General features: G+C 72.7%; 59 protein-coding genes (1 of these 59 cut by a window edge). 30 read left to right on the plus strand and 29 right to left on the minus strand.

What is annotated here, in order from left to right:
* Positions 1 to 73: 73 nt before the first annotated feature.
* Positions 74 to 487 (minus strand): pyridoxamine 5'-phosphate oxidase family protein, encoded by a 414-nt coding sequence (locus ACSLTV_RS05565; RefSeq protein ID WP_432135033.1) that lies wholly within the window; start codon positions 485 to 487, stop codon positions 74 to 76.
* A gap of 119 nt (positions 488 to 606) precedes the next feature.
* On the opposite strand from ACSLTV_RS05565, the gene clpB reads away from it, so the two are divergent.
* The 5 genes from clpB to ACSLTV_RS05590 all read left to right on the plus strand — a co-directional run bounded on the left by clpB (position 607) and on the right by ACSLTV_RS05590 (position 6438).
* Positions 607 to 3204: an ATP-dependent chaperone ClpB gene (clpB, locus tag ACSLTV_RS05570; protein ID WP_435611718.1), complete on the plus strand. Its 2598-nt coding sequence runs from the start codon at positions 607 to 609 to the stop codon at positions 3202 to 3204.
* Positions 3205 to 3353: 149 nt separating this feature from the next.
* A complete protein-coding gene (locus ACSLTV_RS05575; RefSeq protein ID WP_432135035.1) occupies positions 3354 to 3890 on the plus strand; it encodes a YbjN domain-containing protein in 537 nt (178 codons plus the stop codon).
* Positions 3891 to 4453: 563 nt separating this feature from the next.
* Positions 4454 to 5365 (plus strand): hypothetical protein, encoded by a 912-nt coding sequence (locus ACSLTV_RS05580; protein ID WP_432135036.1) that lies wholly within the window; start codon positions 4454 to 4456, stop codon positions 5363 to 5365.
* A 240-nt stretch (positions 5366 to 5605) separates the two neighbouring features.
* The gene (locus tag ACSLTV_RS05585; protein ID WP_432155920.1) at positions 5606 to 6091 is read left to right on the plus strand and encodes a prevent-host-death family protein; all 486 of its coding nucleotides are present in this window, start codon (positions 5606 to 5608) and stop codon (positions 6089 to 6091) included.
* Positions 6088 to 6438: a hypothetical protein gene (locus tag ACSLTV_RS05590; protein WP_435611719.1), complete on the plus strand. Its 351-nt coding sequence runs from the start codon at positions 6088 to 6090 to the stop codon at positions 6436 to 6438. Before ACSLTV_RS05585 ends, ACSLTV_RS05590 begins: the two co-directional genes overlap by 4 nt.
* A gap of 104 nt (positions 6439 to 6542) precedes the next feature.
* Here the strand turns inward: ACSLTV_RS05590 and ACSLTV_RS05595 are convergent, their stop codons facing one another.
* The 5 genes from ACSLTV_RS05595 to ACSLTV_RS05615 all read right to left on the minus strand — a co-directional run bounded on the left by ACSLTV_RS05595 (position 6543) and on the right by ACSLTV_RS05615 (position 9444).
* The gene (locus ACSLTV_RS05595; protein WP_435611720.1) at positions 6543 to 6848 is read right to left on the minus strand and encodes a cytotoxic translational repressor of toxin-antitoxin stability system; all 306 of its coding nucleotides are present in this window, start codon (positions 6846 to 6848) and stop codon (positions 6543 to 6545) included.
* Positions 6849 to 6964: 116 nt separating this feature from the next.
* A complete protein-coding gene (locus tag ACSLTV_RS05600) occupies positions 6965 to 7381 on the minus strand; it encodes a prevent-host-death protein (protein ID WP_386019102.1) in 417 nt (138 codons plus the stop codon).
* 55 nt (positions 7382 to 7436) lie between these two features.
* Complete coding sequence (locus ACSLTV_RS05605) at positions 7437 to 7751, minus strand: type I restriction enzyme endonuclease domain-containing protein (RefSeq protein WP_435611721.1); 315 nt, start codon at positions 7749 to 7751, stop codon at positions 7437 to 7439.
* A gap of 131 nt (positions 7752 to 7882) precedes the next feature.
* Positions 7883 to 9049, minus strand: a complete 1167-nt coding sequence (locus ACSLTV_RS05610) for a pyridoxal phosphate-dependent aminotransferase (RefSeq protein ID WP_435611722.1) — start codon at positions 9047 to 9049, stop codon at positions 7883 to 7885.
* A 71-nt stretch (positions 9050 to 9120) separates the two neighbouring features.
* A complete protein-coding gene (locus ACSLTV_RS05615; RefSeq protein ID WP_435611723.1) occupies positions 9121 to 9444 on the minus strand; it encodes an aminotransferase class I/II-fold pyridoxal phosphate-dependent enzyme in 324 nt (107 codons plus the stop codon).
* Positions 9445 to 9645: 201 nt separating this feature from the next.
* Here ACSLTV_RS05615 and ACSLTV_RS05620 point away from each other — a divergent pair, with 201 nt between their 5' ends.
* The 14 genes from ACSLTV_RS05620 (at position 9646) to ACSLTV_RS05685 (ending at position 23743) form a co-directional block, all read left to right on the plus strand.
* Positions 9646 to 10068: a hypothetical protein gene (locus ACSLTV_RS05620; RefSeq protein ID WP_432135042.1), complete on the plus strand. Its 423-nt coding sequence runs from the start codon at positions 9646 to 9648 to the stop codon at positions 10066 to 10068.
* Positions 10069 to 10420: 352 nt separating this feature from the next.
* On the plus strand, positions 10421 to 10957 hold the full coding sequence (locus tag ACSLTV_RS05625) for a DUF2617 family protein (RefSeq protein WP_435611724.1): 537 nt from the start codon (positions 10421 to 10423) through the stop codon (positions 10955 to 10957).
* 62 nt (positions 10958 to 11019) lie between these two features.
* Positions 11020 to 12702 carry a polyamine aminopropyltransferase gene (locus ACSLTV_RS05630; protein ID WP_435611725.1) on the plus strand — a complete coding sequence of 561 codons (1683 nt, stop codon included), beginning with the start codon at positions 11020 to 11022 and terminating at the stop codon, positions 12700 to 12702.
* Between the two features lie 52 nt (positions 12703 to 12754).
* Positions 12755 to 13651: an SRPBCC family protein gene (locus ACSLTV_RS05635; RefSeq protein WP_435611726.1), complete on the plus strand. Its 897-nt coding sequence runs from the start codon at positions 12755 to 12757 to the stop codon at positions 13649 to 13651.
* A 32-nt stretch (positions 13652 to 13683) separates the two neighbouring features.
* Positions 13684 to 14472 carry an aldose 1-epimerase gene (locus ACSLTV_RS05640; RefSeq protein ID WP_435611727.1) on the plus strand — a complete coding sequence of 263 codons (789 nt, stop codon included), beginning with the start codon at positions 13684 to 13686 and terminating at the stop codon, positions 14470 to 14472.
* Between the two features lie 10 nt (positions 14473 to 14482).
* Positions 14483 to 15031 (plus strand): orotate phosphoribosyltransferase, encoded by a 549-nt coding sequence (gene pyrE / locus ACSLTV_RS05645; RefSeq protein WP_432135047.1) that lies wholly within the window; start codon positions 14483 to 14485, stop codon positions 15029 to 15031.
* Between the two features lie 144 nt (positions 15032 to 15175).
* Positions 15176 to 16198 carry a class II fructose-bisphosphate aldolase gene (fbaA, locus tag ACSLTV_RS05650; RefSeq protein ID WP_432135048.1) on the plus strand — a complete coding sequence of 341 codons (1023 nt, stop codon included), beginning with the start codon at positions 15176 to 15178 and terminating at the stop codon, positions 16196 to 16198.
* 120 nt (positions 16199 to 16318) lie between these two features.
* Positions 16319 to 17830: an MFS transporter gene (locus ACSLTV_RS05655; RefSeq protein WP_435611728.1), complete on the plus strand. Its 1512-nt coding sequence runs from the start codon at positions 16319 to 16321 to the stop codon at positions 17828 to 17830.
* Between the two features lie 17 nt (positions 17831 to 17847).
* Positions 17848 to 18261: a DUF3151 domain-containing protein gene (locus ACSLTV_RS05660; protein WP_432135050.1), complete on the plus strand. Its 414-nt coding sequence runs from the start codon at positions 17848 to 17850 to the stop codon at positions 18259 to 18261.
* A 174-nt stretch (positions 18262 to 18435) separates the two neighbouring features.
* Positions 18436 to 19275: a tryptophan 2,3-dioxygenase family protein gene (locus tag ACSLTV_RS05665; protein ID WP_432135051.1), complete on the plus strand. Its 840-nt coding sequence runs from the start codon at positions 18436 to 18438 to the stop codon at positions 19273 to 19275.
* Positions 19268 to 20479, plus strand: coding sequence for a kynureninase (gene kynU, locus ACSLTV_RS05670; RefSeq protein ID WP_432135052.1), 1212 nt, complete (start codon positions 19268 to 19270; stop codon positions 20477 to 20479). The genes ACSLTV_RS05665 and kynU overlap by 8 nt, the downstream gene beginning before the upstream one ends.
* 368 nt (positions 20480 to 20847) lie before the next feature.
* A complete protein-coding gene (locus ACSLTV_RS05675) occupies positions 20848 to 21735 on the plus strand; it encodes an alpha/beta hydrolase (protein WP_435611729.1) in 888 nt (295 codons plus the stop codon).
* 121 nt (positions 21736 to 21856) lie between these two features.
* On the plus strand, positions 21857 to 23062 hold the full coding sequence (locus tag ACSLTV_RS05680; protein WP_432135054.1) for a cytochrome P450: 1206 nt from the start codon (positions 21857 to 21859) through the stop codon (positions 23060 to 23062).
* Positions 23063 to 23149: 87 nt separating this feature from the next.
* A complete protein-coding gene (locus ACSLTV_RS05685; RefSeq protein WP_432135055.1) occupies positions 23150 to 23743 on the plus strand; it encodes a Uma2 family endonuclease in 594 nt (197 codons plus the stop codon).
* A gap of 5 nt (positions 23744 to 23748) precedes the next feature.
* Here ACSLTV_RS05685 and ACSLTV_RS05690 read toward each other — a convergent pair whose 3' ends face one another.
* Together ACSLTV_RS05690 and ACSLTV_RS05695 are read right to left on the minus strand one after the other, a co-directional pair.
* Positions 23749 to 25317 carry an ABC transporter permease gene (locus ACSLTV_RS05690; protein ID WP_435611730.1) on the minus strand — a complete coding sequence of 523 codons (1569 nt, stop codon included), beginning with the start codon at positions 25315 to 25317 and terminating at the stop codon, positions 23749 to 23751.
* Positions 25314 to 26261, minus strand: coding sequence for an ABC transporter ATP-binding protein (locus tag ACSLTV_RS05695; RefSeq protein ID WP_432155928.1), 948 nt, complete (start codon positions 26259 to 26261; stop codon positions 25314 to 25316). The genes ACSLTV_RS05690 and ACSLTV_RS05695 overlap by 4 nt, the downstream gene beginning before the upstream one ends.
* A 74-nt stretch (positions 26262 to 26335) precedes the next feature.
* Here ACSLTV_RS05695 and ACSLTV_RS05700 point away from each other — a divergent pair, with 74 nt between their 5' ends.
* Positions 26336 to 26851: a GbsR/MarR family transcriptional regulator gene (locus ACSLTV_RS05700; RefSeq protein WP_432155929.1), complete on the plus strand. Its 516-nt coding sequence runs from the start codon at positions 26336 to 26338 to the stop codon at positions 26849 to 26851.
* A 25-nt stretch (positions 26852 to 26876) separates the two neighbouring features.
* Here the strand turns inward: ACSLTV_RS05700 and ACSLTV_RS05705 are convergent, their stop codons facing one another.
* Positions 26877 to 27833 (minus strand): diacylglycerol kinase, encoded by a 957-nt coding sequence (locus ACSLTV_RS05705; RefSeq protein ID WP_435611731.1) that lies wholly within the window; start codon positions 27831 to 27833, stop codon positions 26877 to 26879.
* A gap of 194 nt (positions 27834 to 28027) precedes the next feature.
* Between ACSLTV_RS05705 and ACSLTV_RS05710 the strand changes: the two genes are divergently transcribed.
* Positions 28028 to 29311, plus strand: a complete 1284-nt coding sequence (locus ACSLTV_RS05710) for an adenylosuccinate synthase (protein ID WP_432135060.1) — start codon at positions 28028 to 28030, stop codon at positions 29309 to 29311.
* Between the two features lie 69 nt (positions 29312 to 29380).
* Here ACSLTV_RS05710 and ACSLTV_RS05715 read toward each other — a convergent pair whose 3' ends face one another.
* The 4 genes from ACSLTV_RS05715 to ACSLTV_RS05730 all read right to left on the minus strand — a co-directional run bounded on the left by ACSLTV_RS05715 (position 29381) and on the right by ACSLTV_RS05730 (position 31259).
* The gene (locus tag ACSLTV_RS05715) at positions 29381 to 29794 is read right to left on the minus strand and encodes a hypothetical protein (RefSeq protein WP_435611732.1); all 414 of its coding nucleotides are present in this window, start codon (positions 29792 to 29794) and stop codon (positions 29381 to 29383) included.
* Complete coding sequence (locus tag ACSLTV_RS05720; protein ID WP_435611733.1) at positions 29791 to 30054, minus strand: hypothetical protein; 264 nt, start codon at positions 30052 to 30054, stop codon at positions 29791 to 29793. Before ACSLTV_RS05720 ends, ACSLTV_RS05715 begins: the two co-directional genes overlap by 4 nt.
* A gap of 116 nt (positions 30055 to 30170) precedes the next feature.
* Positions 30171 to 30737, minus strand: a complete 567-nt coding sequence (locus ACSLTV_RS05725; RefSeq protein WP_432135063.1) for a hypothetical protein — start codon at positions 30735 to 30737, stop codon at positions 30171 to 30173.
* A 126-nt stretch (positions 30738 to 30863) separates the two neighbouring features.
* Complete coding sequence (locus tag ACSLTV_RS05730; RefSeq protein ID WP_432135064.1) at positions 30864 to 31259, minus strand: hypothetical protein; 396 nt, start codon at positions 31257 to 31259, stop codon at positions 30864 to 30866.
* A 115-nt stretch (positions 31260 to 31374) separates the two neighbouring features.
* Here ACSLTV_RS05730 and ACSLTV_RS05735 point away from each other — a divergent pair, with 115 nt between their 5' ends.
* Both ACSLTV_RS05735 and ACSLTV_RS05740 read left to right on the plus strand, forming a co-directional pair.
* Positions 31375 to 32220 carry a helix-turn-helix domain-containing protein gene (locus tag ACSLTV_RS05735; RefSeq protein ID WP_432135065.1) on the plus strand — a complete coding sequence of 282 codons (846 nt, stop codon included), beginning with the start codon at positions 31375 to 31377 and terminating at the stop codon, positions 32218 to 32220.
* Entirely contained in the window at positions 32217 to 32408 is a 192-nt protein-coding gene (locus ACSLTV_RS05740) for a DUF397 domain-containing protein (protein ID WP_432135066.1), read from the plus strand. Before ACSLTV_RS05735 ends, ACSLTV_RS05740 begins: the two co-directional genes overlap by 4 nt.
* Here ACSLTV_RS05740 and ACSLTV_RS05745 read toward each other — a convergent pair whose 3' ends face one another.
* The 6 genes from ACSLTV_RS05745 to ACSLTV_RS05770 form a co-directional block, all read right to left on the minus strand.
* Positions 32409 to 33374 carry a hypothetical protein gene (locus tag ACSLTV_RS05745; protein ID WP_432155931.1) on the minus strand — a complete coding sequence of 322 codons (966 nt, stop codon included), beginning with the start codon at positions 33372 to 33374 and terminating at the stop codon, positions 32409 to 32411. It lies immediately after the preceding gene.
* Complete coding sequence (locus ACSLTV_RS05750; RefSeq protein ID WP_432155932.1) at positions 33371 to 34873, minus strand: M48 family metalloprotease; 1503 nt, start codon at positions 34871 to 34873, stop codon at positions 33371 to 33373. Before ACSLTV_RS05750 ends, ACSLTV_RS05745 begins: the two co-directional genes overlap by 4 nt.
* Positions 34874 to 34952: 79 nt before the next feature.
* The gene (locus ACSLTV_RS05755) at positions 34953 to 35603 is read right to left on the minus strand and encodes a hypothetical protein (protein WP_432135069.1); all 651 of its coding nucleotides are present in this window, start codon (positions 35601 to 35603) and stop codon (positions 34953 to 34955) included.
* Positions 35604 to 35691: 88 nt separating this feature from the next.
* On the minus strand, positions 35692 to 38166 hold the full coding sequence (locus tag ACSLTV_RS05760; protein ID WP_435611734.1) for a glycosyltransferase: 2475 nt from the start codon (positions 38164 to 38166) through the stop codon (positions 35692 to 35694).
* Entirely contained in the window at positions 38163 to 38864 is a 702-nt protein-coding gene (locus ACSLTV_RS05765; protein ID WP_432135071.1) for a GntR family transcriptional regulator, read from the minus strand. Before ACSLTV_RS05765 ends, ACSLTV_RS05760 begins: the two co-directional genes overlap by 4 nt.
* Positions 38865 to 38991: 127 nt before the next feature.
* Positions 38992 to 40347 carry an aspartate aminotransferase family protein gene (locus tag ACSLTV_RS05770; RefSeq protein ID WP_435611735.1) on the minus strand — a complete coding sequence of 452 codons (1356 nt, stop codon included), beginning with the start codon at positions 40345 to 40347 and terminating at the stop codon, positions 38992 to 38994.
* 454 nt (positions 40348 to 40801) lie between these two features.
* Here ACSLTV_RS05770 and ACSLTV_RS05775 point away from each other — a divergent pair, with 454 nt between their 5' ends.
* Positions 40802 to 42673, plus strand: coding sequence for a serine/threonine protein kinase (locus tag ACSLTV_RS05775; RefSeq protein ID WP_435611736.1), 1872 nt, complete (start codon positions 40802 to 40804; stop codon positions 42671 to 42673).
* A 92-nt stretch (positions 42674 to 42765) separates the two neighbouring features.
* On the opposite strand, the gene ACSLTV_RS05780 is transcribed toward ACSLTV_RS05775, so the two are convergent.
* Complete coding sequence (locus tag ACSLTV_RS05780) at positions 42766 to 43512, minus strand: SLATT domain-containing protein (protein WP_432135074.1); 747 nt, start codon at positions 43510 to 43512, stop codon at positions 42766 to 42768.
* A 273-nt stretch (positions 43513 to 43785) separates the two neighbouring features.
* Between ACSLTV_RS05780 and ACSLTV_RS05785 the strand changes: the two genes are divergently transcribed.
* The 4 genes from ACSLTV_RS05785 (at position 43786) to ACSLTV_RS05800 (ending at position 45642) form a co-directional block, all read left to right on the plus strand.
* The gene (locus ACSLTV_RS05785) at positions 43786 to 44130 is read left to right on the plus strand and encodes a YbaB/EbfC family nucleoid-associated protein (protein WP_432135075.1); all 345 of its coding nucleotides are present in this window, start codon (positions 43786 to 43788) and stop codon (positions 44128 to 44130) included.
* Positions 44131 to 44211: 81 nt separating this feature from the next.
* The gene (recR, locus tag ACSLTV_RS05790) at positions 44212 to 44811 is read left to right on the plus strand and encodes a recombination mediator RecR (RefSeq protein ID WP_131563726.1); all 600 of its coding nucleotides are present in this window, start codon (positions 44212 to 44214) and stop codon (positions 44809 to 44811) included.
* On the plus strand, positions 44804 to 45469 hold the full coding sequence (locus ACSLTV_RS05795) for a DUF5063 domain-containing protein (protein ID WP_432135076.1): 666 nt from the start codon (positions 44804 to 44806) through the stop codon (positions 45467 to 45469). Before recR ends, ACSLTV_RS05795 begins: the two co-directional genes overlap by 8 nt.
* Positions 45466 to 45642 (plus strand): hypothetical protein, encoded by a 177-nt coding sequence (locus ACSLTV_RS05800; RefSeq protein WP_432135077.1) that lies wholly within the window; start codon positions 45466 to 45468, stop codon positions 45640 to 45642. The genes ACSLTV_RS05795 and ACSLTV_RS05800 overlap by 4 nt, the downstream gene beginning before the upstream one ends.
* A 43-nt stretch (positions 45643 to 45685) precedes the next feature.
* Here ACSLTV_RS05800 and ACSLTV_RS05805 read toward each other — a convergent pair whose 3' ends face one another.
* The 7 genes from ACSLTV_RS05805 to ACSLTV_RS05835 all read right to left on the minus strand — a co-directional run bounded on the left by ACSLTV_RS05805 (position 45686) and on the right by ACSLTV_RS05835 (position 51368).
* Positions 45686 to 46855 (minus strand): GNAT family N-acetyltransferase, encoded by a 1170-nt coding sequence (locus ACSLTV_RS05805; protein WP_432135078.1) that lies wholly within the window; start codon positions 46853 to 46855, stop codon positions 45686 to 45688.
* Between the two features lie 10 nt (positions 46856 to 46865).
* On the minus strand, positions 46866 to 47396 hold the full coding sequence (locus ACSLTV_RS05810; RefSeq protein WP_432135079.1) for a MaoC family dehydratase: 531 nt from the start codon (positions 47394 to 47396) through the stop codon (positions 46866 to 46868).
* On the minus strand, positions 47393 to 48241 hold the full coding sequence (locus ACSLTV_RS05815) for an HpcH/HpaI aldolase/citrate lyase family protein (RefSeq protein ID WP_432135080.1): 849 nt from the start codon (positions 48239 to 48241) through the stop codon (positions 47393 to 47395). The genes ACSLTV_RS05810 and ACSLTV_RS05815 overlap by 4 nt, the downstream gene beginning before the upstream one ends.
* An 8-nt stretch (positions 48242 to 48249) precedes the next feature.
* Positions 48250 to 48480, minus strand: a complete 231-nt coding sequence (locus ACSLTV_RS05820; protein ID WP_432135081.1) for an acyl carrier protein — start codon at positions 48478 to 48480, stop codon at positions 48250 to 48252.
* Positions 48481 to 48588: 108 nt separating this feature from the next.
* Positions 48589 to 49608: a 4-hydroxy-2-oxovalerate aldolase gene (gene dmpG, locus ACSLTV_RS05825; RefSeq protein WP_435611737.1), complete on the minus strand. Its 1020-nt coding sequence runs from the start codon at positions 49606 to 49608 to the stop codon at positions 48589 to 48591.
* 13 nt (positions 49609 to 49621) lie between these two features.
* A complete protein-coding gene (locus ACSLTV_RS05830; protein ID WP_432135083.1) occupies positions 49622 to 50491 on the minus strand; it encodes an acetaldehyde dehydrogenase (acetylating) in 870 nt (289 codons plus the stop codon).
* Positions 50492 to 50576: 85 nt separating this feature from the next.
* Positions 50577 to 51368, minus strand: coding sequence for a 2-keto-4-pentenoate hydratase (locus tag ACSLTV_RS05835; RefSeq protein ID WP_432135084.1), 792 nt, complete (start codon positions 51366 to 51368; stop codon positions 50577 to 50579).
* A 183-nt stretch (positions 51369 to 51551) separates the two neighbouring features.
* Here ACSLTV_RS05835 and ACSLTV_RS05840 point away from each other — a divergent pair, with 183 nt between their 5' ends.
* Complete coding sequence (locus ACSLTV_RS05840) at positions 51552 to 52928, plus strand: hypothetical protein (protein ID WP_432135085.1); 1377 nt, start codon at positions 51552 to 51554, stop codon at positions 52926 to 52928.
* A 12-nt stretch (positions 52929 to 52940) separates the two neighbouring features.
* Here the strand turns inward: ACSLTV_RS05840 and ACSLTV_RS05845 are convergent, their stop codons facing one another.
* Both ACSLTV_RS05845 and ACSLTV_RS05850 read right to left on the minus strand, forming a co-directional pair.
* On the minus strand, positions 52941 to 53681 hold the full coding sequence (locus ACSLTV_RS05845) for an NUDIX hydrolase (RefSeq protein ID WP_432135086.1): 741 nt from the start codon (positions 53679 to 53681) through the stop codon (positions 52941 to 52943).
* A 335-nt stretch (positions 53682 to 54016) separates the two neighbouring features.
* A complete protein-coding gene (locus ACSLTV_RS05850) occupies positions 54017 to 54412 on the minus strand; it encodes a hypothetical protein (protein ID WP_432135087.1) in 396 nt (131 codons plus the stop codon).
* 102 nt (positions 54413 to 54514) lie between these two features.
* Between ACSLTV_RS05850 and ACSLTV_RS05855 the strand changes: the two genes are divergently transcribed.
* Positions 54515 to 54856: the 5' end (the start) of a helix-turn-helix domain-containing protein gene (locus ACSLTV_RS05855; protein ID WP_435611820.1), read on the plus strand. The gene runs 438 nt beyond the window's last position; the window shows 342 of its 780 coding nt (coding positions 1–342); its start codon is at positions 54515 to 54517; the stop codon falls past the right edge of the window.

A 54856-nucleotide genomic window follows, 5' to 3' on the forward strand; every position in this document is an offset into this window, starting at 1 on the left:
CTGCAGTTTCCGGGGATATTTCCCGCTATCGCCCCTTCGGCCCGGTGGCTGAAAAGCGCCGGTGTGAATCAGGTCATCCCCGCCCCATCGCCCGGGTCAGGTCGATTTCGATCACCACCCGGGCCGGGTTGGGTGACGGCACCCGTCCGTACCGCTCCGCGTAGCGCCGCTCGGCCTCCGCGACCCGGTCCGGGTCGGTGTCCACCCGGGCGATCCCCTCCAGCGTGGCCCAGCGGCGCCCGTCCACCTGGCACACCGCCACCCGTGCCCCGGTCGGGCCTGCCGCCCGCACGTTCCCCACCTTCGTGCTCGCCTTGTTCGCGATCACCCGGGCCAGCCGTGCCCCGGGGTCGTAGGTCACCCCGACGGGTACCACGTGTGGGGTGCCGTCCGGGCGGAGCGTGGTCAGGGTGCACAGGTGTCTCTCCTGCCAGAAGGCGAGGTACGGCGCGTCCGGCGCGCCCGGATCCTGGGGATATGCGGCCATGGCCGGGAACTTATCCGCCGTACGGCCCCCATCTCCACCTTGAGCGGAATAGACTCAACTTTGTGTACGCTGTTCCAGTCAGTACTGGGAGACGCTGACGCCAGGAGGAGAGAGCGAACGTGGACGCCGAGCTGACCAACCGGAGCCGGGAAGCGATCAACGCGGCCGGCAACCGCGCCGTGACCGGGGGGCACCCCGATCTGACCCCCGCCCACCTGCTGCTGGCGTTGCTGGAGGGCCGGGAGAACGAGAACATCACCGACCTGCTCGCGGCCGTCGACGCCGACCAGGCCGCCGTGCGCGCCGGGGCGGAGAAGGTGCTGGCCGCGCTGCCCAGCGTCACCGGGTCCACGGTCGCGCCGCCGCAGCCCAACCGGGAGCTGCTGGCCGTCATCGCCGACGCCCAGGCGCGGGCCCGGGACCTCGGCGACGAGTACCTGTCCACCGAGCACCTGCTCATCGGGACCGCCGCCAAGGGCGGCCAGGCCGGCGAGGTGCTGGCGGCACAGGGCGCCACCGCGAAGAAGCTGCTCGACGCCTTCCGTGCGGCGCGCGGCGGTCGGCGGGTGACCACCTCCGACCCGGAGGGCTCGTACAAGGCCCTGGAGAAGTTCGGCACCGACTTCACCGCCGCCGCCCGGGAGGGCAAGCTCGACCCGGTCATCGGCCGCGACCAGGAGATCCGCCGGGTCGTGCAGGTGCTCTCCCGCCGCACGAAGAACAACCCCGTGCTCATCGGCGAGCCCGGCGTCGGCAAGACCGCCGTCGTGGAGGGCCTCGCCCAGCGCATCGTCAAGGGCGACGTGCCCGAGTCGCTGCGCGACAAGCGGCTGGTCGCGCTGGACCTCGGCGCGATGGTCGCCGGCGCCAAGTACCGCGGCGAGTTCGAGGAGCGGCTGAAGACCGTCCTCGCGGAGATCAAGGACTCCGACGGTCAGATCATCACGTTCATCGACGAACTGCACACGGTCGTCGGCGCGGGCGCCGGCGGCGACTCCGCCATGGACGCCGGGAACATGCTCAAGCCGATGCTGGCCCGCGGCGAGCTGCGCATGGTCGGCGCGACCACGCTGGACGAGTACCGGGAGCGGATCGAGAAGGACCCCGCGCTGGAGCGGCGCTTCCAGCAGGTGCTGGTCGCCGAGCCGAGCGTCGAGGACTCCGTCGCCATCCTGCGCGGGCTCAAGGGCCGCTACGAGGCCCACCACAAGGTGCAGATCGCGGACAGCGCGCTGGTCGCCGCCGCCACCCTCTCCGACCGCTACATCACCTCCCGCTTCCTGCCCGACAAGGCCATCGACCTCGTCGACGAGGCGGCCTCCCGGCTGCGCATGGAGATCGACTCCTCGCCCGTCGAGATCGACGAACTCCAGCGCGCAGTCGACCGGTTGAAGATGGAGGAGCTGGCCCTCGACAAGGAGACCGACGCCGCCTCCCGCGAGCGCCTGGACCGGCTGCGCCGCGACCTCGCCGACAAGGAGGAGGAGCTGCGTGGTCTCAACGCCCGCTGGGAGAAGGAGAAGCAGTCCCTCAACCGGGTCGGCGAGCTGAAGGAGAAGCTGGACGACCTGCGCGGCCAGGCCGAACGCGCCCAGCGCGACGGCGACTTCGACACCGCGAGCAAGCTGCTGTACGGCGAGATCCCGGCACTGGAGCGCGACCTGGAGGCCGCGTCCGAGGCCGAGGAAGAGGTTGCCCGGGACACCATGGTCAAGGAGGAGGTCGGCTCCGACGACATCGCCGACGTCGTCGCCTCCTGGACCGGCATCCCGGCCGGCCGCCTCCTGGAGGGCGAGACGCGGAAGCTGCTGCGCATGGAGGAGGAGATCGGCAAGCGGCTGATCGGCCAGCGGGAGGCGGTGCAGGCGGTCTCCGACGCCGTACGGCGCTCCCGCGCGGGCATCGCCGACCCGGACCGCCCCACCGGCTCCTTCCTGTTCCTCGGCCCCACCGGCGTCGGCAAGACCGAGCTGGCCAAGGCCCTCGCCGACTTCCTCTTCGACGACGAGCGGGCCATGGTCCGCATCGACATGTCGGAGTACGGCGAGAAGCACAGCGTGGCCCGGCTGGTCGGCGCGCCCCCCGGATACGTCGGCTACGAGGAGGGCGGCCAGCTGACGGAGGCGGTGCGCCGCCGCCCGTACAGTGTGGTGCTCCTCGACGAGGTGGAGAAGGCGCACCCCGAGGTCTTCGACATCCTCCTGCAGGTCCTGGACGACGGCCGGCTGACGGACGGCCAGGGCCGCACGGTCGACTTCCGCAACACGATCCTCGTCCTGACGTCCAACCTGGGCAGCCAGTTCCTGGTCGACCCGATCTCCACCGAGGCGGAGAAGAAGGAGCAGGTACTGGAGATCGTCCGGGCCTCCTTCAAGCCGGAGTTCCTCAACCGGCTGGACGACCTGGTCGTCTTCTCGGCGCTGACCAAGGACGAGCTGAGCCGGATCGCGCAGCTCCAGATCGAGCGGCTCGCCCGGCGGCTCGCCGAGCGGCGGCTCACCCTGGAGGTCACCCCGCAGGCGCTGGCCTGGCTGGCCGACGAGGGCAACGACCCGGCGTACGGCGCCCGGCCGCTGCGCCGCCTCGTCCAGACCGCCATCGGCGACCGACTCGCCAGGGAGATCCTCTCCGGCGAGATCAAGGACGGCGACACGGTACGCGTGGACCGCGTCGGCGACGGCCTGATCGTGGGCCCGGCGACCGGCAAGACGCTGTAGCGCCCCGCGCTACCGGCCCCCCGGCGCCGGTGGCGCGCCGGGGCGGCGGCCCCTGATTCCGCTGTCCGCCGTAAAGAACGGGTCGGGGTTGCCAGCCCCCGCCCCCTCTGGGGGAGGATGGCAAGCATCCGTACGAAGGGAAAAACACGGTGACCATCGACCCGTCCTCGATTCCGAACTTCGGGGGCCAGCCCGAGCCGCAGCCGCAAGGACCGGCGGGCCCCGTCGTCCCGGATCAGGACCTCGTGAAGCAGCTCCTCGACCAGATGGAGCTGAAGTATGTCGTCGACGAGGAGGGAGACCTCGCGGCGCCGTGGGAGCAGTTCCGTACGTACTTCATGTTCCGCGGCGAGAACGAGCAGGCGATCTTCTCGGTGCGCACGTTCTACGACCGGCCGCACAAGATCGACGAGAAGCCGCAGCTCCTGGAGTCCATCGACGACTGGAACCGGCGCACCCTGTGGCCCAAGGTCTACACCCACACCCACGACGACGGCACCGTCCGTCTGATCGGTGAGGCGCAGATGTTGATCGGCGCCGGGGTCAACATCGAGTTCTTCGTCTCCTCCACGGTCAGCTGGGTCCGCGCGGCCATCGAGTTCGACCGCTGGCTGGTCGAGCAGCTCGGCCTGGAGCAGGAGGTCAACGACGCGGAGCAGCCCGACGAGGGCGACGACAGCGAGTAAGGCCCCCAGCGGCCCGAAGAGGCGTGCGCGCGACTGCCGCCAGGCAGGCGCCGCACGTGCGGGAGAGCCCGGCCAGGGCCGTGATCACGCCGATCACGCGCCGCGGCCGGGCTTTCGCCGTACGGGCGGCCAGCGGCGGTCGAGCCTTGCGTCCGGTGCCGCGAAGACCGTCGTCCCGGTCCGTGGCAGCAAGACCGCGCACGGTCCGGCACCCGGCCTCGCAGCCTCCACCCGGACCGCCTTCATAGGCGAGTCGAAGGCCGGCGACCACCGTCACTGAGCCCGCCGGGCTCTGGTCACCGTCCACGCCCCGGGCTCACCGGGCCCCTGTCCACGAGGGCCCGGCAGGCCGCTGACCTCCCCAAAGAACCGGGGGAAAGAACTACCCGCCCACCCACCCTCCCCGGCCGCGAGGCCCGCGTCACCCGTCCGAGTGACCGGCTTGCAGGCGCGGGATCAGGGCGGTTACGTTCGCCGCGACAACCGCACACAGACATCGGCCCCCGGCCGGGACTGCAATCCCGATCGAGGGCCTGACCGATCAGGAAGAAGAGAGCTTCCCGATGGCTGACCCGCAGTCTAACGCGCCCCTGCGCGCCGCCGCCGGATCTCCGACCTCCGGCGTGATCCGCGTCCGCACCCGGCTCACCGCCGACTTCACCGTGATCTCCAACGCCCTCGCGCAACGGCGCGGCAGCGCGGTCACGGTCGGCGTCGCGGCGTACATCTCCTCCCTGCCCGACGGCCACCCCGTCACGATCACCGCCCTGTGCGAGCACTTCGCCGAGGGCGAGATCCTCATCTCGCGAGCGCTCAGGGAGCTGGAAGACGCCGGCTACCTGGAGCGCCGCCGGGAACGAACGCCCACCGGGCAGGTCCGTACCCGCACGTACTTCTACGACGTACCCGGCGGCGACCCGGATCCGGACGGGCCCCCCGAGCCGCCCGGACCGCGTCGGCCCCGGAGGCAACCCGCCGCTGCGGCGGTCCCACCCGCGTCCTCGGCTGTGCGGGAACCGGTGCAGGCGCCCGTACAGGCGAAGGAGGAGGCGGAGGCACCGGCCCCGCTCGCCGACGCCGACCCCCGAGCCGTCGCCGTACTCGCCGGCCTGCGCCGGGTCGACCCCCGCCTCGTCCTGACCGCGCGGGAGGTCGCCCGCCTCGCCCCGGCCGTCACCCGGTGGCTCACGGCGGGTCTCCTGCCTACGCAGATCACGGACCATCTCACCGCGCGTCTCCCGGACCACTTCCTGACCCGACCGGCCGGCATCCTCGCCTACCGGCTCAAGGAGACTCCCCTCCCCCTGCCCGCACTGGCCCGCGGCGCGGAACCCCCCGTGCGCCGGGCGGTCGTGCCCATGCGGAACTGCGACGGCTGCGACCGGGGATTCCGCACGGCGGAACCCGGCCTGTGCCGGGGCTGCCGGGAGAAGCGGGAACGCTCGGCCGAAGGCCGTCTCCGTGCGGCCGGCTGAGCCGGTGGGCGGGTGTGCGGTCGTCCCTCGGGTGGGAGACCCCTGGACCGGGTGGTCAAGGGGCGGTGGTACGCGGTGGCCAAGGCCCGGCCGGTGCGCCGGGGGCGCTGGCACTGGCAAGAGCCGGGCGTTGCCGGCGCAGCAGCAGCCCTCGGAGGGGGCGGGCCCTGTCGCTGGAGTGCGGCTTTCAGTTGCTGTCCGCGCATAGAAATCAGAGTGTAATCAGAGTACGGTCTGAGCATGAGTATCGCGCATTCGGCATTCGAATCGGAGTCCGTCTCGTTCACCGACCTGTCGCGGAACCCGAAGGCTGTCGCCGCCAAGGCCGCCGCCCTGGGACGCCTGCGTGTCACGCACCGAGACGCGCCCGACATGGTGTTGACGACGGCCATATACGCAGAACGTGCCGAGGAGAACCTGACCACCGCGTCCCGGCTGTTCCTTGCACTGTTGAAGCAGGACGACGGTGCCGAGTCGCTTTCGCTCGCGCTCCCCGAGGTGTTCCCGTGGGTGCGCCACCTGGACGCTGAGGAAGTCCGGGAATTCACTGTCGAGCTTCTGGAGGCGCTGTCCGACGCCGCTGAGCTGGGCGCCAGGGAGGCCGTGCACCGAGCGATCGTCTCGTGGCGGGCCACCGCCCGCATCAACGCCGACCCTGACCAGCTGAGGGAAGCGCTCCGTCCGCTCGGTGACGTCGACCTCGGCCCGGTCGAGGTGCACGAGTGAGCCCGAAGAAAGGCGATCGGGTCAGCGTCCCTCCGCTGAGTGGCTGGAACGTCATCCATGGGACGACGGAGGCGGCGACCGGTTGGGAGGAGCTGTGCCGGGTCGCGTTGCCGAACGCGCATCGCTGCCTGGAAGCCCTCCGTACAGACCCGCTGTCGCGCGCCAACTGGAACCGTCAGCACCAGCTACGAGGCAGGCACGCCACCAGGGAATGGAAGGGCTCCGAGCTGGAGCAGTGGGAGTACGAGATCACCAGCGGCGGTCGGGTTCGATACCTGGTCAGCCCGGAGACCGCGACCGTGATCCTGGTGTATGCCTCCCCGCGACACCCGAAGGACACCGAATAGTGGGCCTGGTCTCAAGGTCCCCACTCCCGCACGCGTTCTGCCTGCGAGGGCGGACGAGTTCCCTTGGTGAACATCGGTTCCGCCTTTCGCGTCGAAGCGCGGGCTCAGCTCCCGTCCGTCCAGTACCTCTGGAGTCTCGCAACCGCCTCCTCCTTGGTCATCCTCGCCACGGCGTCCTCGCCGACGCCCACGCGGTGAATGAGCAGATGCACCAGGTCGGCGGGAAGTGCCTCGCGTGGCGGCTCGGGAGCGCCCCGGTCAGGCAGTTCGCCCTGCTGTGCGCAGGCCCAGAACTCGTCCTCGGTGACGTCCAGTTGGTCCCGAAGGATGTGCCGCCACATGGCGGGGCCGTACGCCGTGCGGTCCACCGGGTGCGAGATTCTCGTTCGCAGGATCCTGCCGTCGTGCAAGGTGAGTTCGTAGGTCACATGATGGGTACCGGTGCGCCCGCGGGAATCCCGGACGCGTTCCCACTTCTCGACACGGCAGAAACGATCGTGGTTCTCACGGTCAGGCTGGGGCCAGGTCACTGTGGAGCACCCACCAGCCAGTCGCGCAGTTGTCCGTCCTCGCTGAGGGCGATCAGCTGTACCAGACCCCAGTTCTCCGCGTGGTTGGGGGCGACCCGCAGCCTGTCCTGCCAGTCTTCGGCATACTCACGCAGGACCTGGACCATCTCCCCTATCGCTTCATCGAACGTGGCCCCGTCGGCTGCCAGCGGCAGGCCGGGCAGAAAGACGGACCAGCCACCCGCCTCCGCGACCACCTCGGCCTTCGAGGGGCACACGAGCGACAGATAGTGGCGCAGTCGCTCGACGTCCACGACTGCCGAGCGGCCGGAGTCACGGCGTACGGTCGCTACCCGTCCCTCGTCGGCCGCGTCGAGGAGGTCCTTCAGATGTGCGCGCGCCTGGGTGTAGCTCTCGTAGTGCACAGCGGCCATGACCTGCCTCCTCGATTGTCCGGCCTCCCCAGCGTGCACCCCTCCTTCACGTACGTCAAGTACGTGAAGTACTTGACGTACGTGGGTGCGGATGCGGTGGCGGGAGGCGGGCTGCTCCAGAACCTCCGGGCCCCCACAGGGCTGCCACGATCTCCATCTGCTTGAGGACCAGGTCGACCGCCTCGCCCTCCTCCTCCGGCGGGTAGTCGAACATGGCCAGCATCTGGCGGATGCGGATGCGGGCGCGGAGCTCGGCCCGGACGGGTTCGCGGGAGAGCCGGTCGACGGAGAGAGTGTTCCGGATGTCCTTCACCCGAGTTCGGGCGATCCCGGCGAGCGTGTCCTGGCCGCCCTCCATCAACTCGGCCACTGTCGCGGTGTGCGACCGCGTCGTAGAAGGCCAGCTCGGCGTGGGCCGGCGGCGGGTCGAACTGCTCACCGCGACCGGCCTCCGCCGACACCTCCCGTGCCTCGGCCTCATTCGGGCGAAGGGGCGTGAGCTCACGGCGCCATGCGTTGCAGGCGGTCGGCGGCCTCGTGGAGGACGTCATCCTTCTTGCAGAAGGTGAAGCGTACCTGGCTGCGGCCGACGTCAGGATCGTCGTAGAACACGGAGTTGGGGATGGCGACGACGCCGCAGCGCTCGGGGAGGGCGCGGCAGAAGGCGAGGGCGTTCTTCTCGCCGAGGGGGCTGATGTCGGTGGTGATGAAGTACGTGCCCTGGGGCTGGTAGACCTCGAAACCGGCTGCCCGGAGGCCGTCGCCGAGCAGGTCGCGCTTGCGGCGGAGGTCGGCGCGGAAGCCCTCGAAGTACGCGTCCGGCAGGCGCAGTGCTTCGGCGATCGCGTACTGGAACGGGCCTGCGCTGACGTACGTCAGGTACTGCTTGGCGGTGCGGACCGCGGAGACGAGCGGGGCGCTCGCCGTGACCCAGCCGACCTTCCAACCGGTGAAGGAGAAGGTCTTGCCGGCGGAGGAGATGGAAACGGTGCGCTCACGCATGCCCGGCAGGGCCGCGATGGGGCGGTGCGTGCCTTCGTAGACCAAGTGCTCGTACACCTCGTCGGTGACGACGAGCAGGTCGTGCTCGATGGCGAGTGCGGCGATGGCGCTCTGCTCGTCGGCGGTGAGGACCATCCCGGTCGGGTTGTGCGGGGTGTTGAGGAGAAGGAGACGGGTCCGCGGGGTGATCTTGGCGCGCAGCTCGTCCAGGTCCGGGCGGAAGGACGGCGCTCGCAGGGTGAGCGGCACGCGCTTCGCACCGGCCATCGCGATGCAGGCCGCGTAGGAGTCGTAGAAGGGCTCGAAGGCGACCACCTCGTCGTCCGGTTCGAGGAGGGCGAGCATGGCTGCGGCGATCGCCTCGGTCGCCCCTGCGGTGACCAGGACTTCCGTGTCTGGGTCGAGGCTCAGGTCGTAGAAACGTCGCTGGTGGTCGGCGATCGCCTGACGCAGCTCCGGGATGCCCGGTCCCGGCGGGTACTGATTGCCGCGCCCGTCCCGCAGCGCTCGTACGGCCGCTTCCCGTACTGACTCCGGCCCGTCCGTGTCCGGGAAGCCCTGGCCCAAGTTGATCGCGCCCGTCGCTGTAGCCAGCGCCGACATCTCCGCGAAGATCGTCGTCCCGAGTCCGTCCAGCCTGCGGTTCAGCAGCGGCCTGCCGCTCATGTCTCCACCGTCCTCACCCGGGTATCCGTCGATCCTTCGGAGACCATCCTGGCCGATGCCCGGCAAGGCGTTCACGCGGCCAGCGTCCAATAGGCAGGTGAAAGAGCCTTGACCCAGCCGACCTTCCACCCGGTGAAGGAGAAGATCCTGCCGGCCGAGCTGATGGTTACCGGTGCGCTCGTGCACTCTTGGCGCAGCTCGTCCAGGTCCGGGCGGAAGTCCGGGGCGATCAGGGTGAGCGGTACGCGCCGTGCGCCGGCCATGGCGATGCAGACGGCGTAGGGGTCGTAGAAGGGCTCGAAGGCGATCACCTCGTCCCCGGGCTCCAGCAGCGCGAGCACGGCCGCCGCGATCGCCTCGGTCGCGCCGACGGTCCGTCGGGTCGCTGGGGCCATCCTGACGTATCGCCGCCGTCGCCGAGATGCCGCGCAGGACCGGCGCCGGGGTGGTGCGGGCGGGTCTGGCCGCTCCGCCGCCAAGCTCTGGAGTTCCTCAAGTGTGCTTTGGAGCGTGTGGGCGCCGGGCATCTCCTTGCCACGCACCGAGCGAGAGCCCACGGGGGGCCGCTTCGGGGGAATCGGAAGGAGGGTGGTGCCATGACCATCGGCATCGTCCTGGGTGTGGTGGCGATCGTGCTCGTGGTGGGCCTGGGTGTCGCCGCCGAGCGCCGCAACAGGCGCCGGCTGCGGCGCACCGGCCGGTATGCCGGCGGGCGGGGGTACGGCGGCGGCGCGAGCCGGTCCGGCGACGCCGGGGCCGGGGCCGCCGTGGTGGCGGCCGACGACAGCTGGTGGGCGGGGGACGGGGGCTCGTCGTCGAGCGACGACAACCGACACTCGGGTCACTCCGGCCACTCGGGTCACTCCGGCGACTCGGGTCACTCGGGTCACTCGGGGCATGGTTCGAGCCACCACTCCTGTGGCGGCGGTTCGTCGTCGTGCGGCAGCAGCTCCTCGTCGTCCTGCGGGGGCGGTTCGTCCTGCGGCGGGGGCGGCGGTGGATGCGGCGGAGGCAGCTGACGCGGGGCAGCCGAGCTCCGTCCGCCGACGCCCGCCGCGCCCCGCTCGCGGCGGGCGTCGCGTGCGCCGGGGTGTGCGCCTGGGCCGCGCGGCGCACGCCGTGTTTGAACAGTTGAGCTGAGGAGCCCTCTGAGGGATGGAAACCCCACGAAGTTGGGTAAAAACGCTGTGGTGGCGCCACAGTTCATGATTCCCTCTAAGTCACCAACGCAGCCCCTCGGAATCCTCTCGGACTCCACGGACGTCCCGCGCGGACGCCCTCCCCAGACCGGGCTGACCGGGGCCGAACTCCCGGTGTCGACCGGGGAGCGCCGGACCTACCCCTCTCCTTGTGTGCCTGCGGAGCCGATCCATGCTCACGACCCTGAACACCGCCTACACCGACACGCGCGCGGCCGACCTCGCCTGGGCCCTGGGGCGCGAGCCGCTGCCCGCCCTCGCTGCTCTCGATCTCGAACTGTCGGACGCGAAAGTGCAGTTGAGACTCCTCGGCGCGTCCCACCAGGTGCTCCTCCAGGAGGACCGGGGCAGTTGTTCGGAGACGGTGGCCTGCATCCCCGGCAGCAGCACCCCCCTTCCGCTCGGCGTGGCCAAGCGGGTCGGCGACTGGGAGTACGAGTTCGCCGCGCGCGTCGAGAGACTCTCGCCGAACTCCTTCGCCGGCCGCGCCCAGGAACTCCTCGCCCTCGTCTCCGACCACCCCAACGGCCTGGTCGGCGTGTTCCCGGGCAGCCCGCACGCCTTCACCGCGCTCCTGGTCCAGCGTCAGGGCGCGCAGGTGCACTGGCGTACGTGGCACGCGTATCCGCAGGACGGTCAACTGGTCGCGACGCGCACCCGGGTGGGCGTGCGGGTCGCGGCCCACGATGCCGAAGGGGCGGAGGTTTGACGGCCAAGCTTCACGCGTGTGGGTGACAGAGCGCCATGGTGCCGTGACGTAACGTCGCAGTCGTGATCGAGTCGCACGCCCCCGCCCCGCCCGGTGCTCCCCGCTCCTGGCGGGGCCCGGCCTGGCTGCCGGTGCGGCCCGCGACGGGGCGGTTCCTGGTCCTCGCCTGCGTCTTCGTGTGCGCCGCCTGCGGTCTCGTCTACGAGCTGGAACTCGTCGCCCTCGCCTCGTACTTGATGGGCGACTCGGTCACCCAGGCGTCGGTCGTGGTGTCCGTCATGGTCTTCGCGATGGGCGTCGGCTCGCTCGCCGCCAAACCGCTGCGCCGGTACGCCGCGGCCGGTTTCGCCGTCGTCGAGGTCGCCCTCGCCCTGACCGGCGGCTGCAGCGCCCTCGCGCTCTACGCCGCGTTCGCCTGGACGGCCGACTGGGGCGGCGCCTGGGCGCACGGCCCGCGCGTGCTGCTCGTCGCCTTCTCCCTCGCCATCGGCCTGCTCATCGGCGCCGAGGTGCCGCTGCTGATGGTGCTCATCCAGCGCATCCGACGCCAGGACGCGGGCGGCGCGGTCGCCGACCTGTTCGCCGCGGACTACGTCGGCGCGCTGGTCGGCGGGCTCGCCTTCCCCTTCCTGCTGCTGCCCCTGCTCGGCCAGCTCACCAGCTCCCTGCTGACCGGCGCGGTCAACGTCGTCGCCGGCGGCGCCCTGGTCCTCGGCCTGTTCCGCCGCGGCCTCAGCCACCGGGCCCGCTGGCTGCTGATCACCGCCAACGTCACCGCGCTCTGCGTGCTGGCCGCCGCCGCCGTCCTCGTCGACGACTTCGAGCGGGCCGCCCGGCAGGCGGTCTACGGCACCGACGTACGGGTCGCCCTGGACAGCGGCGTGCAGGAGATCGTGCTGACCGGCGGCACCGGCGGCCGGCCCCTCGACCTCTACCTCGACGGGCGGCTGCGCGTCGCCGGCCGCACCGAGCACCGCTACCACGAGGCCCTGGTCCGCCCGGCGCTCTCCGGGCCGCACGCGCGCGTGCTGATCCTCGGCGGCGGCGACGGGCTCGCCGCGCGGGAACTCCTCACCCGCCCGGACGTACGGCACGTGGACATCGTGGAGCGCGACGCCGCCGTCGTCCGGCTGGCCCGCACCGACCCCGCGCTGTCCCGCCTCAACGGGCACGCGCTGGCCGACCCGCGGGTGCGGGTACGGATCGCCGACGCGTTCGACCGGCTGCGGGCCACCCCCGCCGGGGCCTACGACGTCGTCGTCGCCGACCTGCCCGACCCCGGGATCACCGCCAGCACCAAGCTGTACTCCCAGGAGTTCTACGGCCTCGCCCGCCGCGCCCTCGCCCCGCGCGGGCGGCTCGTCGTGCACGCCGGGCCGTTCACCGCCCGGCCGCACGTGTTCTGGACGGTCGAGGCGACCCTGCGTGCGGCCGGTCTGCGCACCCGGCCGTACCGGGTCGGTGGCCGGGACGACGGCACCCCGGCCGGCACCGGCAGCACGGCGGACCGGCTCGGGGCGCCCCGCGACTGGGGGTTCGTCCTCGCCGGGGCGGACGCCCGGCCGGCCCTGCGCCTGGACCGGCCGCCGGGCACGCTCACCCAGGAGGAGCTGACGGACCCGCTCATCCGGGAGACGCCGCCGGGCACGCTCACCCAGGAGGAGCTGACGGCCGGCGGACAGGACGCGGAGGCGGCGCGGCCGGGCGGCGTACGGGCCTCCACACTGGTGTACCCGCGGTACTGAAAGCCCGTTTCCCGGGGTGCTTTTCCGGGCGCGCTGGGTAGGCTCCCCGACCATGGAGCAACAGGTGTTCGTAGCGGTCCCGCCCGACCGGCTGAGGTCCGCCCTCGCCGATCCCGCGCGGGTGGCGCGAGCGGTGCCCGGGCTCCAGCAGGACGCCGGGGCCGACGGGACGGTCGCCGGGCGGCTCAAGCTCCGGGCCGGCGGCCACAGCATCACGTACCGGGGCGAGCTGCGGGTCGGCGCCGCCGACGACGGCACCCGCACCCTCCGGGCCGACGGCACCGAGGCCCGCGGCACCGGCTCCGTCCACCTCGCCCTCACCCTCCGCGTGACCCCCGCGGACGGCGGCTCCACCCTCCACCTCGCCGGGACCGCGACGGCCGACGGCCGTCTCACCGAGCTGCCGGCCGACACCGTGGAGTCGACGGCGACCCGGCTGTTCCACCGGTTCGCGGAGAACCTGACCGAGGTGGCGGCGGAGGCGGGGGAGACGGGCGCGGACCGCCGGCCGGAAGAGGAGCGCCCGGCGACGGCGGAACCGCGGCCGGGCGGGGAGACCGGGCCGGGACCGGAGACCCCGGCGCAGGCCGACGCCGATGAAGCGCAAGCGGAGTCCGATGAAGCGCAGGCGGAGGCCGACGAGCCGCAGGCCGACGGGTCCGTGTTCGAGGCCGAGGTGCCGCCGCCCTCCCTCGGTCCGTCGGAAGAGGAGGACGGGTTCGACCCGCTGGAGGAGCCGCCCGCCGAGGCCGCGCACGCGCGCCGCACGATGATCGGGCGCAGCGCGGAGGAGGTCGACCACGCCCCGCCGCGCGGCCGCTACGCGCCGGTCCCCGCACCGCAGACGGTCGCCCCCCACTCCACCCTGCGCTGGGCCGCCCCGGCCGCCGCCCTGGTCGTGGCCTCGGCGATCGTGGTGGGCCGGGCGCTGCGGCGCCGTCGGCCGTGAGGCGCCCTTGATCACCCCAGTAGGGTCGTCCTGTGAGTAACGAAGACATCACGTTGACCGCGGGTGACGCGGAGGCCGTAGTGGAGGCGGGCAACGGCGGGCGGGTCGGCGCCCTGCGCGTCGGCGGGCTGGACCTGCTGAGGCGCGGGGAGCGGTTCGGGTGCTTCCCGATGGTGCCGTGGTGCGGCCGGATCCGGGACGGCCGCTTCCGGGACGGGGCCGTCGTGCAGCAGATGCCGCTGAACGCCCCGCCGCACGCCATCCACGGCACGGCGCGCGACGGCGCCTGGCGCGTCGCCCGGCGTGCGGCGGACGAGGCGGTGCTGACGTACGACCTGGCGGATCCGTGGCCGTACCCCGGCCGGGTCACCCAGGTGGTGTCGCTGTCCGGGTCCGCGCTGACGCTGACGACGGCCGTCGAGACGTACGACGACTCCTTCCCCGCGCAGATCGGCTGGCACCCGTGGTTCAACCGCGAGGTCGGCGGCGAGGCCGTCCGGCTGGACTTCGACCCCGCCTGGCAGGAGGAACGCGGGGACGACCACCTGCCGACCGGCAACCGCGTAGACCCGAAGCCCGGACCGTGGGACGACTGCTTCGGGATGCCCGGCGGCGTCGACGTCACCCTCACCTGGCCGGGGCGCCTGGAGCTGAAGGTGACCAGCCCCGAGAAGTGGGTGGTGGTCTACGACGAGCAGGAGGCCGCCGTCTGCGTCGAACCGCAGACCGGGCCGCCCAACGGGCTGAACACCCACCCGCGCCTGGTCACCCCGCTGGAGCCGCTGGAGGCCACGACCACCTGGCGCTGGCGCCGCCTTTAAGCTGACTGGCATGACGGACGTTCGCGGCGCGCTGCTGCAGCAGATCAAGGACAAGGCCGTGGTGCACGGCAAGGTGACCCTTTCGTCGGGTCTGGAGGCGGACTACTACGTCGACCTCCGGCGCGTCACCCTCGACGGCCAGGCCGCGCCGCTGGTCGGGCAGGTGCTGCTGGACCTGACCGCCGACCTGGAGTTCGACGCGGTCGGCGGGCTCACCATGGGCGCCGACCCGGTGGCCGCCGCGATGCTGCACGCGGCCGCCGCGCGCGGCAAGCGGCTCGACGCCTTCGTCGTCCGCAAGGCCGCCAAGGCGCACGGGCTGCAGCGCCGCGTCGAGGGGCCGGACATCACGGGCCGCCGCGTCCTCGTCGTCGAGGACACCTCCACCACCGGCGGCTCCCCGCTGACCGCCGTGGAGGCCGTGCGGGAGGCCGGTGCCGAGGTCGTCGCCGTCGCCACCATCGTCGACCGGGCGACCGGTGCGGCCGAAAAGATCCGGGACGGGGCCGGTGTGCCCTATCTCTTCGCCTTCTCGAAGGATGAACTGGGTCTGGACTGACGGGCCGCCGTGCCCTGGAATGTCCGGCGCGTGGACCATCCGCCCGGGTCTGGGAAGATGGGCCCGACGACGACGTCGCACGCAAGGTCCAGGTCAGGGCTGTAAGCACGTAGTACGCCAACCGCACATACAAGGAGCGGACAGATGCCCATCGCAACCCCCGAGGTCTACAACGAGATGCTCGACCGGGCGAAGGCAGGCAAGTTCGCCTACCCGGCCATCAACGTCACCTCGACCCAGACCCTGCACGCGGCACTGCGCGGCTTCGCGGAGGCGGAGAGCGACGGCATCATCCAGATCTCCACGGGTGGCGCCGAGTTCCTGGGCGGCCAGTACAGCAAGGACATGGTGTCGGGCGCGGTCGCCCTCGCCGAGTTCGCGCACATCGTCGCCGAGAAGTACCCGGTCACCGTGGCCCTGCACACCGACCACTGCCCGAAGGACAAGCTCGACGGGTACGTCCGCCCGCTGCTCGCGATCTCCGAGGAGCGCGTGCGGGCCGGCCGCAACCCGCTGTTCCAGTCGCACATGTGGGACGGCTCGGCGGAGACCCTCGCCGACAACCTCTCCATCGCGCAGGAGCTGCTGGAGCGCGCCCGCGCCGCCAAGATCATCCTTGAGGTGGAGATCACCCCGACCGGCGGCGAGGAGGACGGCGTCAGCCACGAGATCAACGACTCGCTGTACACCACGGTCGACGACGCCATCCGCACTGTGGAGGCGCTGGGCCTGGGCGAGAAGGGCCGCTACCTGCTGGCCGCGTCCTTCGGCAACGTGCACGGCGTGTACAAGCCGGGCAACGTGGTGCTCCGCCCCGAGCTGCTGAAGGAGCTGAACGAGGGCGTCGCCGCCAAGTACGGCAAGCAGTCCCCGTTCGACTTCGTCTTCCACGGCGGCTCCGGCTCCACCGAGCAGGAGATCGCGACCGCGCTGGAGAACGGCGTGGTCAAGATGAACATCGACACGGACACGCAGTACGCCTTCACCCGTCCGGTCGCCGACCACATGTTCCGCAACTACGACGGCGTCCTCAAGGTCGACGGCGAGGTCGGCGACAAGAAGACCTACGACCCGCGCACCTGGGGCAAGCTGGCCGAGGCGAGCATGGCCGCGCGGGTCGTCGAGGCCACGCGGAACCTGCGCTCGGCGGGCACCAGGATCAAGTAACGGATCGGGCAACCCATCGGGTAACTGATCGAGTAGCCGATCGGGCGACCGCCCCGCGGTCCTCGCGAGCCCGGCGTCCGTCCACTGTCGACGGCGCCGGGCTCGCTGTATACCTGGGGCATGCCCGATGTCAGGATCGGCTCCGCGCAGGGCAGGTGGATCCTGTTCACCACGATCCTCGGCTCCAGCATGGCCCTGCTGGACTCGACGGTCGTCAACGTGGCCCTGCCGAGGATCGGCCGGGACCTGGACGCCGACCTGGCGGCCCTGCAGTGGACCGTCAACGCGTACATGGTGACGCTGGCCGGGCTGATCCTGCTCGGCGGCTCCCTCGGCGACCGCTACGGCCGCCGGAAGGTCTTCGTCGTGGGAGTGGTGTGGTTCGCGACGGCCTCGCTGCTGTGCGGGCTGGCGCCGAACGCCGGGATGCTGGTGGCCTCGCGGGCGCTGCAGGGCGTCGGGGGCGCGCTGCTCACGCCGGGCTCGCTCGCCCTGATCCAGGCGTCCTTCCACGCCGACGACCGGGGGCGGGCGGTCGGCCTGTGGTCGGGGTTCGGCGGCATCGGGGCGGCCGTGGGGCCGTTCGTCGGCGGCTGGCTGGTGGACGGCCCGGGCTGGCGCTGGGTGTTCCTGCTGAACGTGCCGCTGGCGCTGGTGTGCGTACCGGTGGCGCTGCGGCACGTTCCGGAGTCCGGCGGCGACGGGGAGCGCGGCCGGTTCGACGTGCCGGGCGCGGTGCTCGGGGCGCTGGCGCTGGCCCTGGTGACGTACGCGCTGATCGACGCGGGGGACGCCCCCGCGGTCGCGGCGGTGACGGCGGCGGCCGGGGTGGTGGCCGGGGTGGCGTTCGTGGCCGTGGAGCGGCGCCGGCCGGACCCGATGATGCCGCTCGACGTGTTCGCCTCCCGCCAGTTCACGGCGGTGAACCTGGTGACGCTGTGCGTGTACGCCGCCTTCGGCGGCTTCTTCTTCCTCACGGCGGTGCAGCTGCAGGTGGTGGTCGGCTACTCGGCGCTCGGCGCGGGCGCGGCGCTGCTGCCGACGACCGTCCTGATGCTGCTGCTGTCGGCCCGCTCCGGGCAGCTGGGGGAGCGGATCGGCCCCCGCGTCCCGCTGACCGTGGGGCCGCTGCTGTGCGCGGCGGGCATGCTGCTGATGCTGCGCGTCGGCCCGGACGCCTCCTACGCCGCCGACGTGCTGCCCGCGCTGCTGGTGCTCGGCCTCGGCATGGTCACGTTGGTGGCGCCGCTGACCGCGACCGTGCTGGCCTCCGTGGACACCGCGCGCGCCGGGCTGGCCAGCGGCATCAACAACGCGGCGGCCCGCGCGGCCGGTCTGGTGGCGGTGGCCGCGCTGCCCCTGCTGACCGGGATGGGCCCGGAGGCGTACCGCGTGCCCGCCGCCTTCGACGCCGCGTTCGGCCGGGCGATGCTGTGGTGCGCCGCCGTGCTGGTGCTGGGCTCCGCCGTCGCCTTCACGACGGTCCGCAGGCCCGCGCCCGACTGCCTCCACCCCGAGTGCCGCAGCCACTGCTGGGTGACGGCACCGCCGCTGGAGAACGGGGAGCGGCCGGTGGACGACGACGGCCGGGCCGCGGGGGGCGGGGACCCGGCTCGCCCCGAGGGGTGGTGAGCCACCACACTGGGCGCATGGCCATTCACGAAAACCTTCTCGGGGGCCCGCCCCCGACCCACCTGCCCGACGACCCGGAGCCCCGTGAGCTGCTCGCCAGCGGCACCACGCCCGCCGACGTGGCCGCGAAGCACCCGACGTCCTCGCTGGCCTGGGCCCAGCTGGCCGACGACGCGTTCGGCCGGGGCAGCGTCGTGGAGTCGTACGCCTACGCCCGTACGGGATACCACCGGGGCCTGGACGCCCTGCGGCGCAACGGATGGAAGGGGCACGGCCCGGTGCCCTGGGAGCACGAGCCGAACCGCGGCTTCCTGCGCGCCCTGCACGCCCTCGCCCGCGCCGCACAGGCGATCGGCGAGCAGGAGGAGTACGAGCGCTGCTCGCAGTTCCTGAAGGACTCCTCGCCGACCGCCGCCCAGACGCTGGGCTAGCGGGCCTGCCGTCGCGGACGGGCCCCGGCCCGTCCGCGCCGTGAGGTCCGTCCGCCCGAGGACGGACCTTGCGGCACCCCGGGGTCATTGCGGAGGATGCCCCTGGGGACCGGGGCCCCCGTGCCGGCATCGGCAGGGGCGGACCGCTACCCGGAGTAACAACAGGAGACAGCGATGTCCCACGATGCTCACGAGGCCGAAGAGCCCGCGACTCCGCATCTCGACTTCGCCGGCACGACGCCCTACGAGGACTATGTCAAGGCGGACGTGCTCACCCACCTCCAGCACACCCTCTCCGACGATCCCGGAGAGATGGTCTTCCTGGTCACCACCCAGGTCATGGAGCTGTGGTTCACCGTCATCGTGCACGAATGGGAGACCGCGGCCGGTGCGCTGCGGCAGGACCGGGTGCCGGTGGCGATCGACGCGCTGAAGCGCTCCGTCCGCGAACTGGAGGCGCTGAACGCCTCCTGGAAGCCGCTGGGCCAGCTCACCCCGGCCCAGTTCAACAGCTACCGCTCGGCCCTCGGCGAGGGCTCCGGCTTCCAGTCGGCGATGTACCGCCGCATGGAGTTCCTGCTCGGCGACAAGTCCGCGTCCATGCTCGTCCCGCACCGCGGCGCCCCCCGCGTCCACGCGGAGCTGGAGAAGGCCCTGCACGAGCCGAGCCTCTACGACGAGGTGCTGCGGCTGCTGGCCCGGCGCGGCCACGCCATCCCCGAGGCGGTGCTGCGGCGCGACGTCAGCCGCCGCTACGAGCCGGTGCCGGAGGTGGAGGCCGCCTGGGCGGCGGTCTACTCCGGCGACCCGGACGCCGAGGCGGCACGCCTCGGCGAGGCGCTGACGGACGTCGCCGAGCTGGTGTGGCGCTGGCGCAACGACCACCTCGTCGCCACCCGCCGCGCGATGGGCGCCAAGGCCGGCACGGGCGGTTCCGCCGGCGTGGCCTGGCTGGAGAAGCGGGCCCGGAAGAACGTGTTCCCCGAGCTGTGGACGGCGCGGTCGTATGTCTGAGCCGACACAACTCGCGCTGAAGGCCGAGAAGCTGGACGCGGGCGACGAACTGGCGGGCAAGCGCGCCGAGTTCGTGCTCGACGACACCGTGTACCTGGACGGCAACTCGCTGGGCGCGCTCCCGGCGGCCGTCCCGGCGGCCGTGGCGGACGTGGTGCGCCGGCAGTGGGGCGAGCTGCGCATCCGCTCGTGGGAGGAGAGCGGCTGGTGGACCGCGCCGGAGCGGATCGGCGACCGGATCGCGCCGCTGGTGGGCGCGGCACCGGGCCGGATCGTCGTGGGCGACTCGACCAGTGTGAACGTCTTCAAGGCGGTCGTGGCGGCGGTCCGGATGGCCGGGGAGCCGGCGTCCGGACGGCGCCGGGACGAGATCCTCGTCGACGCCACGACCTTCCCCACCGACGGCTACATCGCCGAGTCGGCGGCCCGGCTGACCGGGTGCGCGGTGCGGCCGGTGACCCCGGCCGAGGTGCCCGGGGCGTTGTCCGGGCGGACGGCGGCGGTACTGCTCAACCACGTCGACTACCGCACCGGGCGGCTGCACGACCTGCCGTCGCTGACGGCCGCCGTGCACGCGGCGGGGGCACTGGCGATCTGGGACCTGTGCCACAGCGCGGGCGCCCTGCCGGTCGGGCTCGACGAGCACGGGGTGGACCTGGCGGTCGGCTGCACCTACAAGTACCTCAACGGCGGGCCCGGTTCACCGGCGTACCTCTACGTCCGCGAGGAGCTGCAGGACCGCTTCGACTCCCCGCTGCCCGGCTGGAACTCGCACGCCGAGCCGTTCGGGATGCGGCCCGGGTACGAACCGGCCGCCGGGGCGGTGCGGGGGCGGGTCGGCACGCCGGACATCCTGTCCATGCTCGCGCTGGAGGCGGCGCTCGGGGTGTGGGACGGAGTCCGCGTCGACGCCGTGCGCGCCAAGTCGCTGGCGCTGACGGACTTCTTCCTGGAGTGCGTCGGGCAGTACGTGCCCGACGGGCGGGTCGAGTCCCTCACGCCGGTGCGGCACGCGGAGCGGGGCAGCCAGGTGGCGCTGCGGTGCGCCGACGCCGGGTCCGTGATGCGGCGGCTGGTCGAACGGGGTGTGGTGGGCGACTTCCGCCGCCCCGACGTGCTGCGGTTCGGGTTCGCGCCGTTGTACGTGGGCTACGCGGACGTGGAGCGGGCGGCCTGGACGCTGGGGGAGGTGCTGGCGGCGTAGGGCACCGGTCGTCTGCCGTCTGCCGTCTGCCGTCTGCCGTCTGCCGTCTGCGGGGGTGCGGGGGCTGGTCGCGTGGTTCCCCGCGCCCCTGGAGGCCGTCCCGGGGTGGCGCAGGGGGCATGACGGCCCCTCCGGGCGTTCGTCGCGTGTACGGGCGGGTTGCACCCGCGCGTACACGGGCGGGTTACACCCTGTAGCACCCCAGGCGGCGTAGCGAAACCGCAGAACCGTTCCACCCTCACCGAGCGTGACATCCCCGTGTCCGCGCACGTCACCAGCCTGATAGCGTCCGGCCAACGGCCCGATCATCCGCAGGTCCGTTCCCCCTTCCGTCCGTCAATCATGTTGTGTCGTTGAGAGGTTGGAGCATGCCGGACGACGCCGCCGCAGCCCGGGCCGCCGCCGAGGAGCAGTCGGCCTTCTCGCACCCGCCCGTCGCCCCCGACGCCACCGCCGCCTACGGCGACCACCCCGACCAGGTCGTCGACTTCTACGCCCCGCGCGCCGAGACCGGCCGGGGCGGGCCCGCCGCCGTCGCGCCGCTGGTCGTCGTCCTGCACGGTGGTGCCTGGCGGGCGCCGTACGACCGGCGTCACGTGACTCCGTTCGCCGACTACCTGGCCCGGCGCGGCTACGCCGTGGCCAACGTGGAGTACCGGCGCGGCGGCGAGGGAGCCGCGGGCGCGGCCCCCGTCGCGGGCCGGTGGCCGGAGACCTTCGACGACGTGGCCGCCGCCCTCGACGCGCTGCCCGCGCTGGCAGGCCGGGTTATCCCGCAGGCCGACCCGCGCCGCACGGTCCTCACCGGGCACTCGGCCGGCGGCCACCTCGCGCTCTGGGCGGCCGCCCGGCACGTCCTGCCCGCCGACGCGCCCTGGCGCACCGACGGCCCGGCCGAGCTGCGCGGCGTGGTCGCGCTCGCGCCGATCGCCGACCTGACCGTGGCCGACAAGCTCGACGTGTGCGGCGGTGCCGTCCGCCAACTCATCGGGCAGCAGGCGGAGTTCGACGACCGGCGGCCCTACGCCGACCCCGCGCTGCTGCTGCCGACCGGCATCGCCACCACCCTGGTCCAGGGCCGCGCCGACCTCGACGTCCCGCAGGCCGTCGCCGAGTCGTACGCCGAGGCCGCGGCGAAGGCGGGCGAGGTGGTCGGGCTGACGCTGCTGGAGGACGTCGGCCACTTCCCGCTGATCGACCCGGCGGCGGACGCCTGCGCTGTGGTCGCGGAGGAGATCGCCCAGCTGGCCTGGTGAGCCCGAAGGGGCAGGCGCCCGGGGCCCCGTGGACCTTGCTGGACCAGACCGCCCGACGGCTGGACCGGCTCGCCGGTGGTCCCCCCTGGTCAACGGCTCCTCGCCCGGCTAGCGTCCGGCCATGGCAGCCTTCGACCCCTGGGACCCGGCGTTCCTCGCCGACCCGTGCCCCGCCTACGCCGAACTGCGCGCCCGGGGCCGGGTGATCCACTACGAGCCCACCGACCAGTGGCTCGTACCGCACCACGCGGACGTCTCCGCGCTGCTGCGGGACCGTCGGCTCGGCCGGACCTACCGGCACCGGTTCACCCACGAGGAGTTCGGCCGGACGGCGCCGCCCCCGGCGCACGAGCCGTTCCACACCCTCAACGACCACGGGATGCTCGACCTGGAGCCGCCGGACCACACCCGGATCCGGCGCCTGGTCTCCAAGGCGTTCACGCCGCGCACGGTGGAACGGCTCAAGCCGTACGTGGAGCGGCTGGCCGGTGAGCTGGTCGACCGGCTGGTGACGGCGGGCGGGGGCGACCTGCTCACCGATGTCGCCGAGCCGCTGCCGGTCGCCGTGATCGCCGAGATGCTCGGGGTCCCGGAGGCGGACCGGCCGCTGCTGCGGCCCTGGTCGGCCGACATCTGCGGCATGTACGAGCTGAACCCGTCACCGGAGACCGCCGACCGGGCGGTGCGAGCCTCGGTCGAGTTCACCGCCTACCTGCGGGAACTGATCGCCGCCCGGCGCACGGAGCCCGGCGACGACCTGATCTCCGGGCTCATCGCGGCGCACGACGACGAGGACCGGCTGACCGAGCAGGAGATGATCTCCACGGCCGTGCTGCTCCTGAACGCCGGGCACGAGGCCACCGTGAACGCCACCGTCAACGGCTGGTACGCCCTCTTCCGCAACCCCGGGCAGCTGGCCGCCCTGCGCGCCGACCACTCCCTGATCCCGACGGCGGTCGAGGAGCTGATGCGCTACGACACCCCGCTGCAGCTCTTCGAGCGCTGGGTGCTGGACGACATCGAGATCGACGGGACCGTCGTCCCGCGCGGCGCCGAGGTCGCCCTGCTCTTCGGCTCCGCCAACCACGACCCCGCCGTGTTCCGGGAACCGGGGCGCCTCGACCTCGCCCGCGAGGACAACCCGCACATCTCCTTCTCCGCCGGCATCCACTACTGCCTCGGCGCGCCTCTGGCCCGCATGGAGCTGACGGCGTCGATGAACGCGCTGCTGCGCAAGGCCCCGACCCTGTCCCTGGTGACGGAACCGGACCGCAAGCCGAACTTCGTGATCCGCGGGCTGGAGGGGCTGCGGGTCGTGGTGGTGTGATCACCCGTTCGGTGGCTCGTCCGGTCGATTCCGCTGCGGGCCGCAGATGGCCCGGCAAGCTGGTGCCTGCCTGCGGAGGGAGGCACCATGACGGTTATGGCAGAGTGCGCGTCGTCTCAGTTGTCGGTAGACACGTTCGAGCGGATCGCAGAATTCACCGAGCACGAGGACGAGACCGTCAGGTTGGAGTTCATCGACGGACGGATCGGCCTCAAGAAGGTGACTGACAGTAATCACGGTGCGATCGTCATGTGGCTGATCCGCCAGTGCATGCAGGCCCGGCCCGAGTTCGACCTGAATCCCACACAGGGGCTCAAGGCCGAGGCCTATCGCAATGGCCGAGCGAGGCCTGACGCTGTGCTCGCCCCCGTCGACCACTTCGTTGGCCAAGGCAACTGGGCCAACCCCGACGGAGTTCTCATGGCGGTCGAGATCACGTCGCACGATTCGGACACGCACAACCGTGACCGCGTGGAGAAGCCTCGCGCCTACGCGCAGGCGCGAATCCCGGTGTACCTGCTCGTCGACCGGGACAACCGCGCGGTACTCGTGCACAGTGATCCGTCTTCGGAGGGGCGATACCGGGACATCCACACGGTGGCGATCGGCGGCAGGATCAAACTGCCCGAGCCGGTCGACATCACACTCGACACCGAGGGGCTCGGAAAGTACGTCGACTGAGCCCCTCAGACCCCCACATCCCGCCGCCCCAGCCCCGCCAGCCCGGCGGCCAGCAGCAGTGCCGTCAGACCCAGGAGCACCGCCACCGGGCCCCACGCCATCTCGCCGCCCGGCAGCTTGGGCAGGTGACCGAAGGGCGAGAGGTCGAGGACCCTCCGGGGAAGATTCAGGGCCGGGCCGATCCAGCCCAGCAGGAGCACCGCCCCGGCGACGGCCCACGCGGCGGGCGACAGGCGCGGGGCGAGGCCGTGCAGGAGGACCGCGACGGCGCCGATCAGCCAGACGGCGGGGAGCTGGACCAGGCAGGCCGCCAGCAGCGGGCCGGTCCGCCCGCCGTGGCCGGCCGCGAGTCCCAGCCCGGCCAGCAGCATGATCCAGGCCGCGCCGCCGAACGCCACCGCCAGATGCCCCGCCGCCCACGGCAGCCGCCCGACCGCGTTGGCGAGGACCGGCTCGGCCCGCCCCGACGTCTCCTCCGCGTGCAGCCGCAGCACCGACGACACGATGTACAGGGCGGCGACCAGACCCAGCATCCCGGCCATCGACGCGAGGAACGCGTCCTCCAGCCCGCTCTGCCCGCCCATCCGCTCGAAGATCTCCCGGGTGCGCTCGTTGTCGCCGACGAGGTCGGCCACGCCGTCCGCCAGCCCGCCGTACACCACCCCCGCGGCGAGGAAACCCACCGACCAGCCGAGCACCGCCCCGCGCTGCAGCCGCCAGGCCAGCGCGCCCGCCGTGCCGAGGCGTCCGGTCGCCGGGCCCGGCCGGGTCGGCAGGAAGCTCATGCCGACGTCCCGCCGCCCCGCCAGCGCGTACGCCACCGCGCCCTGCGCGGCGATCGCCGCCGCGAACAGCCCCAGCACCCACCAGCGCTCGCCGGCGAAGGCCCGCAGGTTCGCCAGCCAGCCCAGCGGTGACAGCCAGGTCAGCGGCGACGAGCCGTCGTCCGTGGCCGCGTCGCCCGCCGCGCGCAGCGCGAACGCCAGGCCCAGCAGCGCCGCCGTCAGGCCGCGGGCCAGCCGGGCGCTCTCCGTGAGCTGCGCGAGGACCGCCGCCGCCGTGGCGAAGAGCATCCCCACGGCGGCCAGCCCGAGCCCGAGCGCCAGCGCCCCGGAGGCTCCCTGACCGGCGAGGCCGGCCGTCACCAGCACCGCCAGCGCCGCGTTCGGCACGGCCGCCGCCAGCAGGGCCGCCGTCAGCGCCGCCCGCCGGCCGACCGCCCCGGACGCGATCAGCTCCTGCCGCCCGCTCTCCTCCTCGTCCCGGGTGTGCCGTACGACGACCAGCAGACCGGCCGCCGCCGCCAGCAGGCCCGCGTACACGCCGACCCGCCAGGCCGTCAGCGCGCCCAGCGAGTCGTCGAAGACCGGGCCGATCAGGGCGCGGAAGGAGGAGTTGGCCGCCACCTGCCGCAGCAGGTCGGCGCGGTCGGCCGGGGTGGCGTACACGCCGCGCAGGGTGCTCGGCATGGTCAGCACCATGGCGGCGGTGACCGCCACCCAGGCCGGGATCATCACCCGGTCGCGGCGCAGCGCGAACCGCAGGAGGGTGCCGGTGGCGGTGAGCTGGGTCATCGCGCGACCTCGTCCCGCTCGTCGCGCCCGTTCTGCCCGTCCTGCCCCTCGGGTCCGTCCCGCTCGTCCCGGTAGTGGCGCAGGAACAGTTCCTCCAGCGTGGGTGGCGTCGAGGTCAGGGACCGTACGCCGGACCGGCTCAACTGGCGTAGGACGGCGTCCAGTTCGCCGGTGTCCACCTGAAGGCGGACCCGGTGGCCCTGGATGTCGAGGTCGTGCACCCCGGGCAGGTGCGCCAACCCGTTCGGCGGTCCGGCGAGTTCGGCCGACACGCTGGTCCGGGTCAGGTGGCGCAGGTCGGCGAGGGAGCCCGACTCGACCGTGCGGCCCCGGCGGATGATGCTGACCCGGTCGCACAGCTCCTCCACCTCGCTGAGGATGTGCGAGGAGAGCAGGACGGTACGGCCGCGCTCGCGCTCCTCGGCCACACAGCGCTGGAACACCGCCTCCATCAGCGGGTCCAGACCGGAGGTCGGCTCGTCCAGGACCAGCAGGTCGACGTCCGAGGCGAACGCGGCGACCAGGGCGACCTTCTGGCGGTTGCCCTTGGAGTAGGTGCGGCCCTTCTTCGTCGGGTCCAGCTCGAAGCGGTCGATCAGCTCGGCGCGCCGCCGCTCGTCCAGGCCCCCGCGCAGCCTGCCGTACAGGTCGATGACCTCGCCGCCGGAGAGGTTGCGCCACAGGGTGACGTCGCCGGGGACGTACGCGATACGGCGGTGCAGCTCCACCGCGTCCCGCCAGGGGTCGCCGCCGAGCACCCGCGCGGTGCCGGCGTCGGCGCGCAGCAGGCCGAGCAGGACCCGGATGGCGGTGGACTTGCCGGCCCCGTTGGGCCCGAGGAAGCCGTGCACCTCGCCGGCGCGGACGTCCAGGTCGAGCCCGTCGAGGGCGCGGGTGGCGCCGAACGCCTTGTGCAGGCCCGACACCGCGATTGCTGTGGTCATGTTTCGGAACGTACACTTACTTCAGAAATTTGTGAAGATAAGGAAGTGAGTGAACCGTCGTTAGGATGGCCGCCATGAGCGAAGCACCTGGTGGAGAGCGTGGGGAGCGCGAGCCCGGGCGGGACGCGGACGCCGTGGCGCGGTTCGTCGAGAACTTCGCGGCGCAGCTCGTCGAGGCGGGGGTGCCGCGTATGCCGGCCCGCGTCTTCTCGGCGCTGCTGGCCTCCGACACCGGCGTGCTGACCTCGGCCGAGCTGGGCGAGCGGCTGAAGATCAGCCCGGCGGCCGTCTCCGGCGCCGTGCGCTACCTGTCCCAGGTGCACCTGGTCTCGCGGGAGCGCGAACCGGGGTCCCGGCGGGAGCGCTACCGCGTCCACAGCGACCAGTGGTACGAGGCGCTCACCAACCGGGAAGCCATCATCAAGCGCTGGGAGGACGCCCTGCGCGAGGGGGTCACCAGCCTCGGCCCCGACACGCTCGCCGGCCGCCGCCTCGCCGAGACCCTGGCCTTCTTCGAGTTCGTCGAACGGGACGTCGCCGAGATGATGGAGCGGTGGCGGGCGTACCGGGAAGAGCGCTTCGGGCGCTGACCGGTGAGCGGTGACCGGCCGTGACTCACGCCGTCGGCGGCAGCACCAGCCCCAGGGCCGATTCCCGGACCGTCCAGGTGCGGCGGCGTACCGGGCCCGTCACGCCGGAGTCCGCGCGGTAGCGGAAGTCGGCGCCGGAGACGGTGACGCGGTGGCCCCGGGCCAGCAGCGGGACCGCTTCCGCGCCGACGGACACCGGCTGTACCTCCACCCGGACCAGCCCGGAGCCGCCGGGTGTCACCGAGACCGCCTCCAGCGGCTGGTCCAGATCGACCAGCGTCTCCCCGTCGACCTCCACCCGCAGCCGGGACGGCCCCGGCGCGGTCGCGGCGCGGGCCGGCCGCCCCGGCACCAGGGTGCGGACCAGCGACCGGCAGGTGCGCAGCCAGGGCCGGGAAACGCCACCGAGGTCGCCGGAGTCGTCGGTGTCGTCGTCGCCGTCGCCGGGAGGGCCGGCCGAGCCACCCGGTCCGACCGCCGTGGCCCCGACCGCCGTGGCCCCGACCGCCGTGGCCCCGGCCGGCGAGGCTCCGGCCTCGGGGAAGCCGACCGGCGGGATGCGCAGCCCCCCGAGCACCACCCCGTCGCTGTCGTCGACCAGCAGGTCCAGCCGCCGTTCCGCCCCCTCCAGCACGGCCCGGGCAGCCGCCACCGCCCCCGTCGGCACCCCGAGCGCCCCGGCCAGCGACAGCACGCCCCCGACCGGCACCATCGACAGCGCACATCCGGCCAGCTCCCGCTGCCGGTGCAGCAGGCCCACCGCGCGGACCAGAGCCTGGTCGTCGCCCACCACCACCGGCCGCCGCGCGCCGCGCCGGGCCAGCGCCCGGGCGAACTCCTGCGGACCCTCCGGGAGGCACACCTTGGTCGCCGCACCCGCGCTGAGCACGTCTTTCGCGATCCGGACGGACTCGCCGTCCGCCTGCCGGGCCAGCGGATCGATGACCACCAGCAGCTGTTCGGACGTCGCGAAAGTCGCCACCTCGGTCCTGCCTCGCTTCCTCGGGTAGCATCTTTGTGCAAGAGCCCCTTGCGCTATTGCGCCAGGGGCTTCGTCTATTCCGGGGCACCCGGTCCGACGGTTGTGCGGCCAACGACGGCCGCGGTGTACGCGGCGGAACCTTACGCGTACGCCCCTGACCTTGGACATGCCCCGCCCGGAAGGGGTGTACGCGCGTGCCCGCACTTGTGCTGCTCGGTGCTCAGTGGGGTGACGAAGGCAAGGGAAAGGCGACCGACCTGCTCGGTGGCTCGGTGGATTATGTCGTGCGGTACCAGGGTGGCAACAACGCGGGTCACACCGTCGTCGTCGGCGACCAGAAGTACGCACTGCACCTCCTCCCTTCCGGAATCCTGTCCCCCGGCTGTACGCCGGTCATCGGTAACGGTGTCGTTGTCGACCCGTCGGTCCTGCTCTCCGAGCTGAGCGGGCTGAACGAGCGAGGCGTCGACACGTCCAAGCTCCTGATCAGCGGAAACGCGCACATCATCACGCCGTACAACGTGACGGTCGACAAGGTGACGGAGCGTTTCCTCGGCAAGCGGAAGATCGGCACGACCGGGCGCGGCATCGGCCCGACCTACGCCGACAAGATCAACCGCGTCGGGATCCGGGTCCAGGACCTGTACGACGAGTCGATCCTGCACCAGAAGGTGGAGGCCGCCCTCGACGTCAAGAACCAGGTGCTCACCAAGCTCTACAACCGGCGCGCCATCGCCGCCGAGCAGGTGGTCGAGGAGCTGCTGGGCTACGCCGAGCAGATCAGGCCGTACGTCGCCGACACCGTGCTGGTCCTGAACCAGGCGCTGGAGCAGGACAAGGTGGTCCTCTTCGAGGGCGGGCAGGGCACCCTGCTCGACATCGACCACGGCACGTACCCCTTCGTCACCTCGTCCAACCCGACGGCCGGCGGCGCCTGCACCGGCGCCGGCGTCGGCCCGACGAAGATCAGCCGGGTCATCGGCATCCTCAAGGCGTACACGACCCGCGTCGGCGCCGGACCGTTCCCGACGGAGCTGTTCGACGAGGACGGCGAGGCGCTGCGCCGCATCGGCGGCGAGCGCGGCGTGACCACGGGCCGTGACCGGCGCTGCGGCTGGTTCGACGCGGTCATCGCCCGCTACGCGACGCGGGTCAACGGCCTGACCGACTTCTTCCTCACCAAGCTGGACGTCCTCACCGGCTGGGAGCAGATCCCGGTCTGCGTCGCCTACGAGATCGACGGCCGGCGCGTCGAGGAGCTGCCGTACTCGCAGACCGACTTCCACCACGCGAAGCCGGTGTACGAGATGCTGCCGGGCTGGTCGGAGGACATCAGCAAGGCCAAGTCCTTCTCCGACCTGCCGAAGAACGCGCAGGCGTACGTCAGGGCGCTGGAGGAGATGTCCGGCGCGCCGATCTCCGCGATCGGCGTGGGTCCGGGCCGGGACGAGACGATCGAGATCAACTCGTTCCTGTAGGCCCTGGGGCCCTGCGGGCCCGGGGAGAACGTGTGGGGGAGGGCGCCGGGGGCGCCCTCCCCCTTCGGCTCACCGCTGGCGCGGGAGCCTGATCGTCCGTACCAGCGGCATGCCGGCGTACTGGTCGGGGTCGACGGTCACGACGTGCCGGCCGTCCGGCCAGTCCGGAGTGGGCCGGGACAGGTGGATCGCCTGGCCGAGCCGCCACTCCACGCCGTCGCGCAGCAGGGCGCCCACGGCGGAGGCGCCCGCGAAGTCCAGCTCGACGACCTCGATGGCGGGCAACGCGCCCACGTGCTCGGCGAGCCCCTTGCGCATGCCGTCGGCGGCGGCCAGGCAGAGCGCCGGCACATACACGTGCCGGGTGGGGCCGTGCTCGGTGTTCGCGACGAACTGCGAGGCGAGAGAGTTGCCGGAGCCCAGCGCCAGCAGTGCCGACTCGTCGAACACGACGCCCGTCGATCCGTTCCTCGTGGCGCTCACAGGCTGTCCACCGGCCGGCCGGCCTCCAGGTCCTGCCAGACCTTCTCCACCCTGTCGTGGTCCTCGTCCGTGAGCGTCACGCCGAAGTGGGTCTCGCAGTACGCCTTGGTCTCCTCGTACCGCTTGCGCAGCTCCTCCCGCGTGGGTGTGGCCCCGGCCAGCTCGGCGATCAGATCCCGCATGGTCATCCCGCGCTCGCGGGCGAGCACCATGAGGCGGTCACGGACAGCGGGGTCGACCTTGACGGTGGTGTCAGCCATGACAACAGTATACTGACGGTATACCGCCGTCTCCGGCCTTTTGAGCAATGCGGTCATCGCGTTCCTTCGGTTGGAGTGTCCCGGCCGCAGGGCTGAGGCCGGGAATTCTGTGACGTCTATGCGGGCGCGGTCACCCGGGCCGGACGGCCGTGGCGGAGGCGGGTCTCCACGAGGGTGCGCGGCGCGTACACGCACGGCGGCAACTCGGCGGTCAGCGCGGCCCGCACCTGCGCGTCACTCGCCCCCGCGTCCCACCACGCCACCACCAGCGGCGCCAGCCGCCACACCTCGGAGGCACCCAGAAGCAGGCGCCGGTCCACGATCCCGAGCGACCCGAGCAGCCGCGCGGCGCGCGCCGTACGTTCGCGGGACCGGACTTTTTCGGAATCACCCGCGAGGGGCGCGGATTCGTACGGCGTCTCGAACACCTCGTAGGCGGTGCGGAGTTGCGCCGTCCGCCGCAGATGCCGCGATTCCTCCAGCTCACGCAGGGCGCGCACGACCCGCGCCCGCCCCTCCTGGAGCTCCCGGGCGACCGCTCGGACGCTGACGCGGGTGCCGTCCGGGAGGCTCAGCAGGTACATCAGTACGCCTGCCGCGCACCAGGAGATGCCGCGGTCGCGGAGGAGAGCGGGCGAGAAGCCTGAAAAGGCGCGCGCGGGCGCCTTACGATAGACGCGCATCTGGTTTCCATCTCTGACGGGTGCCGAGCCCCCGGGTGTTGCCGCACCGCGGGGGCATTTTTCTGTCCGTGTCGGCGCGACTCTATGGCCACGCAAAGTAACAAGTGCAAGCTGAGGTCGCTCATTTCACTCGGGTGAGTGAAGGACGGTGCGCAGAAGCAGGGTGTGGACCCGGTCGCCGGGATGCGTCGGGCGGTAGCGCCAACTCAGCGGCCACGTAAGCCCGTCGAGGGCCGGGACCGGGATGAACGACACGTGGTCCGGGCCCGAGGTGAGGCGGGTGACGTCCGGCTGCCAGGCGCGGTGGGTCGTACTGCCCGCCCCGACCAGGAAGTACACCGCACGCCTCCCGCTCGCCGCCTCGATGATCGGGCCGGGGGTGCCGCCGGTCAGGTGGGCGAGGCGGTCGGCGAGGTCCCGTCCGCGCTCGCCGTCCACGCGGATCGCGTCGAACCGGACGCCGGCCCGGTGGAGTTGGATGCCGGAGGCCGGGATCCAGTTCAGGTCAGTTCGGGCGTTCATGGGACCAGTTTTCGCGGTCCCGGCTACCGTTTCCATCACTCTCCGTCGACCACTGGGAACGGTCGGAAATCGGCGGGGCTCGGTTGTGACCGGTTGAGTTCGGTTGAGTTCGGGGGTGACCGCGATGGCGCGGGCCGAGAACAAAGTGGAGTCGGGCGGTACGGCGCACCTCGTGGCCGCGCTGGCGAAGGCTTTGCGTGAGCAACAGGAACTGACGCAGGAGGAGTTGGGCAAGAAGATCGGCTACACGGGGTCGGCGGTCAGCGCGATGGAGACGTGCGCGCAGCCCGCCAGCGACAAGATGCTCATGAACCTGGAGGAGGTGATCGGGGGCGGGCTGGGGGTCTTCGAGGAGGCGCGGCGCTGGATGCTGCTGGAGAAGTACCCGGCGCGGTTCCGGGGGTTCTCGGAGATGGAGGCCGGGGCGGTGGCGATCTCTTCGTACGAGACGCACGTCGTCGACGGTCTGTTCCAGACGGAGGACTACGCGCGGGCGTTGATCGGTGGCGGCTTCCCGCCAGTCTCCGAGCAGAAGCGGGAGGAACTGGTCGAGGCGAGGCTGGCTCGGCGGCGACTCTTCGACCGGGAACCCGAGCCGTACGTCGAGCTGATTCTCGAAGAGAGTGTGCTGCGGAGGCCGTTCGGCAGCTGGGAGATCCTTCGTGATCAGTTGCGGTCGCTTGCTGACGATGCGCGGAGGGACAACGTCTGCGTGCAGGTGCTGCCGCTCGACCGGGGGCTGCGTGGCACGTACGCGGGCGATCGTGGCCCCATGAAGCTTGTGACGACGAGGGACCACGAGCACGTTGTCTTCATGGAAGTCGAGGATCAAGGCATTCTGGTCAGCGATCCTCCCGACGTATCCCAACTGACACACCGCTATGCGAAGATCCGCGCACAGGCACTGAGTCCCGATGACTCGCTGAGCCTCATCGACCGGTTGGCAGGAGAGCAGCGATGACCAGCACCGGAAGCCTACGGTGGTTCAAGTCCAGCTACAGCGACAGCGGTGGCGGAAACTGCGTCGAAGTAGCCCACCAAGCCCCCCACACCACCCACATCCGCGACTCCAAGCACCGCGACCCCGAGACCGGTCCCATACTCACCGTCTCCGGAGCCGCCTGGGCCGATTTCCTCACGTCGCTCTGATCAGGGCTGCGGCGCCGCCAGGGCCCACAGAGCGGTGAGCAGCGTCGACACGGCGAGTGCGAAGCCGACCGTCGCCGTGAGGGTGCCCCCGCCCGTCAGGCAGCCCATCAGGACGCCCAGGGCGGCGCCCACGGCCGCGACGCGGGCGCCGGGGAGCCACCAGGGGGCGGCGCGCAGGCGGTCGGGGAGGACGAAGGCGTCGCGCAGGTCGGCGCGGGCCGCCGCCCAGTCGTCCAGGAGGACGTCCCCGGAGGGACGGCCGCGCAGTCGGCCGAGGGGGACGAGGCGTGTGCCGTCGGGGAGTTGGACCACGGCCCGGCGGGATCGTCGTACCGTCACCGGGGTCTCGCCGGTGCAGTCGTCCAGCGCGGGGTGCCACATGACGCGCTGCCACGAAGAGCGGGTGTCGCCGGGCTCGGTCAGGGAGAGCCAGGTCGTCGTACCGCGCCACACGCGGACCGCGCGGTCGCCCTGGTGCACGGTGGCCGTCATCGGGTGGGCCGGGTCAAGCCGTGCCGTCCGGCGGAAGCGCAGGCCGCGCCACGCCCACACGGCACACAGGGCCGCGGCGACGGGAGCGGCGAGCATGGCCGGCACTTCCAGGTCGTCCTCGGCCGAGGTCTCCTCCGGGTCGGCGGGGAAGCCCCGCGGGTCCGGCCGGGTGGGGTCGTAGGCGACGCCGAAGTGCTCGCCCTCGGTGTAGCGGCCGGTGTCGTAGACGGTGAAGCGCTGTACGTGGGGGAGGCCGGCGGTGTCCGTCCAGCGCACCCGGATGTCGCCGTCGTCGCCGATCCCGTCCTCGACGACCAGGCCGTCGGCGGTGGCCGTGGCGTCGGCGCGGGCCTCGCGGTACCGGTGCTCGTGCCAGCCGAGCCAGGTGGCGAACAGGGCGTAGCCGAGGACGGTGGCGAGGACGCCGAACACGGCGACGCGCAGGGCCGGGCGGGAGGCCGTCGGGCGGCTCACAGGGCCACTTCCTTCGGGTCGGGGGCCGCCAGGAGCGCGCGCACCGGGGCCGGGTCCCCTGTCTCCAGAGCCTCCGTCAGGAGGGCGCGCAGGTCGAGGACGGTGCCGTCGGGCGCGGTCAGTACGGTGGTCAGCCAGCGCACGGTGTACGTCCAGCCCGCCTCGCGCAGGGTCCGCTCCAGCACGCGGCAGACGGCGCTGCCGAGCACGGCGCGTCCGGCGGCCTCCCGGACCGCGGGGGGCAGCTTGCGCAGCCCCGGTTCCAGGCGCCGGGCGAGGAGCGGCCAGCTGCCGTCGGCGACGGCGTCCAGCGCGGCGGACAGCGCGTCGGCGGGTGAGGTCCGTTCGGTGGCGGTCAGCAGGGGGAGCGGGCCGGTGCCGTCGGCGGCCCGGTCGGCGAGGTCGCGCAGCCGGTCGGGGTCGGTGTCGAGGAGGCGGGCCGGCCGCAGCGCGCCCGGCTCCACCGCCGGTGCGTCCCCCGCGCCGGCCGGGGACGCCGGGCCCTCCGGTTCGACGAGCCGGGCGACGCACCACCGCTCGATCGCGGACGCGTGCGCCAGCCGGAGCGGCACGTCACGGAAGCGCAGGCCGGGCGGCGGCTCCACGTCGGGCAACGCCGCCGCCCGTACGGCGGTCGGCGGGTGGCCGTCGGAGGCGTAGGGGTCGACGGCCTCGTCCTCGGCGGCCTCCCGGGCGGCGAGGCGGGCGACGTACGGATCGCGCAGGGCGGTGTCGAGGGCGGTGTAGAAGTCGGCCGGATACGCCCCGTCCGCCTCCAGCGCGGAGCACCACTGGCCGCCGAGGCCGTGGAAGGCGGCGGCGAGGGCACCGGTGCGCGCCAGCGCCTCACGGGTGGCCGCGGTGCCCGCGACCCGGGCCGCGCCGGCGTCGGCGGCCGTCTCCGCCCGCCAGGCGGCCGGCTGGGAGGCGCGCAGCAGGGGCGCGGCGAGCGGGGCGAACAGCGGGCGGAAGGCGGTGCCGAGGCGGGCGTCGAGCAGGGCGCGGGAGCGGCCCAGCCAGTCCGTGCGGCGGTCGCGCACATGCTGCTCGTGGGCCAGCTCGTGCGCGATCACCGACGCCAGCTGGGCCTCGGTGAGCCCGCGCAGCAGGGGCAGGCCGAGGACCATGACGTACGTGCGCACACCGCGGACCCGGAGGCGTGCCACGGCGGCGTCCGGGTCGGGGACGATCCGCACGAGCAGGGGCTCGCGGAAGGCGAGTCGGTCCGCGATCTCCCGTACCAGCGCTGCAAGTTCGGGCTCCTCGTCGGGCCGTACCGCACGCCCGGGCAGGTGCCCGTCCTCAGCGGTGCCCCGGGCGAGAGCCAGTACCACCAGAGCGACCGGGCCGAACAGCCACTCCTGATCCCAGACCAGGGCGAGGAGAAGCGGTGGCACCGCCATGACCACCGGCGACCAGGCGACCGCGAGCATGGCGGCGATGAGCAGCCATTCCCGTACGGCCCGGGCCGCGCCGCCCCCCGGCGACCGCGTCCGCATAAGCGTTCCCCTCCCGTGTGTGCGAGGGGATCTTCTCCGGACGCACGGCCGGTTGTCCACGGCCGTCCGCCCGCCGGGGTCAGCTGAAGACGATCATCGAGCCCTGGGCCAGGCTGCGGGTCGCCGCCGCGTGCAGGCCCAGCCAGACGTGGCGTTCGCGGGCGAAGGGGCTGGGGTCGTAGGGGGCCGGGACGGCGGGCTCCTCCAGTTCGGTGGGGGCCGACGGCGGCTGGGGCGCGGCCGGGGGGTTCGCCGGGTCGATGCCGATGGACGGGGCGACGTACTCCAGCTCCCGCAGCAGGGCCTGGGAGGAGCCCAACGGGCCGCCGCCGGCGAGCAGTTCCTCGTTGGAGAGGGGGTGGGCGAAGTCCACCGGGACGTAGGCGCCCGCGTGGTCGTAGTGCCAGACCAGGTGGGACTGCTGGGCCGTCGACTCGAACATCTCCAGCAACTGCTCGTAGTCGCCGCCCAGTTCGTCGACCGGCGTCACCGGCAGGCCGCACACCTGGAGCAGGTACACCCGGCGCAGGAAGTGCAGGGCGTCGTAGTCGAAGCCGGCCACCGGGGCGACCTCGCCGGACAGGCCCGGCATGTACTGGTACACCGGCACCGGGGGGAGCCCGTTGTCGGCCAGTACCGCGTTGTACTGCGCGAGTTCCTCGGCGAACGGGTTGTCGGGGGTGTGGCACAACACGTCGACGAGCGGTACCAGCCACAGGTCACAGGCCAAAGAGGGCTCCTCAGTCAGTGCGTCGACGGGCGCCGGCGGCACGCGTCGTCGTCGGGGCGTTCATCAGGGCGTTCATCAAGGCGTCCGGTCACGGCATAGCAGAGTCATTGTGCAGGTCCCATACCCACACCCCGCCCACCCGGCTCCCGGGACGGCCCACCAGCTTCTCGACCGCCGCCCGCAGTCGCCGCTCGTCCGGTCCCGGGCCGAGTACCACCGCGCCCGCGTTCCAGTACGCGAAGTCCCGCCGCGCCCGCTCCCGGCCCGCCGCGTCGATCTCCGGCACCGCACCGAAGTCCCGCACGTCCACCAGCACGCTCGCCGTGTAGCGCAGCGGGACGCCATAGACGCCGGTGCGGTCGCCGTCGCCGTACGGGCGGTTGAAGTAGCCGCCGGGCAGGCGGAAGCCGAAGCGGGCCGCGATCTGCCAGCGCAGGGCCCGCGCGTCCGTCGGATCGGGGAGGGGGACCGGTACCAGGGACTCGCCGTCGCGGACGTACGACCGCCAGGCGCCGGAGGTGAAGAAGGCGGGCACCTCGGGGCGCGGCTCGGAGCGCAGGGGGGCGGGGACGAGGGGGAGCAGGGCGAGCGCGACGGCCGCGAGGCCCGCGTACCGGACGCCCGCTCGCCGTCCCGCCGCCGAAAGGTCGGCCACCGCCAGGGCGAGCAGCATGCCCAGGACCGGTGCGCAGATCAGGGCGAGTCGCCCCACCAGCACGGAGTCCAGCAGGGGCAGGCCGTCCAGCAGGCCCCAGGGGCCGGGCAGGACGGTGTCCGTGAACGGGACGGGGACGCGCGGGCCCAGCGACAGCAGCGCGGCCCCGGCCGCCGTCGCCGCCAGGGCGCGCACGGCCGGGCGGCGCCGCCACAGCGCCGCCGTGACCGCGCAGGCCAGCAGGGCGAGCGGCCAGCCGTAGAAGGCGTTCTGCTCGGTCGGGTTGACGGAGAGGGCGTTCGCGCGGGCGGCGTCGCCCGCGATCAGGGAGCGTTCGGCGAAGGAGAGCAGGGCGAGCGGGGAGTTCGCGCCGGCCGGGTCGTGGGGGAGGCCGGTGTAGGACTGCGGGCCGGAGAACTGCCAGGTCAGCGGATAGAGGACGAGGGGGAGGCAGACGGCCGCGGCGACCGCCAGTCCGCGGGGCAGCCCGCGCAGGGCGCTGCGGGCGGCGTCCGGCCGTACGGCGGTGTACGCGGCGGCGAAGAGCAGCAGGCCCAGGGCGGTCAGCAGCAGCGCCTCCTCGCCGAGGAAGAGCTGGTAGGCGGTCATCAGGCCGAGGGTCACCGCCGTGCGGGCCGGCCGGTCCGTGCCCTCGGCGAGGCGCAGGACGCGTTCGATGATCGGCGGGACCATGAACAGGAGGGTGAAGTTGGGGTGCGCGTTGGCGTGGCCGACCATCGGCGGGGCGAACGCGGCGAGCAGGGCGCCGACGGTGGCCGCGGCCGGGCGGCCCGGGGTGAGCCGGCGCAGGACCAGGCGGTACCAGGCGGACGCGGTCGCGGCCAGGCCGAGCCACATCACCAGCGCGAGGGTGAGCGCCGGGCCCAGCAGCAGCGTCAGGGGCGTGAGCGGCACCGACAGGCCCGGCATGACCGTGTTGGCCATCAGGTTGACGCCGTCCGGGTAGCCCTGGAGGTCGGTGAAGAGGGGGTTGCGCAGGTGGGCCACGTTGTCGGCGGTCACCGCGAAGAACCACTCCCACTGGTACTGGTCCTGGAGGGAGTCGGTGAGGTAGCGGCGGTCCGGGGCGAGGAGGCGGCCGGAGTAGAGGGCGAGGGAGAGCAGCAGGAAGAGGGCGTCGGCGGGGGCGGGGCGGATGCGGGGGCGGTCCCGGTCGTGGGTGGGGCGGATGCGGGGGCGGTCCCGGTCGTGGGCCGGGCGCACGCGCAGACGGACCAGGTCGCGCAGGAAGCGGGCGTAGTCCGACGGCCGTATCTTCGAGCCGGGCTGGTGCGACCAGCGCACCGGGACCTCCGCCACCGGCCAGCCCGAGCGGTGGAAGTGGCGCAGCACCTCCACGTCGATGGCCCAGCCGTCCACCCGGCTCGCGGCGAACGCGGCGCGCGCCTTGTCGCCGTCGAGGAGTTTGAAGCCGCACTGGGTGTCGCGGATGCCGGGGACGGCGGTGGCGCGGATGAGCAGGTTGCCCGCCCCGCCGAGGAGTTCGCGGACCCGGTGCTGGCGGCGGCCGAGGGCGGCGCCCGGCAGGGCACGGGAGCCGACGGCCGCCGCGTGGCCGTCCGCGAGCGCCTTCTCCAGGACCGCCAGCTCCTCCATGGGCGCGGCGAGATCGGCGTCGGTGAGCAGTATCCGGCGGCCGGTGGTGGCGGCGACGCCGAGCCGCAGGGCGTGGCCCTTGCCGCGGTGCCGCCCGCCGGACACCAGCCGCACCTCCGGGCGGGCGGCGACCAGTGCGGGCGTGCCGTCCGTGGACCCGTCGTCGGCGACCACGACCTCCCAGCTGCCGCCGGCGTCCCGCAGGTACCGCAGGACGGCGTCGAGGGTGCGGCCGAGCCGCCGCTCCTCGTCGTAGGCGGGGATGACGACGGAGAGGTCGGGTGGGGTCACTCCGCCGCCAGTCGCTCGATCAGCGCGAGGGCGTGCGCGTTGTACGCGGCGAGCAGGTCACGGGCGGCCCGTATGTCGCGCCGGTACAGGGCGTCGACCAGTTCCGTGTGGCGCGACCACAGTTGCCCGCGCAGGTCGGTGAGGCGGCGCAGGTGCTGCACCGTGCACACCCAGGACCGCACCCGCAGCCGGTGCAGGAAGTCGGCGAGGTAGGGGTTGCCGAACAGGGCGCTCAGCTCGCGCCAGAACCGCAGGTCGTAGCCGATCAGCACGGTGAGGTCACCGGCGGCCGCCGCCCGCTGGGCCTCCTCGCCGCGCCGCCGCACCGCCGCCACGGTGGGGGCGATCCGGGGGTCGGCCAGATCGTCGTAGTCCCGGCGGCCCTCCTCCAGGGCGAGCAGCATGGCCTCGATGACGAGGCTGCGCGCCTCGACCATGCCCCGGTAGTCCTGCGCCGAGTACTCCGGGACCCGGAAGCCGCGGTGCTGGACCGCTTCCAGCAGGCCCTGCGCGGACAGGTCGACCAGGGCCTCGCGGACGGGGGTCGCGGACACGCCGTACTGCTCGGCGATCTCCTTGACGGTGAACTCCTGGCCCGGCTGCAGCCGCCCCGCGAGCACCTCGTCGCGGAGCGCGTCGGCGATCTGCTGCCGCAGGGTGCTGCGGGTCACTGCGCCGTTGCCGCTGCTGGCGGGCATGGGTCGGGCTTCTCCTCGTCGTCGCGTACGAGCGTGCGGTGACGTGCTCGCCCCTTTCTACGGGCACGTCACCTTACGCGTTCGAATCCGGAGGAACCCTATGTGAGGGGCCGTATCCCGGCCATGGTCAGTCCGTGAAGGTGTCGGCCACCGACAGGGCCGCGTCGAGCGCCGCCAGGCCCTCCTTCAGCTCGGCCTCGCTGACGTTGCAGGGCGGGACGACGTGCGTGCGGTTCATGTTCACGAACGGCCACAGGCCGTGCTGCTTGGCGGCCGTCGCGAAGGCCGCCATCGGCGCGTTCGCCTCACCGGACGCGTTGTACGGCACCAGCGGCTCGCGGGTCTCGCGGTTCCTCACCAGCTCCAGGGCCCAGAACATGCCGGTGCCGCGCACCTCGCCGACGCTGGGGTGGCGCGCGGCCAGCTCGCGCAGCGCCGGGCCCACCAGCGACTCGCCGAGCCGGGCGGCGTTCTCCACGACGCCCTCCTCGGTCATCACGTTGATCGTGGCGACGGCCGCGGCGCAGGCCAGCGGGTGCCCCGAGTACGTCAGGCCGCCGGGGTAGGGCCGGGTGGCGAAGGTCCGCGCGATGCGCTCGGATATGGCGACGCCGCCGAGCGGCACGTACCCGCTGTTGACGCCCTTGGCGAAGGTCATCAGGTCCGGCACGACGTCGAACAGGCCGGCCGCGAACCAGGTGCCGGTCCGGCCGAACCCGGCCATGACCTCGTCCAGCACGAACACGATCCCGTGCCTGTCGCAGATCTCCCGGACCCCGGCGAGGTAGCCGGCCGGCGGGACCATGATCCCCGCGGTGCCGGGGACGGTCTCCAGGACGATCGCCGCGACGGTGCCCGGGCCCTCGAAGGCGATCGTCGTCTCCAGGTGCTCCAGCGCCCGCGCGCACTCCTGCTCCTCCGTCTCCGCGTAGAAGCGGGAGCGGTAGAGGAAGGGCGCCCAGAAGTGGACCACGCCGTTGGTGGCGCTGTCGCTGGGCCAGCGGCGCGGGTCGCCGGTGAGGTTGACGGCCTGCTGGGTGCCGCCGTGGTACGAGCGGTAGGCGGAGAGCACCTTGGGGCGGCCGGTGTGCAGCCGGGCCATGCGTACGGCGTGCTCGACGGCGTCGGCGCCGCCGTTGGTGAAGAAGATCCTGTCCAGGTCGCCCGGGGTCCGCTCGGCGATCAGCCGGGCCGCCTCCGACCGCGCCTCCACCGCGAAGGCGGGCGCGAAGGTGGTCATCCGCCCGGCCTGCTCCTGGATCGCGGCGACGACCTTCGGGTGCTGGTAGCCGATGTTGGTGTAGACGAGGCCGCTGGTGAAGTCGAGGTAGCGGTTGCCGTCGTAGTCCCAGAAGTACGACCCCTCGGCGCCGGCGACGGCGAGCGGGTCGATGAGTTCCTGCGCGGACCAGGAGTGGAAGACGTGCGCACGGTCCGCGGCCTTCACGGCGGCGCCGGCCTGGGGGTTCGGCTGAGGGGTCATGCGGGCGAGGGTAGATGTCCGCGATGCGGAAGCGGTATCGGCGTCCTGTCTGCGGACCGGGGGTTTTTGCGACAGGTTGTCGGGCGGTCGGGGCACGGGGGCCGGGCTACGAGGGCCGGGGCACGGGGCGGGGTGTGTGGGGCCGCCGGGGCGCGGGGCGGGGTGTTCGGGTCCGCTGGGGGCGGGGCGGGGTGTGTGGGGCCGCCGGGCGCGGGCCGGGGCGTGTGGGGCCGCCGGGCGCGGGCCGGGGCGTGTGGGGCCGCCGGGCGCGGGCCGGGGCGCGCGGCGCCGCTGGGGGCGGGCCGGGGCGCGCGGGACCGCCGGGCGTGGACCTGGGTGTTCGGGGCCGGTCGGGCAACCCGTTACGGAACCGTAGACCCCGGGCCGCACGACTGTCGGAACGGCCGGATTATCCTCGGCCCGTTCACATGTGTGGGGGGAAGGTGGGGCGGCGATGGAGAAGCTCGGTCCCGGGGACCCGCAACGGATCGGCGGCTACCGGCTGCTCGGACGGCTGGGCGCCGGCGGAATGGGACAGGTCTACCTCGCCCGGTCCGACCGGGGGCGGATGGTCGCCGTCAAGCTGGTCCGGCCGGAACTGGCGGCCCGCGACGAGTTCCGGGCGCGGTTCCGGCAGGAGGTACGCAGCGCCCAGCGGGTCGGCGGCTACTGGACCGCGCCCGTCCTCGACGCCGACACCGAGGCCCCCGTGCCCTGGGTCGCCACCGGGTACGTCGCCGGGCCGAGCCTGCAGCAGGTCGTCGGCCGCGACCACGGGCCGCTGCCCGAGCGCTCGGTCCGCATCCTCGCGGCCGGGCTCGCGCACGCCCTCACCAACATCCACGCGGCGGGCATCGTCCACCGCGACCTCAAGCCGTCGAACGTCATGGTCACCATAGAGGGCCCCCGGGTCATCGACTTCGGGGTCGCCCGGGCCCTGGAGACGCTGGCAGGATCGCCCGCCGCCGCCGACCTCACCCGCACCGGCGCGCTGATCGGCTCGCCCGGGTTCATGGCCCCCGAGCAGGTGCGCGGCGAACGCATCACGCCCGCCTGCGACATCTTCTGCCTCGGCTCCGTCCTCGCCTACGCCGCCACCGGCACCCTGCCGTTCGGCACCGCGGACAGCGGGGCGCACGCGCTGATGTTCCGCGTCGCCGAGGAGGAACCCGACCTCACCGGACTGCCCGAGGGCATCGCCGACCTGGTCCGCGCGTGCCTGCGCAAGGACCCGGCGGCCCGGCCGTCCCTGGCGTGGATTCTCGAACACACCGGTGCCGAGGACACGGTCTCCGAGGGCCGCTCCCGCGAGCCCTGGCTCCCCGGCACGCTCGTCGCCCAGCTGGGCCGGCACGCCGTGCGCCTCCTCGACGCGGAGGACCCGCAGGCGGCGACCGAACACGCGGGCCGGGACGGCGCCGGGGCCGCCCCCGCACCCGGCCCCTGGCCGGCGGCCGGGCGGACCGCGCCCACGGTCGGCCATCCGGCGTACGGGGCTCCGGCGCAGCAGCATCCGCAGCCGGCCTACGGATATCCGGCCGCGGGGCACTGGCCGGGAGCCGTCGGCGCGCCGACCGGCGGCGGACACGGCGGACCCGGCGGACCCGCAACGGCTGTCGGGCCCGGAGTGCCCGGCGGGCCGGTCCCGGGCAACCCGTACGCCCAGTCGCCCACGTACACCACCGCCCCGCCCCCCGTGCCCTACCCGCAGCCCACCCCGTACGGCTACGACGGCACCCCGGACCACCCGGAACCGGAGCCGCCCCGGCGCGGCCGGCGCGGGACGGCACTGCTGGTCGGCATCGCGCTGGTCGTCGCCCTCGCGGCCGGCGGCTCGGTGTACGCGTACCTGAACGACGGCGACGACACCCGCGCCGACGCGGACCCGACCCCGACGGCCGCGCCGACGACCCCCGCGCAGAGCCCCACGCGGCCGAGCCCGACGGCCTCGCCGTCCCCCTCCCCGTCGCCCTCTGCCTCGGCCGACGGCGCGGTCCCCCAGGCGTACCTAGGCACCTGGACGACGACGATCGACAGCGCGTCGGGCTCCGACAGCCGCAGGCTCACGCTCACCCAGGGCGAGGTGGGGGACACGGTGCTGAAGTTGATCGCCGACGGCGCCGGCTACCACTGCGAGTTCGCGGCCCCCCTGAGCCGGCGCCCCGCCGCGGACGGCCCCCTGCGCATCGGCCCCTCCACGGTCACCACGGGCGAACCCGCCACGTCCTGCACTCCCGGCGACCCCACCGAGATCACGCTCCTGGCGGACGGCCGTCTGGAGCGGGTGAACACCGCCACCGGCGAGAAGCTGACGTACTCCCGCTGAGCGCCGGGCGCCTGCCTGGAATCGGGCGGGTCCTGTGGCCTGCCTGGGTTCGGGTGGGTGGTGGCGTGGTGTGTCCGGGCGGGTCCCGCCGCCTACCTCGGCTCGGGCGGCCGCTGGCGCGGCATGTTCGGCCGGGCCCCGTTCGGCGGAGCCGGAAACCGTCCCGGTACCCCCTGCTCGGGAACCCTGCTCGTCCCGGACACCGCCGTCTGGAGGCCCAGCGGGGCCGACCCGGTGCGGAACTCCACCATCCACTCGGCCGTCTCCGTGCGCACCAGCTCCGTCACGTCCTCGGAGAACCGCCGCAGCACCCCGAGACACCGCTCGGCCGCCTCGCTCGCCGTGCCCTCGGCCGGCCCCAGCACCTCGCGCACGCTCTCCGACGCCCACTCGAACTGCAGCACCTGCAACCGCCGCTGCACCGCCTGCGCCGTGGCGACGTCCCTTATCCACCCGGACGTCACCCCGAAGAACCGGTCCACCCCCACACACGCCACCGCCAGCAGCAGTGCCAGGTACCCCCAGGCCGCCGCCCCGCCCATCACCCCGGCGAGGTCCAGCAGCGGCAGCGCCGCCCCGGTCACCGCGCCGGCCGCGGCGCCGGCCCGCAGCGCCCGCGCGCCCCGCCGCTTCCACACCCGGTCGGCCAGGTACCAGGCCGCCGTCTCCAGCGCCCCGCGCTCCACCCACCGGTACAGCTCGTCCAGCCGCTGGGCGGGCTCCCCCCAGTCGCCGAGCGGAAACGCCCGCCCGGTCAGGTCGCCCGGCCGCAGCCCGGCCGGGCCCTCGCCCCGCCCGTCCTGAGGCAGACCTTCGGGCTGCATCTCCGGCTGACCCACCCGGCACTCCCTACTGACTTCGTCCTGACCGCGCTGGCCGCGCTGACTGATGCTCCTGGATGCTCCTGTGCCGCCCCCTTCCTACCCCCCAACGGGTGGCGGTGGGGCGGCTTTGGTGCCTTTGCCGCCCGGAAGGAGCCCTTGATCAGGTATAGACCGGGCAGCCAACTCACTCGAAAGAGTGCCGGGGCGAGCGTCACCCGGACCACGTAGGCTCGTGCCGAGCGGGAAAACCCGCACGGACGCCGACGTCAGGACGCAAGGGAGCTGATCGTGATCCCCGGTGGTGGCCAGCCCAACATGCAGCAGCTGCTCCAGCAGGCCCAGAAGATGCAGCAGGACCTGGCCAGGGCCCAGGAGGAACTGGCGAACACGGAGGTCGACGGGCAGGCCGGCGGCGGCCTGGTGACGGCCACCGTCACGGGCTCCGGCGAGCTGCGGGCCCTGAAGATCGACCCGAAGGCCGTGGACCCCGAGGACACCGAGACCCTCGCGGACCTGGTCGTCGCGGCCGTCCAGGCGGCCAACGAGAACGCGCAGGCCCTCCAGCAGCAGAAGCTCGGCCCGCTGGCCCAGGGCCTGGGCGGCGGCACCGGCATCCCCGGCCTGCCGTTCTGACCGGATGACCGGGGTGTCTTTCTCAGACACCCGGGGCCGATTACCGTACGTACAGCAAAGACAGGAAAGGACGGCAGTCCGTTGTACGAAGGCGTGGTCCAGGACCTCATCGACGAACTGGGGCGGTTGCCCGGCGTCGGTCCCAAGAGCGCGCAGCGGATCGCCTTCCACATCCTGCAGGCCGAGCCGACGGACGTACGCCGTCTCGCGCAGGCCCTGATGGAGGTCAAGGCGAAGGTCCGCTTCTGCGCCACCTGCGGCAACGTGGCGCAGGAGGAGCTGTGCGGCATCTGCCGCGACGCCCGCCGCGACCCTGCCGTCATCTGCGTCGTCGAGGAGCCGAAGGACGTCGTCGCGATCGAGCGGACCCGCGAGTTCCGGGGCCGCTACCACGTCCTCGGCGGCGCGATCAGCCCCATCGAGGGCGTCGGACCCGACGACCTGCGTATACGAGAACTTCTCGCGCGGTTGGCCGACGGGACGGTCACGGAGCTGATCCTTGCCACGGACCCGAATCTGGAAGGCGAGGCCACGGCCACGTACCTCGCCCGCATGATCAAACCCATGGGCCTGAAGGTCACCCGCCTGGCCAGCGGCCTCCCGGTGGGCGGCGACCTGGAATACGCGGACGAGGTCACCCTCGGCCGCGCCTTCGAGGGGAGACGACTCCTAGATGTCTGACGCCACGCTGCACGCGACCGAGCACGACCCGGACGACTTCGCGGTCCAGATCGCGGACCAGGTGGAGAGCTTCCTGGTGGCCGTCACGGAGGTCGCGAAGGGTGACGAGCCGGGCTCGGCGGTCCCCTTCCTCCTCCTGGAGGTCTCCCAGCTCCTGCTGGCCGGCGGCCGGCTGGGCGCCCACGAGGACATCGTCCCCGACGAGCGCTACGAGCCCGACCCGGGCCCGGAGCCGGACGTGGACGGCCTCCGCGAGAACCTTGCCCGCCTGCTCGACCCGATCGACATCTACTCCGAGGTCTTCGACCCCTACGAGCCGCGCAAGGCACCCGTGCCCGCCCGCATCTCCGACGACCTCGCCGACGTGATCACCGACCTGCGCCACGGCATGGTCCACTACCGCGCGGGCCGGACCACCGAGGCCCTGTGGTGGTGGCAGTTCTCCTACTTCTCCAACTGGGGCTCCACGGCCTCCGCCACCCTGCGCGCCCTGCACTCCGTCCTCGCCCACATCCGCCTGGACCAGCCCCTCGAAGAACTCGACGGCCTGGACACCGACCAGGGCATGGGCGACGACACCCTGGAGTTCGAGGCGGGCCGCGTCATGGCCCAGGAGATCGCGGGACCGCTGGGGATGCAGCCGGGGCAGCGAGGATGACCGAGTACCGGACCTGGGCCGAGGCCAAGCGCAGGATCCGGGCGAGCCAGCCCGGTGTGTCCGACGCCGACTGGAAGGCCCGCGAGCAGGCGGCCCGCAAGACGACCGAGATGTCGATCGTCGCCCACCACCGGATCGAACAGGGCATTGATCCGGTGCCTGACGCACCGTGACAACCGAATGGGCGGAGCGCTTCGGGAGCTTCGGGCGGGGCGGCTAGAAGTGATCGGGCAGCCAGGGTTCGAGCTGTGTCGTGCTACGGATCAGAGTTGTGAGCCCTTGCTCTGATACGGCGCGGACTCCGGCCATACGAGCCGAGGCGGTCGACCGGTAACCGCCGGCGTACCAGACCGCGAGCTGGTGGCGGGTGAAGGTGGCGTGTCCCTCGATGAGTGTGGGGGTGATCTCGGCCGCTCCCGCCTCGATCCGGAGCATCCACCTGTCCTGCTCACCGGTCTCGTTCTCGATCTCGATCGGCACGACGGTGGTGAGGTCGGCAGGCCAGCCGCGGAGCTGGATGGCTTTGGGGGCGTCGAGGATGCGCAGCATCCAGGGGTGCCAGGCTTCGGCGTTCGTGCGGTGATGGTGCAGGCCGTGCAGAAGGGTCGGGTAGGGCGGGAGGGCGCCACGGCGGAACGTGATAGCGCGGGCGCGGGTGTCGTGGCGGCCGAGGAAGGCCAGCATGGAGGCGGCGGTGGGCTGGTTGGCGGCCCAGAAGTCGTGGACGACCAGGTTCATGCCGTGGCGCTGATGCCGTGTGGTCGTGAGGTTGAGGAGACCGGTTGTGGGGTGGCCGGGCAGGGCGAAGCGGTAGGTGATGAGGTCGCTCTTGGCCTGCTTCCACCGGGCCCACCAGGAGGGGCGGTCGATCGGCCCGTTCCATTCGCGGGCGAGGTCCCGCTGGAGGGCTTCGGCTTCGTCTGTGAGTCCGTGGTCGACCTCGAAGTTCCCGAGCGTGTAGGCGCGTTTGAGGTCGTCGGTGGCCACTTCCCAGGCGAGGACGTCGGTGGGGGCTTCCCATCCGAGGCGGCGGGCGTAACCGGTTGAGGACGTGGTGATCGCGGAGACGACCGCGCCTCGCTCGATCAGGGGTTGCAGTCGTGCGGCCGTCATGTCGGCTGCGAGGCGGTCGCCGCGCTCCTCGGGGGCCACGCAGCCGGCGCCGAGGCAGGCGCTGGGGACGGGGGCACCGCCGAAGAACTGGTCGACGAAGAGGCCGAGGCCGCCGGCGACGACCCGGCCGCCGCGAACGGCGACTCGAAGATCGGCGTGCTCGCGCAGGTGGGTGATGTCGCCGACCGGATGACCGTAGGCGCGTGCGGCGAGCTGGTCGTACTGCTCCCACAGTCCCTCGTCGGCGGGGGTGAAGGTGAGGATCTTGTTCATGAGCCGGCCTTCAGTAGCGGGTGGCGTTGCGGGCGGCGTCGGCGTCCAAGGGCACGAGGAAGGCACGGGTGAAGGCGAGGACGCTGGTGCCCGCCTGGTTGTGGGCGGTGGTGTGGCAGGTGATGACCCCGGTGTCGGGACGGCGCTCCGAGACCCTGCGGGTGAGGATCTCCGTCTCGGCGTACAGGGTGTCGCCGATGTGGACGGGGGCGGTGAACCGCACCTGGTCGATGGCGAGGTTGGCGCTGGTCATGCCGCTGACGCTGCGGACGGTCATACCGCCGACGAGATTGAGGGTGACGCCGGAGCAGACCAGGATGCGGCCCCACCGGGTCCGGCCGCTGTAGTGGGCGTCGGTGTGGAGGGGGGCGACGTTGCCGCTCAGAGCGGTGCCGATGAGGTTGTCGGCTTCGAGGATGGTCCGGCCGGGCCGGTGCTCGATGACCAGGCCGGGGACGAGTTCTTCGTAGGAGAGGCCGACGTTCTCCCGTACGCGAGCCTCGCCGATCCGGCGGTAGCCGTGGGGCAGGCCGGCGCTCACGGCGTGTGGTCCGCTTCGGCGACGACCGCGCGGGCGGCGTTGAAGAAGGGGGTGCCGCGCATCTGCCCGCTCACGGTGGTCACCGTTCCGCCGCTGGCATCGGCGGCCGCGACGACGACCCGGGCCTGAGCGATCTCCTCGGCGGTGGGTGTGAAGACGTCGTTGATCACCTGCACGTGGCGGGGGTGGACGCAGCCTTTCCCGGAGAATCCCAGGTCCTTGGCGCGCTCGGCGTCGCGGCGCAAGGTGTCGGGGTCGTTGAGTTCCCAGGTGGGGGCGTCGATGGCGGGGATGCTCGCGGCGCAGGCGGCATTGATGAGAGCCGAGCGGGCGTAGTGGAGGGCGTCCCAGCTCAGGCCGCAGCGGACGGAGGCGGCGTAGTCGGCGGAGCCGAAGATCACGCCGCCGAGCCGGGGCGCCTGCATGATCGACGGGAGGGTGTCGAAGGCCCGGGGGCTTTCGATCAGCGCCCAGATGTCGGGGGTGTAGCCGTCGGCGTCGAGCGCGGCGGCGACGAGTTCGATGTCGCGGGGGGATTCGACCTTGGGGATCACGATGAGGCCGGGCCGGGCGGTGTAGCCGGCGAGGGCCGCCAGGTCCTTCATGCCCTCGATCGTCGTGAGGCCGTTGATCCGGATACCGAGGGTGCACGGAGGGCCGGTGACGAAGAAGTCTTCCGCGGCGGTGCGGGCGTCCTGCTTGTCGTGGAGGGCGACGGAGTCCTCGATGTCGACGAGGGCGACCGCGGCGCCGGATGTGCGTGCGCCGGCGAAGCGGTCTCGGCGCAGGCCGGGTGTGATGATCCAGGCCCGTCCGGGGCGGCGGCTGGTGCTGACGCTGGTCATGCGGGTGGTCACCTCGTGCTTCGCTTGGCGGTGATGAGCTGGTCCAGCTCCTTGAGGGTGGCGGTGTGTTCGATCTCCCGGTAACTGACGTCGATGCCGTAGCGCTCGGCGAGCAGGACGGAGAGTTCGACGACGGCGAGCGAGTCGAGTCCTGCGTGGTCGAGGCCGGCTTCGCCGGTGAGCCGGTCAGCCGGAAGGTTGAGGTCGTCGAGCAGGATGCGGGTGAGGTCCTCGTTCACGATCGGTCCTCTCGGAGGCAGTGGAGGGAAGAGGCCGGACAGGGCGACGGCCGCCCTGGGGCGGTCCGGCCGGGCTGGAGACGGCCGTCGCCGGCGCGCTGACGCGGGCTATCGGCTGGTCGTCTTCAGCCGTCGGGCGACCTCGCCGATGAGGTCTTCCTGGCCGGCGACGACCTGACGCTCGCCGAGGGCGAGGAACAGGTCGAGGGGGTCGACACCTTCGGTGCGCGCGATCTCCAGGACCGGCCGCTTGAAGCCGGAGAACACCCCGGCCAGCCCGCTGACGACGGCGATCGAGTCGGTGACCGGCGGGCCCTTCATCAGGCGATCGTCGGCGACGTCGGCGGCGGCCAGGATCTCGCGGAGCCCGATCCCGGTGTCCATGCCGCGGCGTTCGAGGACGGCCACGAGGACTTCGAGCTGCGTGTTGCCGGCTCCGGCGCCGAATCCGCGTGCGGTCGCGTCGATGACCGATGCGCCGGCATCGACGGCGGCCAGCGAGTTGGCCACCGCCAGCCCCAGGTTGTTGTGGCCGTGGAAGATCACCGGTACGTCGACGGCGGCGACGATGGCCTGCACGCGCTCGGTGACGTCGGCAGGGAGGTAGTGGCCCGCGGAGTCCATGATGCCGACGGCCTGGGCGCCGAACTCCACCATCAGGGCGCACTGCTCGGCGAGTTCGCCGGGGCCGGCCATGTGGCTCATGAGCAGAACGCCCTGGGCTTCGGCGCCGAGGTCGCGGACGACGCCGAGGTGGCGTTCGGTGACGTCGGCTTCCGTGCAGTGCGCGGCGATGCGCACGATGTCGGCGCCGTGGCGGACAGCGGCCGTCAGGTCACCGGAGGTACCCCAGCCCGGGGCCATGAACACGCCCATCCGGGACGAGGTGAGGGCCGCACGGACGGTGGTGAGCATCGTGGCGTCGTCGAGCCTGGCGCGGCCGATCTGGAGGCTGGAGGCGCCCAGGCCGTTGCCGTGGCCGACTTCCACCACGGGCACCTTCGCGGCGTTCGCGGCGGTGGCGTAGGCGCGGAGCTGGTCTGTGTCCAACTGGTGGCCGACGGCGTGGTGGCCGTCGCGCAGTGTCGGGTCGTGCAGGAGGATCCGGGGCCGCTCGGGGCTGTTCATGGGGTGTGTCCTTTCATCGCGGGGCGGCGGCCGACTGTTCGGCGAGCAGGACGGCGGCGGCGTTGATGATGTCGACGCTTCCGGCGTGGCGGGGCAGGCGGCGGCCGGAGGCGGTCACCTCCACCGCGACCGAGATGCGGCCCGGCTCCACGGCGAGGGAGGTCACCTGGTACCCGGGTGCATAGGTGCGCACGGTGTCGGCGGCGGCCGCGATGCCGGTGCGCACCGATGCCGGGCTCATGCCGTCGGCGAGGACGGTCATGGCCACCCGGAACGGCGGGGCGGGCCGCGCGGGGCTGAGATTGACCAGCACCTTCACCTGCCGGGTCCCGGTGAATGCGTGGATGGCGGCGGCGGTGGCGGCGATGTACTGGTCCAGGTTCAGGCGGGTGGCTCGGCCGGCGCTCGCGCTCGCTGCGGTGGAGACCACCTCGATGTAGGTGGGGGTGCAGCGCTGGGCGATGGCGTGCAGGACCGGGATGGCCGCCTGCCCGCCGCAGCTGATCAGGTTGAAGTGCCGGTGGGCTCCCGGGCGGTGGTCGCTGATGCCGGGCACGAGGATCGTGCCGGAGCCGGTGGGGGTGAGATCGACCAGGGTTGCGCCGGTCGGGCGAAGAGCCGCCCAGTGCTCGGCGTGATTCTCGGCGTTCGTAGCGTCGAAGACCACGTCGAAGGGACCGGAGTCCAGCAGGGCACGGACTCCGCCCGCGGTGGTCGGATGACCCATCTCGGCCGCCCGGCGCAGTCCCAGGCTGTCCCGGTCGCGGCCGGCCACGAGGGCCAGTTCCAGCTTCGCCGTCCGGCAGATCTTGTCGACGAGGTCTGTTCCGATCAGGCCCGCGCCGAGTACGGCGACACGCAGACGCTGTTCATCAGCGGCCATCGGCCGCTCCTTTCGCAAGGTGACGGAAAGGTAGATTGAGTAGGAGGTGCGGCGCCCTGCGAACGTGACGCGGGGCGAAGGACAGCTAGCGCACGTGCAACTCCACCGACGGCAGATGCTGCGAGCGGGCATGCACCGTGCTCGGGGCCTCCAGGGGGAGGCTGGCGTGAACGGCTCCGGCCAGGGCAAGCTGGCCGGCGCGCAGGCCGCCGCCGACGCGGTGCAGCCGTCCGGCGAGCCAGACCAGGGCTCGAAGCGGATCGCCGAGGACAGCGCGGCCCTCCCCGGTGACGACAGCGGCGCCGCCGACGCTGACGACCAGGGGCTCGGCGGCCAGGTCCATACCCGTGTCCAGCGGCACCGGGTGGCCGGTGACGACCCGCGCGCAGGAAGCGTTGTCGGCGATGCTGTCCGCGACCGTCATCCGCCAGCCGGTGAACCGGGTGTCGATCACCTCCAGGGCGAGGAACACCTCCTTAACCGCCGCCCGGGCCTCCTCCAGGCCTACTCTCGGCCCCCCGAGGTCGCAGCCGAGACGAAACGCGATCTCCGCCTCCACCCGTGGCCGCATCAGCACGGAACGCTCCAGGACGCCTCCGGTGGGCAGCACCATGTCGTCGAGCAGGACACCGGAGTCCGGCTCGCCGACGCCCATCTGTTCCTGCATGGCCTTCGAGGTCACACCGGCCTTGTGACCGACAACGCGGGCACCGGCGGCGACCCGCCGTGCGATCACCGCAGCCTGCACCCGGTAGGCGGCTTCCAACGCCAGGCCCGGCTGTCGGACAGTCAGCGCGTCGATCGGGACTCGCTCGTACTCGGCCGCCAGCAGAGCTGATGCCGTACTGGCGATCCAGCGGTCATCCTCGGCATCCATGGCAATCCCTCCCTGGGACGTGCGGCATCTGTTCGGGGAGCAGTCGTGGGCACGGGAGCAGATCCGGGCGGCGCTGCCCGCCGCCGTGCATCGGGCCTGATGAAGAGTCAACCGACTTAGGCCGCACGGCGGTACGGTGGCGGGCAGACCAAGCGGTATATCGCGTATACGGGGCAGGTGCTCATGACCACGCGCACGCCGAACGTCCGGCTCAGGGCTCTTGTCGCCGAGTCCGGTCTCACTTACGAGGCGCTGGCCAAGCAGGTCTGCGCGGTCGCAGCCGAATGCGGCACGCGCTTACGCACCAACAAGTCCAACATCGAACACTGGTGCCGCGGCTCTGTCCCTCGCGGGCACACGCCCGTATTCCTCGCGGTCGCGCTCTCCCGGCGCCTGGGCCGCATCCTGACCCCCGCCGACCTCGGCCTGCCCTCGTCGGCGGACACTGGAAGTGACGCCACCGGGCTGTCGCTCGCGAGTGACCCGCTGGACGCCCTGCTGCCGATGTGGAGGTACGAGTTGGACCGCCGCAGCCTCCTGACGGCCTCCGCCTACTCCGTAGCAGCCGCAGCCCTGCCCCTCCATCACCTCCAGGACATCGCAGCCCGCACCACCGCCGTCACCCGCACCGGCCACACCGTCGGCACGGCCGAGGTCGCCGCCGTCCGAGACATGATCACCGCGTTCTCCGAGATGGACGAGCGCCATGGCGGACAGCATGGCCGCAGCGCCCTGGTCGCCTACCTCCGTGACGACGTCGCCCCGCTGTGCCGGGCCCGGTTCAGCACCGACGACGTCCGCCGGCAGATGCTCTCCGCCGCCAGCCGCGGCGTCCACCTACTGGGCTGGAAGTCGTACGACGCCGGACAACAGGGACTGGCCCAGCGCTACTACCTCCAGTCCTACGCCCTGGCCGCCGAGTCCGGCCTGCGCGGACACGACGGCTTCGTCATGCGCACCATGGCGATGCAGGGCCTCAAGCTCCACCGCCCCGAGCACTGCCTGGGCCTTGCCGAGACCGGCCTGAACCGGGCCAAAGGGCACGTGGATGCCCAGACGGAAGCCCTCTTCCGCGTCGTCCACGCCCACACCCTGGCCAAGAGCGGCAAGCGCCGCGCGGCACTGGCCGAGACCGAGCACGCCCGCGGCCTGCTGACCGATGCGCCCGGCGACGAGCCACAGTTCTGGGCACTGACCTGGGGACCGCCGGCCGCCTCCGTGCACTCCCGCGCCGCCAAGGTCTACGAGACTCTCGGCGACCATCGGTCCGCAGCCGAGCACTACGCGCTGGCCGCCACGGCCCGCCCGGCCGACACCTACGCGCGGATCGTCGCCCTGGACATGGTCGCCGGTGCGGAGATGCACCTCAAGCGCGGCAGCATCGAGCAGGCGTGCGCCATCTGGCACCGGGCCATGGACCACATGAGCGGCGTCCGATCCGTCCGCACCCGCAAGGCCGTGGCCCGCATGCGCAGCGACCTGGCACGCTTCCGAGCCCGTGGCCTGCGGTGCGTGAACGAACTCGACGAACGTGGACGCGACTTCCTCGCCAACGGCTGAAGCAGCCCACCCTCAGCGATGCCCGAAGTAGCGGCGGACGATCGGCTCCAGGTAGTCCGCGTGTGGACCGGCCAGGCCGGCCAGCTCACCCGGGGCGCGCACCAGGGCCATATCGTCGAGTTCAGGAGTACGGCCCTGGGCACGGTCGGCGTCCGCAGCTGCGGCGAATCCCGCGCGAAGCACCGTCTCGGGCAAGGCGGGAGCCAGATAGGTCAGGCCGACACTGTCGTTCTCGCCCCGGGTGACCACCCACAGCTTCAGGTGCTCGGCAGCCGCGCCGATCCCCACTTCCTCCAGCAGCTCCCGCGCGCCCTGCCCGGCCAGGGCTGACTCGTCCAGGACCTCCCCGTCCTGGGGAGGCTCCACAGACCCTCCCGGGAGCTGCCAGCGGCCCGGGGCCGCCGTGGAGGAGGACATCCTCACCGCCAGCACACGGCCATCAGTGGTCGGCTGTACGACGTTCACGAACAGGGAGGGCAACGCGGTCGTGCCCGGAACCCGGCGCAGTGCGTAATGCCGGTAGGTCACCCGCACCCAGGTCAGGCGGAGGACGCGCGTACCCGCCCACTCCAGCCCCCCGCAGGCCACCACGGGACCGTCGAAGAGGCCGGGATTGGCCCGGGCCGCCGCATCCCACACCCGGTCCCGGGCCGCTGCGTCCCGCGGAGACAGCGGCGGCTCCGCGGACTCGATCAACTGAAGCTGATCGGCGTCGATGAGGTCAGCCCCCGCAGGGGGCAGCGTCTCGGTCACCGGCTCATCGTAGGACTCGCCGCCCAACCGGCCGGGGACAGCTCTCGTCGGACGGCATCGCGGAGTGGCACACGACGACGCGGCAACCGCGACTCCGAAGCTTCGCTCGTACAGTCTTCCGCCGGCTTCTGCGGCGCCCGACAACCGAGCCTCCGACCGTGTACAGCACGGCGCGCGGACGCGCAGCTCCGAGCGCGGACTCGGCGACGGCGTGGATCGACATCTCGGGCGCCGCTCGGACCCTCTGCCAGCTTGCCTGACCGAAGCGAGATCGGCCCTGGCACGGGTCGGCGAATCACGACAGCGACCGAGGAGCAAGTGGTCCCCACGGTTACTCAGCGAGTCAGGGTGGCGTGCAGCGCCGGCGGGTCGACGTACGGAGCCGTGCGGGTCGGCTCGCTGTACCAGCGCAGGGGCCAGGTGTCGCCGTCGAGGGCCGGGATGCCGAGGTAGGTGACGGTGTGCTCGCCCCGGCCGCCGAGCCGCTGCACGCCCAGGGGCCAGTCGTAGCCCTGGGACATGCCGGGTGGGAGCAGGAAGTACACCCAGCGGCTCCCGCCCGCCTCGCACACGATCGGGCCCGCGTCCCCGTCCGACCGCTCGACCAGCCACTCGGCGACGGCCTCACCCCTGCGGCCCTCGACCCGTACCGCGTCGAAGTACACGCCGACCAGACGGAGTTGGTGGCCGGCCGCCGGGACCCAGTCGGGGCGGTGCATTGTGCTCGTCATGGTCACACGATCGCCGTCGCGCGGCTACGCTCGGTAGTGACCCAGGTGATACACAGCGCGGTGTACCGGTCGGAGGTGCGGTCCGTGACCCAGTCGCCCCCCATGTGGCGCTTCAGCGGCAACCAGTTGAAGCGCTGGCGGACGAAGGCCAACGTTTCCCGGGAGGAGTTGGCCGCCGCCTCCAACTACTCCCCGGACACGATCAAGGCAATGGAGCAGGGGGCGCGCATGCCGACGCCCCGAGTGCTGGACGTGGCGGACGAGTTGTGCGGGGCGGAGGGGTTGCTGAGGGCGGCTAAGGACTACTTGAGCAGGGAGAAGTTTCCGCCGAGGGCGCAGGAGTTCATGGAACGGGAGAAGGAGGCCATCAGTCTCTGGTGGTATGAGACCAGCCTGGTGCCGGGCCTTCTGCAGACCGAGGGGTACGCGCGTCGGCTGATCCAG

The organism is Streptomyces sp. bgisy159, assembly GCF_965341775.1.
In the GTDB taxonomy this organism is placed as follows: Bacteria; Actinomycetota; Actinomycetes; order Streptomycetales; family Streptomycetaceae; genus Streptomyces.

Coding starts and splice junctions, on each gene's coding strand:
- ACSLTV_RS05565 (WP_432135033.1), bottom strand. CDS start 487: ATGGCCGCATATCCCCAGGATCCGGGCGCGCCGGACGCGCCGTACCTC.
- ACSLTV_RS05580 (WP_432135036.1), top strand. CDS start 4,454: ATGGCTGACCCGCAGTCTAACGCGCCCCTGCGCGCCGCCGCCGGATCT.
- ACSLTV_RS05585 (WP_432155920.1), top strand. CDS start 5,606: ATGAGTATCGCGCATTCGGCATTCGAATCGGAGTCCGTCTCGTTCACC.
- ACSLTV_RS05600 (WP_386019102.1), bottom strand. CDS start 7,381: ATGGCCGCTGTGCACTACGAGAGCTACACCCAGGCGCGCGCACATCTG.
- ACSLTV_RS05610 (WP_435611722.1), bottom strand. CDS start 9,049: ATGAGCGGCAGGCCGCTGCTGAACCGCAGGCTGGACGGACTCGGGACG.
- ACSLTV_RS05615 (WP_435611723.1), bottom strand. CDS start 9,444: ATGGCCCCAGCGACCCGACGGACCGTCGGCGCGACCGAGGCGATCGCG.
- ACSLTV_RS05620 (WP_432135042.1), top strand. CDS start 9,646: ATGACCATCGGCATCGTCCTGGGTGTGGTGGCGATCGTGCTCGTGGTG.
- ACSLTV_RS05625 (WP_435611724.1), top strand. CDS start 10,421: ATGCTCACGACCCTGAACACCGCCTACACCGACACGCGCGCGGCCGAC.
- ACSLTV_RS05635 (WP_435611726.1), top strand. CDS start 12,755: ATGGAGCAACAGGTGTTCGTAGCGGTCCCGCCCGACCGGCTGAGGTCC.
- pyrE (WP_432135047.1), top strand. CDS start 14,483: ATGACGGACGTTCGCGGCGCGCTGCTGCAGCAGATCAAGGACAAGGCC.
- fbaA (WP_432135048.1), top strand. CDS start 15,176: ATGCCCATCGCAACCCCCGAGGTCTACAACGAGATGCTCGACCGGGCG.
- ACSLTV_RS05655 (WP_435611728.1), top strand. CDS start 16,319: ATGCCCGATGTCAGGATCGGCTCCGCGCAGGGCAGGTGGATCCTGTTC.
- ACSLTV_RS05660 (WP_432135050.1), top strand. CDS start 17,848: ATGGCCATTCACGAAAACCTTCTCGGGGGCCCGCCCCCGACCCACCTG.
- ACSLTV_RS05665 (WP_432135051.1), top strand. CDS start 18,436: ATGTCCCACGATGCTCACGAGGCCGAAGAGCCCGCGACTCCGCATCTC.
- kynU (WP_432135052.1), top strand. CDS start 19,268: ATGTCTGAGCCGACACAACTCGCGCTGAAGGCCGAGAAGCTGGACGCG.
- ACSLTV_RS05675 (WP_435611729.1), top strand. CDS start 20,848: ATGCCGGACGACGCCGCCGCAGCCCGGGCCGCCGCCGAGGAGCAGTCG.
- ACSLTV_RS05680 (WP_432135054.1), top strand. CDS start 21,857: ATGGCAGCCTTCGACCCCTGGGACCCGGCGTTCCTCGCCGACCCGTGC.
- ACSLTV_RS05685 (WP_432135055.1), top strand. CDS start 23,150: ATGACGGTTATGGCAGAGTGCGCGTCGTCTCAGTTGTCGGTAGACACG.
- ACSLTV_RS05690 (WP_435611730.1), bottom strand. CDS start 25,317: ATGACCCAGCTCACCGCCACCGGCACCCTCCTGCGGTTCGCGCTGCGC.
- ACSLTV_RS05695 (WP_432155928.1), bottom strand. CDS start 26,261: ATGACCACAGCAATCGCGGTGTCGGGCCTGCACAAGGCGTTCGGCGCC.
- ACSLTV_RS05700 (WP_432155929.1), top strand. CDS start 26,336: ATGAGCGAAGCACCTGGTGGAGAGCGTGGGGAGCGCGAGCCCGGGCGG.
- ACSLTV_RS05720 (WP_435611733.1), bottom strand. CDS start 30,054: ATGGCTGACACCACCGTCAAGGTCGACCCCGCTGTCCGTGACCGCCTC.
- ACSLTV_RS05725 (WP_432135063.1), bottom strand. CDS start 30,737: ATGCGCGTCTATCGTAAGGCGCCCGCGCGCGCCTTTTCAGGCTTCTCG.
- ACSLTV_RS05730 (WP_432135064.1), bottom strand. CDS start 31,259: ATGAACGCCCGAACTGACCTGAACTGGATCCCGGCCTCCGGCATCCAA.
- ACSLTV_RS05740 (WP_432135066.1), top strand. CDS start 32,217: ATGACCAGCACCGGAAGCCTACGGTGGTTCAAGTCCAGCTACAGCGAC.
- ACSLTV_RS05750 (WP_432155932.1), bottom strand. CDS start 34,873: ATGCGGACGCGGTCGCCGGGGGGCGGCGCGGCCCGGGCCGTACGGGAA.
- ACSLTV_RS05765 (WP_432135071.1), bottom strand. CDS start 38,864: ATGCCCGCCAGCAGCGGCAACGGCGCAGTGACCCGCAGCACCCTGCGG.
- ACSLTV_RS05770 (WP_435611735.1), bottom strand. CDS start 40,347: ATGACCCCTCAGCCGAACCCCCAGGCCGGCGCCGCCGTGAAGGCCGCG.
- ACSLTV_RS05775 (WP_435611736.1), top strand. CDS start 40,802: ATGGAGAAGCTCGGTCCCGGGGACCCGCAACGGATCGGCGGCTACCGG.
- ACSLTV_RS05795 (WP_432135076.1), top strand. CDS start 44,804: ATGTCTGACGCCACGCTGCACGCGACCGAGCACGACCCGGACGACTTC.
- ACSLTV_RS05800 (WP_432135077.1), top strand. CDS start 45,466: ATGACCGAGTACCGGACCTGGGCCGAGGCCAAGCGCAGGATCCGGGCG.
- ACSLTV_RS05805 (WP_432135078.1), bottom strand. CDS start 46,855: ATGAACAAGATCCTCACCTTCACCCCCGCCGACGAGGGACTGTGGGAG.
- ACSLTV_RS05815 (WP_432135080.1), bottom strand. CDS start 48,241: ATGACCAGCGTCAGCACCAGCCGCCGCCCCGGACGGGCCTGGATCATC.
- dmpG (WP_435611737.1), bottom strand. CDS start 49,608: ATGAACAGCCCCGAGCGGCCCCGGATCCTCCTGCACGACCCGACACTG.
- ACSLTV_RS05830 (WP_432135083.1), bottom strand. CDS start 50,491: ATGGCCGCTGATGAACAGCGTCTGCGTGTCGCCGTACTCGGCGCGGGC.
- ACSLTV_RS05835 (WP_432135084.1), bottom strand. CDS start 51,368: ATGGATGCCGAGGATGACCGCTGGATCGCCAGTACGGCATCAGCTCTG.
- ACSLTV_RS05840 (WP_432135085.1), top strand. CDS start 51,552: ATGACCACGCGCACGCCGAACGTCCGGCTCAGGGCTCTTGTCGCCGAG.
- ACSLTV_RS05850 (WP_432135087.1), bottom strand. CDS start 54,412: ATGACGAGCACAATGCACCGCCCCGACTGGGTCCCGGCGGCCGGCCAC.